The sequence below is a fragment of the Serratia sp. NA_112.1 genome (assembly GCF_052691715.1).
Map to the genome: position 1 here is coordinate 1 of NZ_JBQZFO010000007.1, position 56,987 is coordinate 56,987.

A 56,987-nucleotide genomic window follows, 5' to 3' on the forward strand; every position below is an offset into this window, starting at 1 on the left:
TTCAGGATTTTTTCTCTTCGAACCCCGGAGACTCTGTGAAGTTGTTCACATGTTCCGTGTCGATGGAGGCGCATTATAGGGAGCTGCTTCAGAATGACAAGGGTTTATATTCACTTTTTATCTGACCGCTCACTATTCATGCATAACGCCTACTAAACCCGCTTTTTGATGGCTTCCGGCAGGTCTGCCAGGCTGTTTATCACCCAATCCGCCAGTTTCTCACCTTGCTCAGTGACCGGTTTGCCGGTACGCACCAGCACTTTAGTCCCGACGCCTGCCGCTATTGCTGCCTGCATATCTTCCGGTTTGTCGCCAACCATATAAGAAGCAGCCATATCAATGTTCAATTCCTGTTGCGCCTGCAACAACATGCCCGGCTGAGGTTTACGGCAGTCGCACACCTGACGGAACTCTTCTACTACTGCATCAGGATGATGTGGGCAGAAATAGATGCCGTCCAGGTCAACATCGCGATCGGCCAGCGACCAGTCCATCCACTCGGTCAGGTACATAAATTGGTCTTCGCTGAACATGCCGCGCGCGATGCCGGACTGGTTGGTCACCAATACCAGAGCAAAGCCCATCTTTTTGAGTTCGCGACAGGCGTCAATCACGCCATCTATAAAGTGGAAATTATCGATTTCATGAACGTAGCCATGATCGACATTAATCGTGCCATCACGATCGAGGAAAATTGCTGGAACGCTTTGTGTCACCGGTTTGCTCCTGAGGGCCTGAAAACGCAGACAGTATCGCATGTTTTACCCGGCACTGAGAACGGCAGAGAACAGCGTTGATCGTTGACTTGGACGTCTAGACGCCTTAACATCTGACTCATGCCTTGGTCCACGCCAGGGTTTACTTTTATCTAGCCACGGGCAACCACGCTAAAATAAGAAGAATATGATTAAACTTTCTAACATCACCAAAGTGTTCCAGCAGGGTTCGCGCACCATTACCGCGCTCTCTGACGTGACTCTTCACGTCCCTGCCGGGCAAATTTATGGCGTTATCGGGGCATCAGGCGCCGGTAAAAGTACGTTAATCCGCTGCGCCAACATGCTTGAGCGCCCCACCTCCGGCCAAGTACTGGTTGACGGACAGGATCTGACCTCGCTGTCCGAAGGCGAACTGACGCGCGCTCGCCGTCAGATCGGTATGATATTTCAGCACTTTAACCTATTGTCTTCCCGCACGGTGTTTGGCAACGTTTCATTGCCGCTGGAGCTGGACAACACTCCACGCGCTGAAATCAAAAAACGCGTAACCGAATTACTGGAACTGGTCGGGCTGTCAGACAAACATGACGCCTACCCGGCCAACCTGTCGGGCGGCCAAAAACAACGCGTGGCGATTGCCCGTGCGCTGGCAAGCCAACCCAAAGTCCTGCTGTGTGATGAAGCCACCAGCGCGCTGGACCCGGCCACCACCCGTTCAATCCTCGAACTGCTGAAAGACATTAACCGTCGTCTCGGTCTGACCATCCTGCTGATCACCCATGAAATGGATGTAGTGAAACGCATCTGCGATCAGGTTGCAGTTATCAGCCAGGGTCAGTTGATTGAGAAAGACAGCGTCAGCGAAGTGTTCTCGCACCCGAAAACTCCGCTGGCCCAGCAGTTTATTCAAGCCACACTGCATTTGGATATCCCGGACGATTATGCCAAGCGCCTGGCACCAGAACGCAGTGGCGGCCGCCAGCCCCTTTTGCGTCTGGAGTTCACCGGCCAATCTGTTGATGCGCCGCTGCTGTCAGAAGCCGCCCGTCGCTTCAACGTTAACAACAACATTATCAGTGCGCAGATGGATTATGCCGGTGGCGTTAAATTCGGCGTGATGCTGGCTGAGCTGCATGGCAGTGATGAAGACGCGCTGGCAACGATTAAGTTCCTGCAGGAAAATCAGGTAAAAGTAGAGGTTCTGGGTTATGTCTGAGGCAATGATGTGGTTAATGGCTCGTGGCGTGTGGGAAACCGTCATGATGACCTTTGTCTCCGGCTTTTTCGGTTTCGTGCTTGGCCTGCCGGTTGGCGTGCTGCTGTATGTCACCCGCCCGGGGCAAATCGCCGCCAACAACACGCTATATAGAACGCTGTCCGGGCTGGTGAACATTTTCCGTTCCATTCCGTTCATTATCCTGCTGGTGTGGATGATTCCATTTACTCGTTTGATCGTCGGCACCTCGATCGGTCTGCAGGCAGCTATCGTGCCGCTGACCGTGGGCGCGGCACCCTTTATTGCCCGTATGGTGGAAAACGCCCTGCTGGAGCTCCCTTCCGGTCTGGTGGAAGCCGCCCGCGCGATGGGGGCTACCCCGATGCAAATCATCAAGAAGGTGCTGCTGCCGGAAGCTCTGCCGGGCTTGGTTAACGCCGCCACTATCACCCTGATCACTTTGGTGGGTTATTCCGCCATGGGTGGCGCAGTCGGCGCAGGCGGTCTGGGGCAGATTGGCTATCAGTACGGTTATATCGGTTATAACGCCACAGTAATGAATACCGTATTAGTATTACTGGTGGTGCTGGTCTATTTGATCCAGTTCTTCGGTGACCGGATCGTCAAGGCCGTCACCCATAAGTAGTTTTTACAGCAACTGCGCTCACACAGCGTATTTCAAATGCGAGTCTAATGAGGAAGGGATATGTCGTTAAAATTTAAATCTATCGCGGCAATCGGCGCACTGATCGGTACTCTGGCTCTGGCAGGCTGCGGTCAGGAAGAAAAAGATCCGAACCATATCAAAGTCGGCGTCATTGTCGGTGCCGAACAGCAGGTCGCTGAAATCGCGCAAAAAGTGGCAAAAGAGAAATACGGTCTGGACGTCGAACTGGTAACCTTCAATGACTATGTGCTGCCAAACGAAGCGCTGAGCAAAGGGGATATCGATCTGAACGCCTTCCAGCACAAACCTTACCTGGATCAGCAGATCAAGGATCGCGGCTACAAGCTGGTGTCGGTTGGCAACTCCTTCGTGTACCCGATTGCCGGTTACTCCAAGAAAATCAAATCGCTGGACGAACTGAAAGACGGTTCTCAGGTGGCCCTGCCTAACGACCCAACCAACTTGGGCCGTTCTCTGCTGCTGCTGCAGAAGGTTAACCTGATCAAACTGAAAGACGGTGTTGGTCTGCTGCCGACCGTATTGGACGTGACTGAAAACCCGAAAAACCTGAAGCTGGTTGAACTGGAAGCACCACAGCTGCCACGTTCCCTGGACGACCAACAAATCGCTCTGGCGGTGATCAACACCACTTACGCCAGCCAGATTGGCCTGACGCCGGCAAAAGACGGCCTATTTGTTGAAGATAAAGACTCACCTTACGTTAACCTGCTGGTTGCCCGCGAAGATAACAAAGACGCGGAAAACGTGAAGAAGTTCGTTCAGGCTTATCAGTCTGACGAAGTCAACGAAGCGGCCAACAAGATCTTTAACGGTGGCGCAGTTAAAGGCTGGTAATCATTAATTACCGAATTTATTCCTATAATTGTAAGACGGGCTACGGCCCGTCTTGTTATTTCCACCATAGATTGCTTCAATAGCGCCACTTATATATTCCATCAAGGCAGAGGAATCTCAATGCGTGCTTTACCTCTCTGTTTGTTAGCGCTTGCGCTGGCAGGGTGTTCGTCGCAGCGTTTCGCGCCCCCTACCACAAACAGCACCAGCAAACCGGCAGTAACCACTCCGACCAAAACCACACCAGCAACGCGTCCGGCACCGGTTAAACTGTACAAAAGTGCAGAAGAATTAGTGGGCAAACCATTCCGCGATCTGGGGGAAGTCTCTGGCGAATCCTGCCAGACAACCGTTCAGGACTCACCACCGAATCTGGCGACCGCCCGTAAGCGCATGCAAATCCGCGCCTCTTATATGAAGGCTAATGCCGTGCTGTTGCATGACTGCCAGATTGTCAGCGGTGTTGCCGGCTGTTACCAACAGGCCATTTGCCAGGGTTCAGCGCTTAACGTTTCGTCCAAATGACCGAGTTTGTTTTCAACCAGATCGGTACCATCCGTTCACCGTATAAAGAAAAGTTCGCCGTCCCCCGCCAACCAGGGTTAGTCGAAGACGGTGGCGGTGAGTTGGTGCTGCTGCCGCCCTATAATCAGGCGGAAGCGGTACGCGGACTCGGTGAATTCAGCCATCTGTGGGTGATGTTTATTTTCCATCAAACCATGGAAGGGGGTTGGCGCCCCACTGTCCGGCCACCCCGCCTCGGCGGTAATGCCCGGATGGGGGTATTTGCCACCCGCTCAACCTTCCGCCCCAATCCGCTCGGTATGTCACTGATCGAATTAAAAGGCGTACGGGTGCAGGGCGGTGAAGTGGTGCTCGAATTGGGCAGTCTCGATCTGGTTGACGGCACGCCGGTAGTAGATATCAAACCCTATCTGCCGTTTGCCGAAAGCCAGCCGCAGGCCCGCGCCGGGTTTGCTCAGGCCGCGCCTGCCGGGGATATGCCGGTATGCTTTGCTCCAGAGGCGGAACAACAGCTGCTGCAACACCAGCGGCGTTATCCGCACCTGCGGCGCTTTATCAGCCAGGTGCTGGCTCAGGATCCGCGTCCAGCCTACCGCAAGGGGCAATCAGCAGAACGGGATTATGCCGTCTGGCTACTGGATTTCAACGTGCGCTGGCGAGTGGTGAGTCAACAAACCGAGGTGCTGTCTCTCGACCTGCGTTAAAATTCCACCGTCTCTCTTTTGACAACCCGCTCGCACTGATAAACTAAAGCACTTTTGTCACTTTTGGCCGCCACTGTGGCAGCCCGATGCAATTTGCAGTTCTAACGGAACCAAAACACCATGCGTACTAGCCAATATCTGCTCTCCACTCTGAAGGAGACACCTGCCGATGCCGAAGTGATCAGCCACCAGCTGATGCTGCGCGCCGGGATGATTCGCAAGCTGGCCTCCGGTCTTTATACCTGGTTGCCAACCGGCCTGCGCGTTCTGAAAAAGGTTGAAAACATCGTTCGCGAAGAAATGAACAATGCTAACGCGATCGAAGTCTGCATGCCGGTAGTACAGCCTGCCGATCTGTGGCAGGAAAGCGGCCGTTGGGAACAGTATGGTCCTGAGCTGCTGCGCTTTGTCGATCGCGGCGATCGTCCATTCGTGCTGGGTCCAACCCACGAAGAAGTGATCACCGACCTGATCCGCAACGAGATCAGCTCTTACAAGCAGCTGCCGCTGAACTTCTTCCAGATTCAGACCAAGTTCCGTGATGAAGTCCGCCCACGTTTCGGCGTTATGCGCTCTCGTGAATTCCTGATGAAGGATGCTTACTCGTTCCATACTTCGCAGGAGTCGCTGCAGGCAACCTACGAAGCAATGTACGAAGCCTACAGCAAAATCTTCAGCCGTATGGGCCTGGACTTCCGTCCGGTACATGCCGATACTGGCTCGATCGGTGGTAGTGCATCACATGAGTTCCAGGTACTGGCCGACAGCGGTGAAGACGATATCGTGTTTTCCACCGGCTCCGACTTTGCCGCCAATATCGAACTGGCAGAAGCGGTTGCACCGGCTGAGCCACGTGCGGCAGCCAGTGAAGAACTGCGCATTGTAGACACCCCGAACGCCAAGACCATTGCTGAACTGGTAGAGCAATTCCAGCTGCCGGTGACGAAAACCGTCAAGACGCTGCTGGTGCGAGCTAAAGAAGAGAGCGGCCACAAGCTGGTTGCCCTGTTGGTGCGTGGCGATCACGAACTGAACGAAATCAAAGCCGAAAAGCTGCCGCAGGTTGCAGCTCCTCTGGTCTTTGCTACCGAAGAAGAGATCCGCGCTATCGTGGGTGCGGGCCCTGGTTCACTCGGCCCGGTCAATTTGCAGGTCCCCGTGGTTGCCGATCGCAGCGTAGCGGCGATGAGCGATTTTGGCGCCGGCGCCAACATCGATGGCAAACACTACTTCGGCATCAACTGGGAGCGCGATCTGCCGCTGCCACAGGTTGCCGATATCCGTAACGTCGTTGAAGGTGATGCCAGCCCGGATGGTAAAGGCACGTTGCTGATCAAACGCGGTATTGAAGTGGGCCATATCTTCCAGCTCGGCACCAAATACTCGGAAGCGATGAAAGCCACCGTACAGGGCGAAGACGGCCGTAACCAGGTGCTGACCATGGGTTGTTACGGTATCGGGGTTACCCGCGTGGTCGCTGCCGCTATCGAGCAGAACCATGACGAGCGCGGCATCATCTGGCCGGACGCTATCGCGCCATTCCAGGTGGCTATTCTGCCAATGAACATGCACAAATCCTTCCGCGTGCAGGCGCTGGCGGAGGAGTTGTACAACATTCTGCGTTCCCACGGTATCGACGTGATCCTCGACGACCGTAAAGAACGTCCGGGCGTGATGTTCGCGGATATGGAACTGATTGGCGTACCGCACTCTATCGTGATCGGCGACCGTAACCTCGACAGCGAAGAGATTGAGTACAAAAACCGTCGTGTCGGCGAGAAGAAAATGATTAAAACCGGCGAAGTCATTGATTTCCTGCTGGGGCAGATCAAGCGCTAATCCGCTATCGCAGAAAGTAAAAACCCGCCTAGGCGGGTTTTTTTATAACGGTTATTTGCTGTCGCAATTTTTACTGCGGTCGAAGGCTATTTTACCGTCCGGCACCAGCGCCTTCTCGGTTAACCCCTCTTCCATTGACGGCTGAACGCTAAAGTGGCCATTCAGAGTCAGGAACACCGGCTCGCCCGGCGTTTTTTTCGCCTTGGCATACCCCTGCTCCAGCACGATATTATTATCGACCGGGAACGTTTTACCGGTGGTGCAATCTTTGAACACCGCTGCATCCGCCATGTAGGTGTAGCTGCCTTTCAGCGACATCGGCGTTTTAGGCAAGGCTTTCTCTACCGGATCAAGGCGGTAATTCAGTTTCGACTCAATCGGCATGCCGGTTTGATCCAGCATTTCCAAACTTTTCCCCACCGGGCGGAAATAACGCTTGTCACCACGGGTGTCGGTCAGCACCAGCTTATCGGCGGTACGCGCCCATTTGCCGTAGTCGGCAAAGGTTTGATCATCGTCTTTGGTGCCGCGATAGGTTTCCTGCAGCACGAAAGTACCGTCTTTATCCAGGAATAATGCGGTCTCCAGACCGCCGCAGTCAGCGCAAGGCAGCACCCCCTGATAACTTTGTTGCATCGCCTGAAGCGATTGTTCTTTTGGCTGGAAGTGGTTATTACATCCCAGTAACGAAAGTGCCCCTGCCGCTAAAAACAGGGCCAGTGTTATTTTCTTCACAGTTATTCTCCTACTGTGTTCATGTGTCCTTAAGTGCGGATCTTGCCGCGCAGCGCTTTAGTCGCGCCTTTCCGTACCTTGCCTTCCAGACGACGTAATTTTGCCCCTTTGGTGGGCTTGGTCGCCCTGCGAGTTTTTTCTACCACCATCGCCTGCTGGATCAAAGTAACCAGTCTGGCCAACGCCGCCTCGCGGTTTAATTCCTGGCTGCGATATTCCTGCGCTTTGATAATCACCACGCCATCGGCGGTAATTAAATGATTATTCAGGGCCAGCAGCCTTTCCTTATAATCCTCTGGCAGACTGGATGCCCGGATGTCAAAGCGCAAATGGATAGCCGTTGAGGTTTTGTTCACGTGCTGGCCACCCGCGCCCTGCGCGCGGATCGCCGTCAATTCCACTTCGTTATCCGGTATAGTTACATTTCTTGACAGTTCAAGCACCGGTCACACCTGAGCCTGTTGCCACTCGGCAAACTGGATTTCTAGACTATTCTGAGCATCGGAAAGCCAGATAGTTCCCTCTTGCAGCGTAGCCTGCAGCGTCATATTGCGGCTGACCAACGCCGTCAGTTTGGCTAATTTTTCATCAGCCAGGAAACGGATGCTTAGGTTTTTGTGGTTTGCCACTTTGCTTTGCATCGATTGCCACCAAACGTGACCGGCGCGTTCGCCGTAAGCATACAGCACCACTCGCGGTGACTGGTTGCAGGCCTTCTTGATACGTTTTTCATCCGGCAGGCCCATTTCAATCCACATTTCCAGCCCGTTATGATCGTTTCGCCGCCAGATTTCCGGCTCATCATCGGCGCTCAGGCCTTTGGTAAACACCAGTCGCTCATCGGCATGACAGATCCAAGCCAGCAGACGCAGCATCATGCGCTGTTCGGTTTCGGAAGGATGCTGAGCCAGGGTAAGCGTGGCGTCGTGGTAGAAGTGACGATCCATATCAGCGATATTGACCGTGGCTTTATAAATAGTAGCTTTCAGCGCCATGGGTGACCTCATTATTATCAGGCGACAGTGTACTTGATTTGGCCCAACCGCGGCCAGTACGGCCGGACAAAGCCCGGTGCGAAAGCCGCGCGGAGGTGCTAATAACTCGACAATAGCTGTGCTATAGTCGTCTAGGATAGAGTCAAGCTCCGAGTGCCTGCGCCTCATCGCTATAAGGCTTCGATGACGCAGAGGTTCTTTAGGGAGGAAACTGTGCAACAATACTGTGAGTTAGTACGCCGTTTTTACGCCGAGATCGGCAGTGGTGATCTCGGCTACGTGCCTGATGCGTTAGCATGTGTATTAAAGGCATTGGACGAAGTTGCTGCGAATAGCACGCTACCGTCCTCCGTTAGGGAACAGGCGGCCTTTGCCGCCGCTAACTTATTGGTGAGCGACTATGTTGATGAATGATGAGTACCAATCCATCAATTGCGATGACTATGAAAGCCTGGAACTCGCCTGTCAGCATAACTACATTCTGAAGCTGGAGTTACGCGACGGAGAAAAATTCGAAGGCAAAGCCACCGAGCTGAAGTTTACCAAGGGCGTTGAGTACCTGATTATCGATCGGGCCGGCGACGCTCTCAGCTTGCGTCTGGATCACATCCTCAGTTTCAGTCATCCGGAAATCGGTACCGTGGTCGTCAGCCTGTCTGATTGATTTAACGGTAACGCCATCCCAACAGGGCAGCCCAACGGCTGCCCTCGTCATTTATGGTTTGAGACTGGAATAGTAGGCCGCCAGATCTGCAATATCCGCATCAGACAGCGGGGAAACATAGGCTTTCATCACTTCCGCCTGCCCCCCGTTACGCTCGCCTTTCTTATAAGCCTGCAACGCATGCTCAAGATACATGGCGTTTTGCCCAGCCAGATTAGGGTACATCGGCATCGACACCTTCCCTTCAGCCCCATGGCACGCCATACAACTGGCGGACTTATCCTTACCCGCAGCCGCATCGCCCGCCGCCACCACAGGCAGGCTGAACAGACCCAACATCACCGCCATTGCGCTCACAAATTTCATCATGGTTCCTCAGTCTCTTATTATTTTTTACGCCAGTGCAGCCGCCAGGGCTGCTGCCCCTCGGACGTTTGTCCGGCCTCGCTGACAAAAATCCCCAGCGCCGCAATAAGCTGGTCATCATAATAGATCAACGGGGTACGCTCACGCTGCCACGGAGGAATACCCAACTCCTGCCACAATTTTTTGATCGGGCGAGAATGCGCGCGGCCAAGGATGCGATGTTTACCCTGAGCGGTAAAACGGATGCTCACTTTTTGCTGTAATTGCGGAGCACACAGACAGATGTCGCCTTCCCCACTAACCAGTTCACCCAAGCCATCCGGCAGTATCAGCGAAGCATCCAATGACCAGCTTAGACTGATTTCACGCAGATCGGCCATCAACGGCAGCAGATACAAACGGCGACGGAAGCGGCGGAACTGATATTGTCCCAATTGCAGTTGGGGTTCGGCGTCCTCGCGGCTAAGCGCCACTTCTTTCCATAACCGCTGCAACTGTTCGCGAGAAGGCATGGTGACGCCAAATAGCGCGATCCAACGACGTAACAAGGCGAAACGTCGGGCCGGTGAACACGTCAGCAAGCCATCAATCGCCAGAGCACAGTCTTCGTCGAGCAGCTTGTGCAGTTGTTCTGCCAGCAACTCATCCAGCAATTGCTCTTGCTCGGCACACAGGCTGGCACTACGTGCCGTCGCCGCAGCAAAGTGCGGCCAGCGCTGATTCAGTAGCGGCAACACCTGCAGGCGCAAAAAGTTGCGGTCGAAACGTGGGTCCTGATTACTGTCGTCTTCAATCCAGCTGAGCTGATGTTGCTGCGCATAGGCCTCCAACTGCTGGCGGGAGTAGCCCAGCAATGGACGCAGCAAATGATTATCCCCCAGCGACGTCTGTGCAGCCATGGCCGACAGACCCGCCGGGCCGCTGCCACGCTTTAGTGCCAGCAGGAAGGTTTCACATTGGTCGTCAAGGTGTTGCGCAGTAAGCAATGTTTCACCTGCCGCCAGCGTGCTGGCAAAAGCCGAGTAGCGCGCCGCCCGGGCTGCGGCTTCGATACCGCCCTGCTGGCTATCAACCTGCACGTGCTGAACCACTAGGGGGAGCTGCCAGGCAACGCATTGTTGCCGACAGTGTGTTACCCACTGGTCGGCAAAAGCACTCAGGCCGTGGTGCACGTGCACCGCGCGAAGCTGCAAGTCCGGCAATTGCTGCCGTAACCCCACCAGCAGGTGCAACAGTACGCTGGAATCCAGCCCGCCGCTGAATGCCACCAGCAAGTGCCGGCGAGCACCCAAGTGGCGAGAAAGCTGTGCGGATAATTGATTGTTATTCATTGATTAGGCTTAATGACGTCCAGATAGCTGCACGTTAACCCCCGTCATACCATCAATCAAGCATTAACCGCACGGATATGACGGCCGCCCAGCAACCACCACATGGCCAACACCGCCACCACTGCCGCCGTGCACCCCATCGCCCACCAGCCAATTTGAGCAAACAGGTGGACATAGGCCTGCGCCGTCGCCCCCGTAGCCGGATCTTCGGCGGTTTGACCGGCGATAATACCGGCCAGATAATTGGCTCTCGAACCGGTGGTCAACATATAGATGCCGGTCAGCACCCCGGTAGCGCCTGGGATATTCAGTCGGGTAATCTGTGCCATGGCAACCGGGTCGATAAACAGTTCGGCAAGCGCGGGACAATACCATATGAGCGCCCGACCTGCGTCGATATGCCCCGATTAAGCATTCAGACCTCATATAATTCTAGAGGCAAGCCATCGGGATCGCTGAAAAAAGTGAAGCGTGACTGGGTATAAGGATCGATGCGTACCGGCTCGCAAACTACGCCAGCAGCCTGCAAATGCTCGATGGCCTGCTCGATGTCCTCGACGCTGAATGCCAGATGGCGCAGACCACAGGCTTCCGGCCGACTGACACGAGCCGGGGGGGACGGGAAGGAAAACAGTTCGATGCTGTATTGACCATTGAGTGCCAGATCGGCCTTCCAGGAGTCACGCTCCTCGCGGTAAAACTCGCCGAGTAAGGTGAAACCCAAGATATCGCAATAAAAATGCTTACTGGCCGCATAGTCCGAACCAATGACGGCAATGTGGTGTATCTGACGGAGTGCCAACATAGTATGTCTCATTATCGGTGTGATAAAGCACGGTATCCAGCGGCAGTGGCGACGTCAACGACAAAAAGCCCCGCTTACAAGACGGGGCCGTCATTCAGAAATCAGCAACGCAACAGGCAGATCAGGCTTTAAGATCGGCCAGTGCAGCACCGTAGTTGATGTGCAGCACCTGCCCATCCACCACCAGCACCGGTACGCTCTGTACCCCGTTTTTTTCTGCTTCGGCGAGACGCGCCGGTTTTTCACCCAGATGCACCACATCCACCTGCACATCCTGGCTCAACAACTGCTGCTCTGCGCTGACGCAAACGGAATAACCTGCATGGTAGAAAACGGCCTTGGTCATGATAATTCTCCTTGATTCTGACTATGTGGGCGAAATTAACTCGCACATTTAGTTTTGATTCAAAACCAAATGCACAATAAATCCTCCATCCCGACTTGTTAATATAGTTTTCAATCGATACTATTTTCCCACGCTAGCGAGGATGACATATTGAGACTGTTTGATTTACTGGAGCGGCTAAATAGCCTGCAACGCAGCTGGATGCGTAGCCATGAAGAGCTGAAAAGCCTGCCCCCGGTGCAATTGAGTGCGTTGTACTACCTGGCGCGCTGCAACCATTACTCCAACACGCCAATGGCGGTGGCGGAATATCTTGGCCTGACCAAAGGCACGGTATCGCAATCGCTGAAAAAGCTGGAAAGTAACGGGATGATAGCCCGCACTGCGGACGAGAAGGACCGACGCAGCGTCAGGCTAAAGCTGACCGACAAATCACGCGTATTGATGGATGCCCTGTTCCCACCGGCCTATTTACAGGATGCGCAGGATGCCATGCAGCAGGATGGCGGGCAGTTAGTGGAGTTGCTGACGCAGTTGTTACGCCAGTTACAAAAGCAGGATGATAACGTGGCGTTATTCGGCGAATGCCATCGCTGCCGCTACCACCAACGGCAGGATGGCCAACCATTTTGTGGCCTGACGCAGGAACCCTTGCCGGCAAGCAGCGTGAACCTGATTTGCCGGGAATTTGCTTAAGCCAGCGGTATTTTCAGCACCTTCACCAGATAACGCCCGTCCTCGCTCAGTTTCGCGCCGTGGATATCGGTTTCAAAGCCCGGATAACGCTCGCCGATCGAGCACAGCATCAGCAAGAAATCCAGCACTGCACGGCTCTCTTCGGTAATCATTTCGCCCGGCATCACCAACGGTACCCCTGGCGGATAAGGCAGGATCATGTTGGCCGCCACCTTGCCGACCAATTGATCCAACTCGCAGGTTTCTACGTTACCGCGCACCTGTTGCTGGAACATCTGGTGCGGCGTCAGTTTCATTTCAGGCAGCACGTCAAACGCCCGCTGCATCAGGCCCGGCAGATCGTGCCGACAGATTAAACTGTGGATCCCGGCAGCCAGATCCTGAATCCGCATATTGCGATAGAAGTCCGGATCTTCCGCGAACAAATCCGGCAGCATGTTCTTCACCCGCAGGTTGAGATCGTAAGCGCGTTTGAAATCGGTCAAACCGCGCAGCAGGCTCATCGCCTTGGTTTTATCGATGCCGATGCTGAATAGGAATAACAGGTTATAAGGCCCTGTTTTTTCCACTACGATACCGCGCTCGTCCAGATACTTCGCCACCAGCGCCGCCGGTATCCCGCTCTCTTCCAGCATGCCCAGCTCATTCATGCCCGGCGTCAGGATAGTGACCTTGATCGGATCGAGGTACATGTGATCGCGATCGGTATCGCCAAAACCGTGCCAATTATCATCTGGGTTCAGCGGCCAACACTGTGCCTCGTCGATCTCCTCCGGCTGCCAGATGTCGAAGAACCAGCTGTCGCTCTCCTCCCGCAGCCGCTGCACCTCACGGCGGAAATGCAGTGCGCGCTCCACCGAGCGATTTATCAATCGTCGCCCCGGATTGCCACGCAGCATCGCTGCGGCAGTCTCCATCGACGCTACGATGCCGTAATTCGGCGAGGTGGTGGTATGCATCATATAGGCTTCGTTAAAGGTGCTTTCGTCGTAGTCACCCTTAATGTGAATCATTGAGGCCTGCGAAAATGCCGCCAGCAGCTTGTGCGTAGACTGGGTTTCGTAGATAACCTTGCCGGGTGTGCGCTCGCCGCTCATACCGCTCTTGCCGTCGTAGATGGGATGGAAGTTGGTATAGGGCACCCAGGCCGAGTCAAAGTGAATTGAGGGTACGTCCAGCGTCTGTTTGATGTAGTCGGTGTTGTACAACAAACCGTCATACGTGGAATTGGTGATCACCGCATGTACCGGCCAACTGGCATTAGCCGTTGCCGCGACCCGGGCGGCAATACTCTCGCGAGTAAATTCATGCTGCGGGATGCCACCGAGAATGCCATAGGCATTGCGCAGCGGACGCAAATAGATAGGCACGATATCGCTCATCATCAGCAAATGGCATAAGGATTTATGGCAGTTGCGGTCAATCAATACCGTGCTACCGGTCGGCGCCGAATACATGCCGACAATCTTGTTGGCGGTGGAGGTGCCGTTGGTCACCAGATAACTCTGCTCGGCGTTAAAAGTACGGGCAATATACTCTTCGGCTTCCAGATGTGGGCCGGTGTGATCCAGCAGCGATCCCAGTTCCGTCACAGAGATTGAGACATCTGCTTTTAACGTGTTGGCACCGAAAAAGTCGTAAAACAGGCAGCCGACCGGGCTTTTCTGAAAGGCGGTGCCAGCCATGTGGCCTGGAGTACAGAAAGTGTATTTCCCTTCGCGCACATAGTTGAACAGCGCCTTGGTCAACGGGGGCGTAATGGTATCTATGTATTCGGCGGTGTACTGCTGAATACGCTGTGCAATATCATCCGCCGCATTCAGAGCGTACTCAAAGAAATACAGCGCCATGCGCATTTCATGCAGGCTGACGTCGAAGGTGGAGTGGGTATTGATGAAAGCATACAACGGCAGATATTCATTCAGCTCATTGATGTCGCTGCACAGCTCCAGGCTGTAGTCGTCCCAGTCAAAAATCACCCCACAAATACGCGCGTTGGACTCGACCAGTTTTAACAAATCACCGCTGTTTTTCGGATACACCAGTTGGAAATCCATTGCAGTCAGTGCGGTGTGAAGCTCACGGATCGGCTCGTCTTTGTAATAAACGCCCGCTGGGCTCATGATCGCGATGATATTCAACGGCTGCTCCTGTCAGTTAACCACCCATCGTCTATACCCTATAGCTTTCAAGTTGCAGCTAGGCGGCCAACTCGCTCATCCCCAGGCACTTACTCAGGTAAGTAACTGGGGTGAGTGAGTGCAGATAACAACGCTGCAACTTGAAAGATGACAGGTATATAACAACATGAAAAAACCGTGCTGTGTACCCCATAGGCCCCTTTTCAGCAGCCAAAAAAAACCGCCCGAAGGCGGTTTCTTGCAACGCATAACAAAACTCAGCAGTAGCCGTAGTTCATCAGGCGCTGGTAACGGCGGTTGAGCAACTCTTCGTTGTTCAGGCCATCGAGCTCTTTCAGGTCAGCCAGCAACTGTGCTTTCAGCGTCGCAGCCATTGCCGGCACGTCGCGGTGAGCAGAACCCAAAGGCTCCGGGATCACCGAATCGATCAGTTTAAGCTCTTTCAGACGGGGAGCGGTAATGCCCATCGCTTCTGCAGCCAGAGGTGCCTTATCAGCGCTCTTCCACAGAATGGATGCACAGCCTTCCGGCGAAATAACCGAATAGGTGCTGTACTGCAGCATATTCACTTTGTCGCCCACGCCGATGGCCAATGCACCGCCAGAGCCGCCTTCGCCAATCACGGTGCAGATCACCGGGATGTTCAGGCGAGACATTTCACGCAGGTTATGGGCAATCGCTTCTGACTGGCCGCGTTCTTCCGCGCCCACACCCGGGTATGCCCCTGGAGTGTCGATGAAAGTGATCAACGGCATCTTGAAACGAGAAGCCATTTCCATCAGGCGCAACGCTTTGCGATAGCCTTCCGGTGCCGGCATGCCGAAGTTACGGCGGATTTTCTCTTTGGTTTCGCGGCCTTTCTGGTGACCGATGATCATCACCGGGCGGCCATCCAGACGCGCAATACCACCGACAATCGCTTTGTCATCGGCATAGGCGCGATCGCCAGCCAGTTCTTCGAAGTCGGTGAAGATGTGTTTGATATAATCCAGGGTATAAGGACGGCGTGGGTGGCGTGCCAATTGAGCAACTTGCCAAGCCCCAAGATCGGAAAAAATCTTGCGCGTCAGCTCAACGCTCTTTTCACGAAGGCGCTGAACCTCTTCGTCCAGATTAATATCTAATTTTTCGTCTTGACGGCTGACTGCAGTCAGCGAGTCAATTTTCGCTTCCAGCTCTGCAATCGGCTGTTCAAAATCAAGAAAATTCAGACTCATAGCATTCCTATTTTAGTCAAATTCCAGTTCCACCTGCTCATTACCTACCAAAGTCCGCAAATCTATCAATAAGCGGTCGGTGGGCGTCACGCGCCAGGTTGCGCCAAAACGCAGCTTGGCCCGCGCATCTTCCCGTTGATAGTAAAGATGCACTGGAATCGTCCCCGAGCGATGGGGTTCCAAAGACTGACGGAGACGGTTCAAAAGCTGGTCATCAATTTGCCTGTCCGTCAGCGAGATAGCAAGTCCGCGAGCGTATTTTTCACGGGCTTCACTGATATCCATTAGCTCGCGGGCGGTCATTTTAAGCCCACCGCTAAAGTCATCAAAGCTGACCTGTCCACTGGCGATCAGGATACGGTCTTTTTCCAATAAATGCTGGTATTTTTCTAACGCATCGGTGAATAACATCACCTCCAGACGGCCAGAGCGGTCATCCAGAGTACAGATCCCGATGCGGTTACCGCGCTTGGTGACCATAACCCGCGAGGCGATCACCAGCCCAACGGCGGTGGTCATTTTGCCCCGATCCGTCGGGTGCATATCTTTCAAACGCTGGCCACCGGCGTAGCGTTCGATCTCCTTAAGGTACTGGGTGATTGGGTGGCCGGTGAGGTACAACCCCAACGTTTCCCGTTCACCGTCCAGCACCACCTGCTCCTGCCAGCGGGGCACGTTGGCGTAGGATTGCTCCACTTGCTCCGGCGCTTCCGCCAGTACGCCAAACATGTCCACCTGGCCGATCGCTTCGGCTTTGGCATGCTGATCTGCCGCTTTTAACGCATCGGGCAAAGAGTTCATCAATGCGGCACGGTGTGGCCCAAGGCGGTCGAACGCCCCGGACATGATCAGCTTTTCCAGAATGCGGCGGTTAATTTTTTTGATGTCGGAGCGCGCGCACAAATCGAACAGGTCCTTAAAGTAGCCCTGTTCACCGCTGTTACGCGCCTCCAGAATGGCTTCAATCGGCCCTTCCCCGACGCCTTTGATGGCGCCGATACCGTAAACGATTTCGCCTTCATCGTTAACGTGGAAATGGTATTGGCCGCTGTTGATATCCGGCGGCAGGATTTTCAGCCCCATGCGCCAGCACTCATCCACCAGCCCCACCACCTTATCGGTATTGTCCATATCGGCGGTCATCACCGCCGCCATAAACTCGGCCGGGTAGTGTGCCTTCAGCCACAGCGTCTGGTAGGACACCAACGCATAGGCGGCGGAGTGCGACTTGTTGAAGCCATAACCGGCGAATTTCTCCACCAGATCGAAGATTTTTACCGACAGTTCGCCGTCGATGCCGCGTGCTTTTGCCCCATCCTCGAAACCGCCACGCTGCTTGGCCATTTCAACCGGGTTCTTTTTACCCATCGCACGGCGCAGCATATCCGCGCCGCCCAGCGAATACCCGGCCAGTACCTGGGCAATCTGCATAACCTGTTCTTGATACAGGATAATGCCGTAGGTCGGCTCCAGCACCGGCTTGAGCGACTCATGTTGCCACTGGATATCCGGGTAGGAAATTTCTTCGCGGCCGTGCTTACGGTCGATAAAGTTGTCTACCATGCCTGACTGCAGAGGACCAGGGCGGAACAGCGCCACCAGTGCGATCATGTCTTCGAAACAGTCTGGCTTCAGACGTTTGATCAAATCCTTCATGCCGCGCGATTCAAGCTGGAAGACCGCGGTGGTCTCCGAACGCTGCAGCATGTCGAAGCTTTTTTTGTCTTCGAGCGGGATGGCGGCGATATCAATCGGCTCCAGCCCGGTTTTGGCGCGCCGGGCGTTAATCATCTCCAACGCCCAGTCGATGATGGTCAGGGTACGCAAGCCGAGGAAGTCGAACTTCACCAGCCCGGCGTACTCCACGTCGTTCTTGTCGAACTGGGTAACAGGATGCTGCCCCTCAGCGTCACAATACAACGGCGCGAAGTCGGTGATTTTGGTCGGCGCGATCACCACGCCCCCGGCGTGCTTACCGGCGTTACGTGTGACCCCTTCCAGCTTGCGCGCCATGTCGATCAGCGCTTTGACTTCCTCATCCGCCTCGTAAATTTCCGGCAGTTGGGGTTCGGCGGCAAAGGCTTTTTCCAGCGTCATGCCCGGATCGGGCGGCACCAGTTTAGAGATGCGGTCGACGAAGCCATAGGGGTGGCCCAGCACGCGGCCCACGTCGCGGATAACCGCTTTCGCCGCCATGGTACCGAAGGTGATGATTTGCGATACCGCCTCACGGCCGTACATATCCGCCACGTGCTCAATCACCAGATCGCGTTTTTCCATGCAGAAATCGACGTCGAAGTCGGGCATCGAAACACGTTCCGGGTTAAGGAAGCGTTCGAACAGCAGGTCAAATTCCAACGGGTCAAGATCGGTGATTTTCAGTGCATAGGCTACTAAAGAACCGGCACCGGAACCACGCCCCGGACCAACCGGCACGTTGTTATCCTTCGACCACTGGATGAACTCCATCACGATCAGGAAGTAGCCCGGGAAGCCCATCTGGTTGATCACGTTCAGTTCAATATCCAGACGTTCATCGTATTCAGGGCGGCGTTGAGCGCGCACCTTTGGGTCTGGGAACAGGAACTCCAGGCGATCTTCCAGCCCTTCCTTCGACTTGAGGATCAGGAAGTCCTCGGTGCTCATATCACCGGTCGGGAACTGCGGCAGGAAGTACTCGCCGAGGCGAATAGTCACGTTACAACGTTTGGCGATCTCTACGCTGTTGAGCAACGCTTCCGGGATGTCGGCAAACAGCTCGCACATCTCGTCTTCGTTACGCATGTATTGCTGCGCCGTATAGTTACGTGGGCGCTTGGGATCGTCCAGCGTGAAGCCGTCATGAATGGCGACGCGGATTTCGTGGGCGTCAAAGTCATCCTCGACCAGAAAGCGCACGTCGTTAGTGGCCACCACCGGCAATCCGCGTTCAGTGGCCAGCGCCACTGCGGCGTGCAGATAGTTTTCTTCGTCCGGCCGACCGGTACGGATCAGTTCGAGGTAATAGCTGTCAGGGAAGTATTGCTGATAGAACTCCAGGCACTGCTCCACCTGCGGCTGGTTGCCGCGCAGCAGAAACTTGCCGACGTCGCCCTGGCGCGCGCCAGAGAGCAAGATCAGCCCTTCACGGTGCTCAATCAACCAGTCCCGATCAATAGTCGGACCGGCGGCACCGTAACCACGCTGATAAGCGCGGGAAATCAGCAACGTCAGGTTTTGGTAACCTTCATTATTGGCGGCCAGCACGGTGAGCTGCGCCAGCTCATCGCCCAGCACTTCGCTTTGCACATGAAAATCCGCGCCGATGATCGGTTTGATCCCGGCGCCGTGCGCGCTGCCATAAAACTTCACCAGACCACACAGGTTGGTAAAGTCGGTAATTGCCAAAGCAGGCATGGCTAACGCGGCGGCTCTCTTCACCAACGGCCCAATCTTGGCCAATCCATCTATCATGGAGTAGTCGCTATGAACGCGCAGGTGAATAAAACGAGGTTCGGCCATATCCAGATACCTGAATCTAGGGGCTCAGCGAACTGAACCCGGGTTAACTCTATCGCGTGCCTGGCCTGGATAAGGCCGGCAGATTACAGCGCCAGCACCCTTCTGACCGGGGCAAAGCTGCGGCGATGATGTTCAGTCGCACCCAACGCGGCCAGCCGCTCCAGATGGAAAGCGGTTGGGTAGCCTTTATGCTGCGCAAAGCCGTAGTCCGGGAATTCCCGATCCAACTCGGTCATTTCGCGGTCACGCGTGACCTTCGCCAGAATGGACGCGGCGCTGATTTCTGCCACGCGGCTATCGCCCTTCACCACCGCCTGCGAACGCATCGGTAGTTTCGGACAACGGTTACCGTCAATCAATACCATGTCCGGCGCGATATGCAATCCGGCAACCGCTCGCTGCATCGCCAGCATGGTTGCATGCAGAATGTTCAGTTGGTCAATCTCGTCCGGCTCAGCACGTCCCAGACTCCAGGAGAGTGCCTTCTCGACGATTTCGTCATACAGCGCCAGGCGACGCTTTTCACTGAGTTTTTTCGAGTCCGCCAGCCCAACTATCGGTCGCGCAGGATCGAGGATCACTGCGGCGGTCACTACCGCCCCGACCAAAGGGCCACGGCCGACTTCGTCCACGCCGGCAATCAGCGTGGCAACAGGATAAATGAAGGGTTCAATCATGCTAATGCCTGCTCCAACACAGCCTGAGCGGCCTGTTCATCGGCACCACAACGGATGCTTTGGTGCAAGGTTAGGAAAGTCTGTTTCAGTTCGTTGGTTTGCGGGCTGCCTTCCAGCAACGGCATGACCGATGCCGCCAGCTTGTCCGGTACGCAGTCGTGCTGCAACAGTTCGGTGACGATCTCACGACCGGCCAACAGGTTGGGCAGCGAGACATAGGGGGTCTTCACCAATCGCTGCGCTATCCAGAAGGTAAACGGCTTCATGCGGTAACCCACCACCATCGGGCATTTAGCCAGCATGCACTCCAGTGCCGCAGTCCCAGAGGCCAGTAAAGCTGCGTCGCTGGCGATCATCGCCTCACGGCCCTGGCCATTGAGCAAATGGACCCTTAACTCAGGTGCCACTTCCGCCTTGATGCGCTCGAACTGCTCACGTCGCTTGGCGTTAACCAACGGCACCACCAGTTCCAGCTCCGGATAACGGGTGCGCAGCAACTGGGCCGTCTTCAGGAAGTCAGCGCTAAGCATCTCGACTTCAGCACCGCGGCTGCCCGGCAACAGGGCCAGACAACGCGCATCAGGGGCAATGCCCAGTTTAGCGCGCGCAGCCAGTTTGTCCGGTTGCAGCGGCATGGCGTCGGCCATGGTGTGGCCGATAAACCGACAGGGAACGTTGAAACGATCGTAAAACGCTTTTTCGAAAGGGAGAAACGCCAACACCAGATCGGTGGCTTTGCCTATTTTGAAAACACGCTTTTGACGCCAGGCCCAAACGGACGGGCTGACATAGTGAATAGTGCGGATGCCGCGCTGTTTCAGGCGACCTTCCAGGGTGATATTGAAGTCCGGCGCGTCGATACCCACAAACACGTCAGGCGCGAGTTCGCTGAACCGGCGGGTAAGGTCCTTACGGATCTTTAACAGGCGTGGCAGGCGCTCAAGCACCTCGACCACGCCCATTACCGCCAGTTCTTCCATTTCGTACCAGGTTTCGCAGCCTTCAGCCTGCATCAGCGGGCCGGCGACGCCAACAAAACGCGCGTCTGGAATCTGCGCCTTGAGCGCGCGAATTAAACCGGCGCCAAGAATGTCACCGGAAGTCTCTCCGGCGACCAATCCGATGGTCAATGGGCGATTTTGCATAGGTCAGCGAATAATTCCGCGGGTAGAACGAACAAAGAAATCAAGGAACTGCTGCACCACAGGCTGCTCTTTCGCCAGGGTTTCGATTTCTGTTTTCGCTTCATCCAGCGTTTTCTCACTGCGATAAAGAATTTTGTAGGCGTTACGGATAGCCTGCATTTCATCTTTATCAAAACCACGACGCTTCAGGCCAACGGCGTTAACACCAAATGGCGTGGCGTGGTTACCCTGCGCAATGACAAAAGGAGGCACGTCCTGGGCAACGCCGGAACAACCGCCAACCATCACGTGAGTCCCGATAATGCAGAACTGATGAATAGCCGTCATACCACCGATAATGGCATGATCGTCAATTTCCACATGACCGGCCAGCGTGGCGTTGTTTGCCAGGATACAGGAGTTACCCACTACACAGTCGTGCGCGACATGCACGTTAACCATCAGCAGGTTGTCATTACCTACTTTGGTCAAACCAGTGCCCTGCGCTGTACCACGATGAATGGTGACGCTTTCGCGGATACGATTGCGATCGCCAATCTCGACACGCGTCGGTTCGCCCGCGTATTTCAGATCCTGATTCACTTCGCCAATAGAAGCGAACTGATAGATCTGGTTATCGCGGCCGATTTTGGTCAAGCCATTCACCACAATATGGGACTTCAGTACCGTGCCTTCGCCGATTTCCACCTGGGAGCCGACGTAGCAGAAGGGACCGATGTGCACACCAGCGCCGATAACGGCGCCTTCTTCAATAATCGCGCTAGGATGGATAAAGGCGGTTTTGTCGATCACGGATTAAGACTCCCGGCTGCGCGCACACATCATGGTTGCTTCGCAGACAATTTTGCCGTCGACGGTAGCCACGCCTTTAAAGCGCGTCAAACCACGACGAGTTTTCTCAAAGGTGACTTCCATGATCATTTGATCACCAGGCACTACCGGGCGTTTGAAGCGAGCTTCATCAATACCGGCAAAGTAATACAACTCGCCCGGCTCCAGTTTGCCGACGCTTTTAAACGCCAGAATACCGGTGGCCTGCGCCATGGCTTCCAGAATCAATACGCCTGGGAAAATCGGCTTACCAGGGAAGTGCCCCTGGAAAAACGGCTCATTTACAGATACGTTCTTCACCGCACGCAGGAATTTGTGCTCCTCAAACTCGAGGACGCGATCGACCAGCAAGAACGGGTAACGGTGAGGAAGCAACTCTAAAATTTCTGCAATATCCAGAGTATGAGTGTCAGTAGTCAAAATACTCTTCCTGTCTCTAAAAACTGATGGCATCAACAACACGGCCTGCGCTGCCCCCAATAAGGAGGAAGTCATGCAGGCCGCAAATTAACAACTCTTTGCGCTTTTGGTCTCATGACCAACGCGTTTCGTTTTGTACCCAGCGAGGCGGGCGGTAGTGATTAGTCTTTTCCGACTTTTCGTTCGACAGCTTTTAAGCGCTTGCTAATCTCATCGATATTCATCACCAACGCAGCGGTTTTACGCCAAACTTTGTTGGGTTGTAACGGAATGCCCGAAGAGTATACCCCAGGTTCGGTGATTGGTCGCATAACCATTCCCATTCCGGTGACAACAACCTTGTCGGCGATCTCCATGTGACCGTTGATCACGCTGGCTCCGCCGATCTGGCAATAGCGGCCGATTTTCAGGCTGCCCGCCATGATAACACCGCCAGCAACGGCAGTATTGTCGCCAATCACCACGTTATGTGCAATCTGGCATTGGTTGTCGATGATAACACCATTCCCGATCAGGGTGTTATCCAGCGCGCCGCGGTCAATGGTGGTACAAGCGCCAATCTCGACGCGATCGCCGATAATTACCGTGCCCAGTTGAGGGATTTTAATCCACTCGCCGCGTTCGTTGGCATAGCCGAAACCATCAGCACCAATAACAGTACCTGATTGGATCAGGCAGCGTTGACCGATCTCGACTTCATGATAAATCGTGACGTTCGCCCATAGACGTGTACCCGCGCCAATGCGCGCACGTTTGCCGATAAAGCAGCCAGGGCCGATAACCACGTTATCGCCAAGCACTGCGCCCGACTCGATCACCGCATTGGCACCAATGGCAACATGCTGACCCAGAGAGGCTTCAGGTGAGATAACCGCGCTTGGAGCGATATCCTGGGCAGGGGACGGCGTGGTATCCATCAGTTGCGCCATGCGCGCGTAAGTCAGGTAAGGGTTTTTAACCACCAGCGCCGCAGAACGGCAGTGTGGTAAATCCGCCTCGGTAAGCACCACTGCGCTTGCCTGGCAGGAAGCCAGCTGCTCTTGATAGCGGCTGTTTGACAAAAACGTGATTTGGCCAGCCTGTGCCGAATGCATAGAAGCAATGCCGGTGATGACGAGATCGCCATCACCGTGCAATTGTGCATCCAACTGCTGCGCTAAATCAGCCAGTCGAATAGAAGGCATGTTGTTATTTAACCTGTTTCAGCACGTCAGCAGTAATGTCTTTAGAAGAACCTGCGTAGGCAACGGCGTTAGCATCGATCACTACGTCATAGCCTTCTTTGCTGGCAACAGATTTCACAGCGTCCTGAATACGGCTCAGGATTTTGTTACGCTCTTCCATCTGGCGACGACGGTTGTCCTGCTCAAAAGCCTGGGCTTTCTGAGAGAACTGCTCGCGCTGTGCCATCACGTCTTTTTCAAGCTTGCTGCGATCGCTGGCTTTCATGGTAGCGCCATCACGCTGCAGACGTTGCATTTTGGTCTGAAGGCTACGCTCCATGTTCTGAAGCTCACCCGCACGGCCTTTGAACTCGTTTTCCAGCTGTTTAGCTACAGTTTCACGAGCCGGCAACTGTTGGAAAATGCTGGAGACGTTAACTACAGCGATCTTATCTGCTGCCTGAACGCCAGCTGAAGCAGCCATTGCTAAACCGAGGCCTGCGGCACACAACCACTTTTTCACTATAAACTCCTTACCATCACCCATTTGTGTCATATGACACTTGAAGTACACAATCTGCCAGACTTATCCCGTAAAACAATGAGAATCATCTCTCTGTGCTCTGACGGGCGCCTGGCATTTGCGATTCTTAATAACTGCTATGCCCAGAAGCCGGACCCGTTACCAGGTCTTGCCAATGTTAAACTGGAACTGCTCGGACTTGTCGCCTTCATATTTCTTGATCGGGTTGGCATAGGAGAACACCAACGGACCCAAAGGTGACATCCACTGCAAGGCGATACCGGCAGAAACGCGGATGTTGCTCGCCTTACTGTAGTCCGGAATATCGTACATGCTGGTCTGCGCAGTATTCTGCCAGTTGGTATCCCATACCGTACCCGCATCCATAAACAAGGAAGTACGCACTGAATTGGCGTATTTCTCGCTGATAAATGGCGTTGGCGTGATCAGCTCCATACTGGCGACGGCCATGGCGTTACCGCCCACCGCATCGTCCGAACTACAAACTTCCTGAGGAGTATTTGTACCCGGCTTATTCTGACAAGAATACGAATTGGAGTTGTAGTACGCGGCTTTTGGACCAATGGTATTGGAACCGAAACCACGCACGGTGCTGGAACCACCGGCGTAGAAGTTCTCGTAGAACGGCATTTCTTTGCCGCCCAGACCATCTGCATAACCCAGACGGCCACGCCCCAACAACACCCAGGTGCGATCGTCGTTGATCGGAACGTATTGCACGCTGTCCAGCGTCAGCTTGTAGTATTCGTTATCCGAACCCGGAATGGTGACTTTACCATTGAGCGTAGTGCGGTTACCCGAGGTTGGGAAATAACCCCGGTCAAGGTTGTTGTAGGTCCAACCCAGGTTCAGCGTGAAGTCATCGGCAGAATAGCTGGCCCGATCGGTCTTGTTCGGATCCAGACCCATCGAGTCCAGATAACGCCACATGGCAACCTGCGGCTGCATGTTGGACAAGCCGTTATGCACGTAACCCAGACCGGTACGCAACGAGTTGTTTTCGTTGATCGGGAAGCCCAGGGTGCCATCGATACCGTAACTCTTGTTGGTATAGTCGGACAGGTCCGCGTCATCGGCTTTAAAGTCGTTGTAGAAGATGCGCCCCCCCAAACTCACACCGTCAACGGTGAAGTACGGGTTGGTTACCGACAGCTCGGTGTAAGTCTGGTAATCGTTCTTGGTACCGCTGATACCGACGGAATAGCCGGTCCCCAGCCAGTTGTCCTGCTGAACGCCTGCCTGGAAGCTCACACCGCTCTCGGTGCCGTAGCCGACGCCGAAGTTGAAGGTACCGGTGTTACGCTCTTTCACCTTGTAGGTAACATCAACCTGATCCGCAGTGCCTGGCACACGCTGGGTTTCCACATCTACCGTTTCAAAATAGCCCAAACGATTCAGACGTTCTTTGCCCTGCTCTACCTGAGCATTGCCCAGCCACGCACCTTCCATCTGACGCATTTCACGGCGCAGTACGGAATCTTTGCTGGTGTCGTTACCTTCAAACTTGATGCGACGCACATAGAAACGGTTGCCCGCATCAATATTCACGTGCAGCTTCACGGTTTTATCCGCGTCGTTGATTTCAGGTTGCGTAGCAACACGCGGGTAAGCGTAACCATAACGGCCCAACATCGTTTTGATGTTGTCTTCCATTTTGGTCACTTTACTGCCGTTATAAAGCTCACCTGGCTCAATCTTGGTCAACTGGGCAACTTCCGCCGAGTGGCCGGCCAGATTACCGTTCACCACCACGTCGGTGAGCTTGTATTGCTCGCCTTCAGTGATATTGATGGTGATGTAGATGCCTTTTTTATCCGGCGTCAGGCTGACCTGAGTCGAATCAATATTAAAGCGTGCGTAGCCGCGGTCCAGATAGAAACTGCGCAGGGTTTCAAGGTCACCCGCCAGCTTTTGCTTCTGATATTTGCGATCGCCAACCACGTTCCACCACGGCACTTCATCACGCAGTTGGAAGCGTGAAATCAGTTCATCATTGGTGAAGGCATGATTGCCGACAATGTTGATTTGTTGAATCTTGGCAGAAACCCCTTCCGTGAACACCAGCTTCAGGTCAACACGGTTACGCGGCAATGGCGTGACCACGGCTTTCACCGAGGCACTGTATTTACCGACGCTGTAGTAGAAGTCTTCCAGCCCTTTTTCAATGCTGGATATCGTGGTGCGGTCAAGCGCTTCGCCAACCCGGACGCCAGAGGCTTCCAGGTTTTGCTTGAGCATGTCATCTTTCACCGACTTGTTGCCGGAGAAAGTGATGCTGGCAATGGTAGGGCGTTCCTTAACCTGAACAATCAGCGTATTACCATCGCGCAGCACGCGAACGTCCTCGAAGTTGCCAGTGGCAAACAAGGCACGGATGGTATTACTGATATCATCGTCAGTGACGGTATCGCCTACGCGAACCGGCATGTTGAGTAACGCCGCACCGACGGCGACTCGCTGCAGGCCTTCGAAATGAATATCCTTCACTACGAACCCGTCTGCACCGTATACGGTGGCGCTGCCAAACAGCAGCGACGCTATGAGCAACTTTTTCATCGCCATCGTTGTTATGCGTTCTTCCTAACCTATCCCCGCCCCTAAAGACGAGAAAAATCATTGAAAAGTGCAAGACCCATTAAAAGCACCAACACGATCGAACCTATGCGGTAACTGTAGTCCTGTACTCGCTCGGAAACCGGCCCACCCTTCAGCTTTTCTATCGCCAGGAAGAGGAGATGCCCACCATCTAACACCGGTAATGGGAACAGGTTGATGATACCCAGGTTGACACTGATCAACGCCAGGAACATCAGATAATACACAAACCCGACCCCAGCTGACGCTCCTGCTCCCTGTGCAATCGAAATCGGGCCACTCAGGTTGTCCAGCTTTACATCACCGGTTATTAATTTACCCAGCATTTTGACCGTAAGGCTCATAAGCTGCCAGGTCTTGTCCCCGGCCTGATACAGCGCCGGGAAAGGTCCATACTGGCGAATCGTCTTATACTCATCCGGCAGCGGCAACACTTTCGGAATGATGCCGGCAAAACCCACCGACTTGTCTTTTCCCACCGGCTTTGTATCCGGTATCAGCGTCAAAGACAAGGGGGCGCCGTTTCTTTCGATCTCTAAAGCCAGCGGTTGCCCTGGACCGTTGTGTATCCGTTTCACCAACGTTTGCCAACGACCCAATAGCTGACCATCGACTTTAACGATCCTGTCCCCCGCTTGTAAACCCGCCTTTTGCGCTGCCGACCCCGGCTGCACTTCGGCAAGGACAGATTCTATCTGTGGGCCACGTGGAATGATACCCAACGCCACCACGGGATCCTGTTTGTCCGGCTCAAAATTCCACTGGCGCAAATCCAGGGTTTTGGTCACCACACTGGAAGAACCAAACGGCGCGATACCCACCTCGGTTTCTGCGTCGCCAATCTTCGCCGCCAGCGCCAAACGAACTGATTCCCAATCAGGCGTTTCGATGCCATCTACGGACTTAAGTTCCATTCCAGGCGAAATTTCAGCGTGGGCTGCAATCGATTGAGGAGCGATTTCACCGATTACCGGGCGGAAACTGGGCACGCCGATAATGAATACCAGCCAGTAAGCAAGGATAGCAAACAGGAAATTGGCGATAGGACCGGCACTGATGATAGCGGCACGCTGCCAAACGGTTTTGTTGTTAAACGCCTGATGACGGAGTTCCGGCGCGACCGAATCAACCCGCTCATCGAGCATCTTCACGTAGCCGCCAAGCGGGATCAGGGCAATAACATACTCCGTCCCCTGACGGTCGGTACGACGCCATAAGGCACGGCCAAAACCGATGGAGAAGCGTTCCACACGGACGCCGCAGCGACGGGCGACCCAAAAGTGTCCGAACTCGTGCACGGTGATCAATACACCGAGCGCAACAAGAAATGCGACTAAGTTCCAGAGCACGCTAACCATAATCCCTTCACTCCCCGCCATTGACGGATTAAAACACTAACAGCATCAGGCAGGCAAATACAGGCACTGCTGCGGTCAGGCTATCGATACGATCCAGTATACCGCCATGACCCGGTATCAAATGACCGCTGTCTTTGATACCCGCTTCGCGTTTGAACATGCTCTCGGTAAGATCGCCCAGCACGGAAGCCAGCACGGCAATCACCGAACAAATCAGTAAGGTTGTCGGCACCACATTGAGCGGGGCATAACGGCCAAACAGCCAGGATATCAGGGCCGAAGTAATCAGGCCACCGACCAGCCCTTCCCAGGTTTTCCCCGGAGAAACTTTGGGTGCCAGCTTATGCTTGCCGAACAGTTTGCCGAACATGTAGGCACCGGAATCCGCGCCCCAAACCAGCAACATCACATACAGCAGCCACCAGGCGCCGGTGAAGTGGTTTTGTTCATAGCCGAACTGACGCAGCGATAGCATACCCCAGAAGAACGGCACTATGGTCAGCAGACCGAAAACCAGACGTATCGGGCGTGAGTTACGCCACAGTGCAGCCGAGCCGGGATAGGACAATACCAGTAACAGCGCCACCAGCCACCAGACCATTGACAGCCACAGCGACCCGCCTACCTGAAGCAAATGGACCGACTGATGATAGGCCGGAATACTTAGCATCATCAACGCCAGCAGGAAGCCGCACAATATCGCCAACCAGATACGCTGCGAGCGGGAGGTAAATCCGGCCAGTTGGCCCCACTCCCAGGCCGCTAACATGCACACCACGAGTGTTACCAGGGCAAAGCCCACTGGCGGCAGCAAAAACAGCGCCGCGATAACAATCGGAATTAATAACAGAGCAGTTATGAGGCGATACTTCAGCAAAAGTTCCCCCTAGGACGCATTGGCGCCGATAGGTGTTGTTCCCCCGAAGCGACGCTCGCGTTGTGCAAATGCATTCAGCGCACCTTCAAAGACAAGTTCATCAAAATCAGGCCAGAGTACATCAGTAAAGTAAAGTTCGGCATAAGCAATTTGCCACAGCAAGAAGTTACTGATGCGATGTTCACCACCGGTACGGATCACCAAATCCACCGGCGACAGATCGCTCATGCAGATCCGCTCACCCAGTAACTCCTCGCTAATTTGATCCGGACGCAGCGAACCGCCCTTCACCAGCTCAGCCAGTTCCCTTACTCCCTGAATAATATCCCAACGGCCGCCGTAGTTGGCAGCAATGTTGAGCGTCAGGCCATCGTTATTTTCTGTCAGTTGCTCGGAGCGACGGATCCGCTCCTGCAAACGCGCGCTGAAACGGCTGATGTCGCCGATCACTCGCAGTCTGACGTTATGTTTATGCAGGCTTTTTACTTCACTGTCCAAGGCGCGGACGAAAAGCTCCATCAAAGCGGAGACTTCCTGCACCGGACGATTCCAGTTCTCGCTGCTGAAGGCATAAAGCGTGAGCGCATCTAAATGGTTGTTGGCGGCAAAACTGACCGCACGACGCACCGATTTCACCCCTGCTTTATGACCGAAGACACGTAACTTACCCTGACGTTTAGCCCAGCGCCCGTTGCCGTCCATAATAATGGCGACATGTCGTGGCCCCAGAGTGGACAGATTAGCCTCTTGTTGATTTGCGGACGACATAACTCGTACTTATTTCCTCAATAGAAATACAACTGCCCTTCCGGAACATCAGGCCCTTACGCGCAAAAAAAGCCGTGTGCCCGACACGGCTTTTCAGTCTGCCTTGCGACAGCCGGTAATCTGCGCTGCGCTATCGGCATTCGAGATGTCAATCAGGCCATAATTCAACGGTATAACCGCTGAAAGGTGGCGCAGACTATACCACCTCAGCAAGGCCTGAACAAACGGCCCCACTGCAGCACGCGTAATTTGCGAACAAAATAGGATAATTGCCGGTATCAGTTATACAGTGATTTAACCAATCCAACCGCAACCTCGCGCGCCTGGCGATCTATTTCTAAGACCGCATCAATGCAGGACGGTTCCTGCAGTGACAGCCGTTCGAGTACTTTTTGGTTCACTGCCGCAATATCGGTAAAGCGAATCTGCTCCTGCAGGAAAGCCGCCACGGCCACTTCGTTTGCCGCATTCAGTGCGGTAGTCGCCGCCTGACCGGCATCAAAGGCCTCAATAGCCAGATACAGGCAGGGATAGCGCTCCCGTTCAGGTTCGGCAAAGGTCAGCGAGCCGATGCGGCAGAAATCCAGCGCTTCCACACCGGAATTAACCCGCTGTGGATAAGCCATCGCATGGGCGATTGGCGTGCGCATATCCGGCGTGCCCAACTGGGCCAGTACGCTGCCATCGGTGTAACGAACCATCGAGTGGATCACCGACTGCGGATGCAGAATCACTTCCATTTGTTCAGCCGAGGCGTTAAACAGCCAGCGGGCCTCAATATATTCCAGTCCTTTGTTCATCATGGTGGCGGAGTCCACCGAGATCTTGCGCCCCATTGACCAATTGGGATGGGCACAAGCCTGATCCGGCGTCATCGTGGCGAACTGCTCCAACGGCGTAGTACGGAACGGGCCGCCGGAACCGGTAAGCACAATGCGCGATACACCATGACTCTCTAATGAAGAGTATCCCAACTGACGCTGAATGCTCTCAGGCAAACTCTGAAAAATGGCGTTATGTTCGCTGTCGAGCGGCAGTAACTGCGTCTTGCTCTGTTGCACCGCGTCCATAAAAAGACGCCCGCAGGTGACCAGCGACTCTTTGTTCGCCAGCAGCACCTGCTTGCCGGCACGAATCGCCGCCAGCGTTGGCAGCAGTCCGGCAGCGCCCACAATGGCTGCCGTGACCTGGTCGACGTCGTCCAATGCCGCCAGTTCACAGGCCGCCTGCTCGCCCGTCATCACCTCGGTGGCAACACCGTTTTCAGCCAGCAGAGTACGCAGTTCACGCGCAGCGCCTTCGTCCGCCATCGCGGCGTAGGCCGGGCGAAACTCGATGCACTGTTGCGCCATGACCGCTACATTGCGGCCGGCCACCAGCGCTTTAATCGCAAAACGGTCGGGATTTTCCCTGACCACGGCCAGGGTACTGGTCCCCACTGAGCCGGTGGAACCAAGAATAGTCAGTTGCTTCATGAGCTCACTCTGAATAACTGTCTGATGAGATCGGAGGTGCTCCAGTGTGTAACCTTGGCCACCACTTGTCCATGATCAATCAGTACGATGAAACGGGATCTGCGCCACAAAAAACAAAGCGCCGCCCAGGCGACGCTTTGTTATGCGCGGTGCTGATTAGAAATCCATCAGCTCTTTTTCTTTTTCCGCCAGAGCGGCATCCAGAAGTTTGATATAGGCATCGGTCATTTTCTGAACATCGTCCTGTGAACGACGATCTTCATCTTCGCTGATTTCTTTGTCTTTCAGCAGCGCTTTAACTTTGTCGTTTGCATCACGGCGCACGTTACGAACCGCCACACGGCCCTGCTCTGCTTCGTTACGCACTACCTTGATCAGGTCTTTACGACGCTCTTCCGTCAGCGGAGGCAGGGGAACGCGGATCACGCTGCCAGCCGAGCTTGGGTTCAGGCCGAGATCTGAGGCCATAATGGCTTTTTCTACCGCTGAACCCAGGGAGCGATCAAACAGGTTGATGGCCAGAGTACGGGAGTCTTCAACGGTCACGCTAGCCAACTGACGCAGCGGCGTGGCCGAACCATAGTATTCCACCATGATGCCGTCCAGGATGCTTGGAGAAGCACGGCCGGTACGGATTTTACTGATTTGGTTTTTGAATGCTTCTACGCTTTTTTCCATGCGTGAATCAGCATCTTTTCTGATTTCATTAATCACGTTGCGAACCCTTGAAAGCTGGATACTTGGCAGGCCATACCACAGTATAGCCCGTGAATTTTACTCAAGGGAAGCGCGCTCCGCCTGGCGTTACCCGCTCCCGCTAAATTTGTCAGACCAGCCTTATTTGCTGATCAGCGTGCCTTCGTTTTCACCCATCACTACCCGGCGCAGCGCACCCGGCTTGTTCATGTTGAATACGCGGATTGGCAGACCGTGATCGCGAGCCAGCGTAAATGCCGCCAGATCCATCACTTTCAGCTCACGTTCCAGCACGTCCTGATAGGTTATATGTTCGTACAGTGTGGCATCCGGATTTTTAACCGGGTCAGCGGAGTATACACCATCCACTTTAGTCGCTTTCAATACCACATCCGCTTCAATCTCAATCCCGCGCAGGCACGCCGCAGAATCGGTAGTGAAGAACGGGTTGCCGGTACCGGCGGAGAAGATCACCACGCGATTATTACGCAGCAGGCTGATCGCCTCGGCCCAGCTGTAGTTGTCGCACACGCCGTTCAACGGAATGGCCGACATCAGGCGAGCGTTCACATAGGCACGGTGCAGTGCATCACGCATAGCCAGGCCGTTCATCACGGTAGCCAGCATTCCCATGTGGTCGCCCACTACGCGGTTCATGCCGGCCTGTGCCAGGCCCGCGCCGCGGAACAGGTTACCGCCGCCAATAACTACACCGACCTGAATTCCCAGTTCGACCAGCTCTTTCACTTCCTGAGCCATGCGATCCAAAACGCTAGCGTCGATACCAAAACCTTCTGCACCTTGCAGGGCTTCGCCACTCAGTTTAAGCAGAATACGCTGATATACGGGTTTTGCATTGGTTGCCATGGTGATCTGTCCTAAGAAGCAGTATTAGTATTGGGGATTTCAGCCGATGAAACGCGCCTGTGCTTTGTATCATGCCACAGGGCTTGCCACCGGTGTAATTCTGGCTGGATAAAATGGAACCGCCAGACGGCGGCCCCATTAACAGTCATTAAGACTGCTTGCTCATTGCTGCAACTTCAGCAGCAAAGTCATTTTCAACTTTAGCGATGCCTTCGCCCACTTCGAAGCGGATGAAGTTAACCACGTCAGCGTTGTGCTCTTTCAGCACCTGGCCAACGGTTTTGCTTGGTTCGATAACGAAAGGCTGACCGGTCAGGGAAACTTCGCCGGTGAATTTCTTCATGCGGCCTTCAACCATTTTCTCAGCGATTTCTTTCGGCTTGCCAGACTGCATGGCGATGTCCAGCTGAACCTGGTACTCTTTTTCTACCACTTCAGCAGACACGTCTTCAGGCTTAACGAATTCAGGCTTGCTTGCCGCAACGTGCATGGCAATTTGCTTAACCAGCTCTTCGTCAGCACCGGTAGCCGCGATCAGAACGCCGATACGCGCACCGTGCAGGTAGCTACCCAGCACTTCGCCTTCCAGGGAAGCAACGCGACGGATGTTGATGTTCTCACCGATTTTTGCAACCAGCGCTACACGTTCTTCTTCGAACTGTGCTTTCAACACTTCAACGTCAGTGATTTTGCCGGCAAAAGCAGCATCCAGCACTTTGTCAGCAAATGCCTGGAAGCCAGCATCTTTAGCTACGAAGTCAGTCTGGCAGTTAACTTCCAGGATCAGACCGTAGTTGCCTTCAATCTTGGTTTTGATCACGCCGTCAGCAGCTACGTTGCCTGCTTTTTTAGCCGCTTTGATCGCACCAGATTTACGCATGTTTTCGATTGCCAGCTCGATGTCGCCGTTAGACTCAACCAGCGCTTTTTTACAATCCATCATGCCAGCGCCAGTACGCTCGCGCAGTTCTTTTACCAGAGCAGCGGTAATATCAGCCATTTCTTTTTCCTCGGTTATCTCACGTGGAGACAGTTCTCATTCAGATAAGCAAAGGGGGCCTATAAAGGCCCCCCTAACCAACATATTCAATACCTGGTTAATAAGGGCTCAGTGACGAGCTTGCCTTATTATTCAGCTTCTACGAAGCTTTCTTCCGCTTGAACGGCCAGATCTTGAGAACGACCTTCACGGACGGCGGCAGCAACGGCAGTCAGGTACAATTTGATTGCACGGATTGCATCGTCGTTACCAGGGATGATGAAGTCAACGCCGTCTGGATCGGAGTTGGTATCAACGATAGAGAATACCGGGATACCCAGGTTGTTGGCTTCTTTGATCGCGATGTGTTCGTGATCAGCATCGATTACGAACAGAGCGTCAGGCAGACCACCCATGTCCTTGATACCACCCAGGGAGTTTTCCAGCTTGGCCAGTTCGCGAGTACGCATCAGCGCCTCTTTCTTGGTCAGCTTGTCAAAGGTGCCATCTTGAGACTGGATTTCCAGATCTTTCAAACGCTTGATTGACTGACGAACGGTTTTCCAGTTAGTCAGCATGCCGCCCAACCAGCGATGGTTCACGAAGAACTGGTCGCAGGTGTTAGCATATTCTTTTACCGCTTCGCTTGCTGCGCGCTTGGTACCAACGAACAGGATCTTACCTTTACGGGAAGAGATCTTGGTCAGTTCAGCCAGTGCTGCGTTGGCCATTGGTACGGTTTTTTCCAGGTTGATGATGTGAACCTTGTTACGTGCGCCGAAGATGAAAGGCTTCATTTTCGGGTTCCAGTAACGGGTCTGGTGACCAAAGTGTACACCGGCCTGGAGCATGTCGCGCATGGAAACAGTTGCCATGATTAAACCTCTATAGAGTTAGTTGGGGTTATGCCTCCACGTATCCCATAACGCCGACCCTGACGGTGATAAATCACCTCAGGGCACCCCGGCGGATGTGCCGATACGTGTGTGTTATTTACACAAAGTGAGTGCAGTTAAAGTATTTTCGGCCTATTCCGCCATTATCACAAGGAAGATGTGCGGATCTGCCGGCGCGCTTTATACCATAAACCCGCCCCAGACACCAACTTTTGTTGCCGGGGAAAAGGCCGGCGAGAAATCAAATTTGGCAGCCTCAGGCCGGGCTGATACCATAAGAGACTGCTTCTTATTTCTTTCTGTTGTCGGCGAGCACGACACCTGCGGACGAATTTCATGGCAATCTCAATTAAAACATCTGATGACATCCAAAAAATGCGCGTGGCCGGCCGACTGGCTGCCGAAGTGCTGGAAATCATTGAGCCGCACGTCAAACCTGGCGTGACCACCGGCGAACTCGATCGTATCTGTCACGATCACATCACCAACCAGCAGCAGGCGATCTCTGCCTGTCTGGGCTACCATGGCTTCCCGAAATCCGTGTGTATCTCTGTGAATGAAGTGGTCTGCCACGGCATCCCGAGCGATGACAAAGTTCTGAAAGACGGCGACATCGTTAATATCGACGTTACCGTCATCAAAGACGGTTTCCACGGTGACACTTCTAAAATGTTCATCGCCGGCAAACCGACCATTCTGGGCGAGCGCCTGTGCCGCATCACTCAGGAAAGCCTGTATCTGTCACTGAAAATGGTGAAGCCGGGTATCCGCCTGCGCACGCTGGGCAAAGAGATCCAGAAATTCGTCGAGGCCGAGAATTTCTCGGTGGTACGCGAGTACTGCGGCCACGGCATTGGCGAAGTGTTTCACGAGGAACCGCAGGTGCTGCACTATGACGCTGACGACGGTGGCGTGGTGTTGCAGGCGGGTATGGCCTTCACCATCGAGCCAATGGTCAACGCCGGTGATTACCGCATTCGCACCATGAAAGACGGCTGGACGGTAAAAACCAAAGATCGCAGCTTGTCGGCGCAGTATGAGCATACTATTGTGGTCACGGATAACGGCTGCGAGATAATGACGTTGCGCAAGGATGACACCATCCCCAACATCATTACGCACGAGATGTAAGCGCCGCGGCATTTTGCCGCGCTGCATGATGTCACAGGCCGGCTTTTGCCGGCCTTTTTTATGGGCTGCGTATTATGTCTGAAAACTTTCGCCAGAAAGACACCTCGGTTATTTCGCCTCAGGCCATACCGGTGCAGCCTGAATATCCCAACGCCTATGCCGATGAGGAGATCAACTGCATCGCGCTGAAACAACGCCTGGAGCAGTTCCAATTATGGCTGGCGGCAGCGTTCAACGCCGGTTCCAGCGCCGAAAGTCTGGTGGCGGCCCGCAGCGACTTTATCGACCGCCTGCTGCGCCGTCTGTGGGCCTTCTACGGGTTCGAGGATATTCCGGAAACCGCACTGGTTGCCGTTGGCGGCTATGGCCGTGGCGAGCTGCACCCACTCTCGGACATTGACGTGCTGGTACTCAGCCAGCGCCGCCTCAATGAACAGCAATCCCAACGCGTGGGGGAATTTATCACCCTGCTGTGGGATTTGAAGCTGGAAGTCGGCCACAGTGTGCGAACGCTGGAAGAATGCCTGCTGGAAGGGTTGGCGGACCTGACCGTCGCCACCAACCTGATTGAATCACGGATGATCTGCGGCGATGTCGCGCTGTTTCTGCAAATGCAAAAGCATATCTTCAGCGATGGCTTCTGGCCCTCTCCGCAATTTTTCCACGCCAAGGTGGTTGAGCAGCAGGAACGCCATCAGCGATACCACGGCACCAGCTACAACCTGGAACCGGATATCAAGAGCAGCCCCGGCGGCCTGCGCGATATTCACACCTTGCTGTGGGTGGCGCGTCGTCACTTTGGCGCCACCTCACTGGACGAAATGGTCGGTTTCGGCTTTCTCACTCAGGCCGAGCGCAACGAGCTGAACGAATGCCAGAGCTTCCTGTGGCGTATCCGCTTTGCACTGCACCTGGTGCTGCCGCGCTACGACAACCGTTTGCTGTTCGATCGCCAGCTCAACGTGGCACAGTTGCTGCGTTATGAGGGAGAAGGCAACGAACCGGTTGAACGTATGATGAAGGATTTTTATCGCATGACGCGCCGCGTCGGCGAGCTGAATCATATGCTGCTGCAGCTGTTCGACGAGGCGATTCTGGCGCTGGACGCGACGGAAAAACCGCGCCCGCTGAACGACGATTTCCAACTGCGCGGCGATCTGATCGACCTGCGTGATGAAACACTGTTTATCCGCCAGCCGGAATCCATCATGCGGATGTTCTACCTGATGGTACGCAACCGCGAGATCAAAGGCATTTATTCCACTACCGTGCGCCAGCTGCGTCATGCGCGCCGCCATTTGAAACAGCCGCTGTGCACCATTCCAGAGGCACGCGAACTGTTTATGGCGATACTGCGCCACCCAGGAGCGGTCTCCCGGGCGTTGGTGCCAATGCACCGCCACAGCGTTCTGTGGGCCTATATGCCGCAGTGGGGCAAAATCGTCGGGCAAATGCAGTTCGATCTGTTCCACGCCTACACCGTCGACGAACACACCATTCGCGTCCTGCAAAAGCTGGAGAGTTTTGCCGATGCCGAAACGCGGCCGCGTCATCCGTTATGTGTCGAGCTATATCCGCGCCTGCCGAATCCCGAACTGCTACTGCTGGCCGCACTGTTCCACGATATCGCCAAGGGGCGCGGCGGCGACCATTCGATCCTCGGTGCGCAGGACGTACTGGAATTCGCCGAAGTCCATGGGCTGAATTCCCGCGAGGCCCAACTGGTCGCCTGGCTGGTGCGTTGTCATCTGCTGATGTCGGTGACTGCCCAACGCCGCGACATTCAGGATCCGACCGTTATTCAGCAGTTCAGCGCCGAAGTGCAGAGCGAAACCCGCCTGCGTTATCTGGTCTGCCTGACGGTGGCGGATATCTGCGCCACCAATGAAACCCTATGGAACAGTTGGAAACAGAGCCTGCTGCGTGAGCTGTATTTTGCCACCGAAAAGCAGCTGCGCCGCGGTATGCAAAACAGCCCGGATCTTCGCGAGCGCGTACGTCATCATCGCCTGCAGGCTTTGGCGTTGCTGCGCATGGACAATATCGACGAGGAGGCGCTGCACCGCATCTGGAGCCGCTGCCGCGCCGATTACTTCCTGCGTCATTCACCCAACCAGTTGGCCTGGCATGCCCGCCATTTGCTGGCCCATGATTCCACCAAGCCACTGGTGCTGGTCAGTCGACAGGCAACGCGGGGCGGCACCGAAATTTTCATCTGGAGCCCGGATCGCCCTTACCTGTTTGCCGCCGTGGCCGGTGAGATGGATCGTCGCAACCTGAGCGTACATGACGCACAGATCTTCACTAACCGCGACGGCATGGCAATGGATACCTTTATCGTACTGGAGCCGGACGGCAGCCCGCTGGCCCAGGACCGCCACACGGCGATCCGCCACGCACTGTTGCAGGCCATTACCCAGCGGGAGTATCAGCCACCGCGCGTGCGCCGGCCATCTTCCAAGCTACGCCATTTTAGCGTGCCGACCGAAGTCAGCTTCCTGCCGACCCATACCGACCGCCGCAGCTATCTGGAACTGACCGCACTCGACCAGCCAGGTCTGTTGGCTCGGGTGGGCGAAGTGTTCGCCGCTCTCGGTCTGTCGCTGCACGGCGCTCGCATCTCCACTATCGGCGAGCGGGTTGAGGATTTATTTATTCTGGCCAACAGCGATCGACGCGCCCTTAACTCGGAAACGCGCAGAAAGTTGGAACAACGGTTGACAGAGGCCCTCAATCCAAACGATAAAATGTGATACAAGTAACTTTTTCGTAGACAACATCAGGACAGAGAACAGCATGCAGCAATTACAAAACGTTATTGAAAACGCCTTCGAACGCCGTGCGGAAATCACCCCGGCGAACGCAGACACCGTAACGCGCGAAGCGGTAAACCAGGTGATCGCCCTGCTGGACAGCGGCGCCCTGCGCGTTGCCGAGAAGATTGACGGTCAGTGGGTAACGCATCAGTGGCTGAAAAAGGCCGTGCTGCTTTCTTTCCGCATCAATGAAAACAAAGTGATGGACGGTGCCGAAACCCGTTATTACGACAAAGTGCCAATGAAATTCGCCGATTATGACGAAGCACGCTTCCAGAAAGAAGGCTTCCGCGTGGTGCCGCCAGCCACCGTTCGCCAGGGAGCGTTCATCGCCCGCAATACCGTACTAATGCCATCCTACGTGAACATCGGTGCCTACGTTGACGAAGGCAGCATGGTGGATACCTGGGCAACCGTCGGCTCTTGCGCGCAGATCGGCAAAAACGTTCACCTGTCAGGCGGTGTCGGCATCGGTGGCGTACTGGAGCCACTGCAGGCCAACCCAACCATCATTGAAGACAACTGCTTTATCGGCGCACGTTCAGAAGTGGTTGAAGGTGTGATCGTAGAAGAAGGTTCAGTGATCTCCATGGGCGTCTACCTGGGCCAGAGCACCCGCATTTACGACCGTGAAACCGGCGAAGTGCACTACGGCCGCGTCCCGGCCGGTTCGGTGGTGGTTTCCGGTAACCTGCCGTCCAAAGATGGCTCTTACAGCCTGTATTGCGCGGTGATCGTCAAGAAAGTCGATGCCAAGACGCGCGGTAAAGTCGGCATTAATGAGTTATTACGCACCATCGACTAAGCTGAATATAGCGGGTCACTATGCCCTAAATAATTGAGGCTGCATCAAGGCGGCAAGAGAGCTTATCCCGATGAACTTACACCAGTAAGTGATTCGGGTAAGTGAAAGCAGCCAACACAGAGGCAGCTTCAAGTATAACGGGTATAACCCGCTATTTTTTTGTCTTCAGTACGCGAGCAGTCACAGTCTCTGGCACTGTTTTTCGCCATAATCCCAGACCGTGGAATATAGTCTATTTATAAGGTGGCGCTATTATGTATGACAACCTGAAAAGCTTAGGAATCAATCAACCGGAAGATGTCGATCGCTATAGCCTGCGTCAGGAGGCCAATAACGACATTCTTAAGATTTATTTCCGCAAGGATAAAGGCGAATTCTTTGCCAAGAGCGTGAAATTCAAATACCCGCGCCAGCGCAAAACGGTAGTCGCGGACAATGCCGGCCAGGGTTACAAAGAAATCCACGAAATTAACCCGAACCTTCGCTACGTCATTGATGAACTGGATCAGCTATGCCAGCGCGATCAGGTGGAAGTCGATCTGAAGCGCAAAATTCTTGATGACCTGCGTCATCTGGAAGGCGTGGTCTCCCACAAAATTGCCGAGATCGAATCCGATCTGGAAAAACTGACTCGCGGTAAGTAAGAATTCAACGGACTGATACTACAGATTGTACGGGCGCAGCATACTGCGCCCGTATTAATCGGGGCGAATATATTCGCCCCCTACAGGCGACGGGGAATTCTATTTCAGCAACGTGCCCCATTTCTCAACCCACGGGCAAGAAAGCACCTCAGGTTCAGGCTGTTCCATCGCATCGATTTCCAGCACCTCACCCACGCGGGTGGCCCCTTGTTCCTGCAGCAACGCATCAAACGCACGCCCGGCGCCGCAGAAATTGTCGTAGCTGCTGTCACCCAGTGCGATTAACCCATAACGCAGCTCCGGCTGGTAGCCGACCTGGTCACGGATAGCGTGAAACAGCGGTGTAATGCTGTCCGGCAAATCACCCTGGCCGGTCGTTGAAGTAATCACCAGCGCGTAGTGCTGACGGTAAAACTGCCAGGCCTCAAGCGTGCCTTCTTCAAACAGTTTGACCTCATGGCCCTGCTCGCTGAGGATAGTTTCAGCCTCTTCCGCCACCAATAACGAGTTGCCGTAGACCGTTCCCACGAAGATTCCAACCTGAGCCATTGCCCCTACTCCCTTAAATTACTTTGAAAATGATCAGCTATCCTGACCGCTAGCCGAGGGAAACTCAACCCTGGCAAGCTTAGGGAGGCTCTCTGTCCAGCCAAACTGTGACATGACGCCCTGCCAGGGTTCATCCCAACGCGCGGAAATATGCAGCGGCTCACCGGTCACCGGATGATTCAGTTGCAGATGACTGGCGTGCAGCATCAGACGTGGGCAGCCAAAATGCTGAGCCATACCCCGGTTCTGGTTCAGATCGCCGTGCTTGCTGTCACCAATAATCGGATGGCGGATATGCACCATATGGCGACGCAACTGGTGCTTGCGGCCATTTTCCGGTTTCAGTTCAACCAGGCTGTAGCGCGCGGTTTCATAACGGCCAATCGCCACCGGCATTTCTACCTGCGCCAGCGGCCGGTAATGAGTGACCGCCGGCTGTGGGCCTTTGTCTTTCGAGGCAAACTTGTCGGCGATCTTGTCCAGCTCTTCCGTCAGCGGATAGTCAATGGTCGCGCCTTCCAGCACGTAACCACGCACCACCGCGTGGTAGGTTTTCTGCATCTGATGCTGTTCAAACTGCTGCGACAGCAACCGCGCTACCTCACTGGACAGCGCCATCAACAGCACCCCGGAGGTAGGCCGATCGAGGCGATGCACGGTAAACACGTGCTGGCCAATCTGATCGCGTACGGTTTGCATCACAAACCGGGTTTCATGGCGATCCAGCCAACTGCGGTGTACCAACCACCCGGAAGGCTTGTTCACCGCCACCAAATGCTCATCCTGATATAGAATCTCAAGCATTATTGCAGCTCTTTATTCAGCATATTATCCAGGCGCTGCAACAAAACCAATAGCGGCATGCAGTTGGGATCGTTATCTTTCAACGCCTCTTCGAAATAAGGCGTGATGGCAAAACGTGTCGGCAGCGGCGCTCCCGCATCCAGCAAGGCGTACATGCGTGGCAGAAAGACCCATTGCAGCCAGGCTTCAGCCGACATGCTGTCAATGCAAAATGGCTCGGGGCTGGCGAAGGCTTCAGGCTCGGGCGGCGTAGCTTGCCACAGCGCCAGCTCTCGCATTGACTGTTCAATCGCCTGCAAACTAAGGCGAACCTGATTATGTATACTCATCTGCATTCCCGATCTGTTTAAACCATGATATTCAGCGGCGCGGCTGAAAGGCGGCAAAGCATAGCATTTTACTTTTTATAGCCCAAATCCAGCTGAGTTGATGGCCAAGATAGATTTGAACTGGTGGCCGGCACGATCACACGGCACAATGTGTTCACCAAATAAACCACACAGATTAGACAGATGCCTGCAATCACTCCGACAAAAAATCACGCCACGCCCGGCAAAGCCATGGTGGCTTCGGTCACCGGCTACGCCATGGACGGCTTTGACCTGCTGATCCTCGGCTTTATGCTACCGGCCATCAGTATCGAAATGGGGTTAAGCTCCTCCGCCGCCGGTTCACTGGTTACCTGGACGCTGATCGGCGCGGTACTGGGCGGCGTGATCTTCGGCCACCTCAGCGATCGCTTTGGCCGCATCCGGGTGCTGACCATTACAATTTTGATGTTCTCACTGTTTACCGGTCTGTGCGCACTGGCGCAAGGCTACTGGGATTTGCTCGCCTACCGCACGCTGGCGGGCATCGGACTCGGCGGTGAGTTCGGTATCGGCATGGCGCTGATCGCCGAAGCCTGGCCGGCAGAAAAACGTAATCGCGCCTCGGCCTATGTGGGTATGGGCTGGCAGCTAGGCGTCTTGGCGGCGGCGTTCCTCACCCCACTGCTGCTGCCCCATATCGGCTGGCGCGGCATGTTCCTGGTTGGGCTGTTACCGGCGCTGGTGTCGTTCCTGATCCGCCGCACTCTAGGTGAGCCAGAAGAGTTCGTCCGTCAGCAAAATACCGGCCAGCCACTGTCATTCGCCCAACGCATAAAGCTGCTGTTCAAGGATCGTACTACCAGCAAGGCCAGTATCGGCATTTTCATTTTGTGCTCGGTGCAGAACTTCGGATATTACGGGTTGATGATTTGGATGCCAACCTACCTGGCAAAAAACTTCGGTTTCTCACTGACTAAATCCGGCCTGTGGACCGCCGTCACGGTGATCGGCATGACCTTTGGCATCTGGCTATTTGGCATGTTGGCCGATCGTTTCAGCCGCTGGAAGATTTTTATCTGCTATCAGATTGGCGCGGTGGTGATGGTAGTGGTCTACGCACAGCTTAGTGACCCCACGCTGATGCTGTTTGCCGGAGCGCTGATGGGATTATTCGTTAATGGCATGATTGGAGGCTACGGCGCATTGATCTCCGATACCTACCCGGTTCAGGCGCGTGCCACGGCACAAAATATTCTGTTTAACCTGGGGCGAGGCGTCGGCGGGCTGGGGCCATTGGTCATCGGCGCGTTGGTGACACAGGTATCCTTCACTGCGGCGATCAGCCTGCTGGCGGCTATTTATTTGCTGGATATCTACGCCACGCTGTTCCTGTTACCGAAAAAACAGGGCGATGGCGATACGCTGGGTGCGATTGGTTAATAACTGAGATGATTGTAAGTAGGGTGAAGTATTCTTGATACTTAAAGCATGAACCCCTATAAAAAGTTGAGGGCACTGCGCTAACAGTGCCCTCGGTTCGTTTTATAGCTGTCCCGCTACACAGTGTGCTCCCTGCTCAATCCTTGAAAACTTTTCCTGCGGCCATCCTGACCAAAACCATCCTGACTCTATCCTGTAGCATCATCCTGACGCGGTTCCTCAGTCTTCATGACCCGCCAACCATCCTGTGCCGGCTCTCAATCTCCATCCTGGAGGTGTCCCTGGTTTCAATCCTGAAACATCCTGGCATCTCTTGACGCCGTCCTCCGCTCTTCACTGAGCGCATCCACTTCTTCGTCCTGAAGCTGCATCATCCTGATGCTTCCTGCTCCACCGTATCCCTTCCGGTTGAACATAAGATCGCTTAATTATCCCGGGTTCACAAGAGCTTACTGGCTTGCTGACAGGAAATTAATGCTAAGAGTTATCCTAAATAAAATCTAACTAATTGATCTGGATAACAATAAATCCTACCTAAGCTACTGCGAGGGAAAAATTAAAAGCGATCTCTCACAGTCCATGTGAGAGATCTCGCACACGGACTTCGGGACAAAAAGGCTCAAATCCCCAACGTCGGGCGCAATGCATCGAGGAAATTGCCCAACGAAGCCGCCAGCAAAGTACGTTTATCACTGCCAAACTGCTCCAAAACCACATTGCCGCTGACGTTACACAACGAGACCATGGTCATTTCCGATTCGGTGGTTGCCAGGAATAGCGTTGGCGACAGTTTCAGGCGTTTTTGCGTCACCAGATGACCGATCAGGTTTTCCTGCAGGCGAATAAAGTCGTCCTCGCTCCACACCTGCAACAGAGTCACATGATGCTCACCAAACTGGGCGCTCATGTCGCCAGCATACTGCTGGGTATAAAACAGGTTGATATCCGGCTGCAAGCGCAGCTCGAGCGCGGTCTCTACCTTTTCCAGCGTCGCCGCTGGGGTAAACGGCTGGGGCAACCACAGCACTTCGTCATCACGATTTTCTACCAGGCAAGGCGACGGCACACCGTACAGATCCTGGCTGGCTGGGGCATGACCGCGCTGTTGCTGCCAAAGATCAACATAGCGCTGGGTAAATTCACGCAGGGCGTGCGGTACATCGTGGTCCATATTTTTTCTCGCATACGATAAACTGGCAACCATTGTACCTATCTATTACCAAGGTGACAGCAGATGTCCTCCTACCAAGACCATCACGCCCTGTCGGCACTGACGCTGGGCAAAGTCACCGCGTACCGCGACCATTACGACGCCACGCTATTGCAGGCGGTACCGCGCAGTATGAACCGTGAGCCGCTGGGATTGTATCCGGACAGCCTGCCATTCCACGGGGCCGATATCTGGACGCTGTACGAACTTTCCTGGCTGAACGACAACGGTTTGCCGCAGGTGGCCGTCGGAGAGATCAGCCTGACTGCCGACAGCATCAACCTGATTGAGTCCAAGAGCTTCAAACTTTACCTCAACAGCTTTAACCAAACGCCTTTCAGCGACTGGGAGACGTTGCGTAATACCTTGCAACGTGATCTTTCTGCCTGCGCTCAGGGCGAGGTCAGCGTCTCATTGTTCCGCGTAGATCAACTGGAAGGCAGCCCGATTGCCCGGTTAGACGGCGAATGCATCGATAACCAGGACATCTGTATCGATAACTACGAGTTCAATGCCGATTATCTGCAAAATGCCACCGGCCCCCTGCAGGTGGAAGAGCAGTTGGTCAGTCACCTGTTGAAGTCCAATTGCCTGATCACCAACCAGCCGGACTAGGGCTCGGTGCAAATTGATTACCGTGGTGCGCAGATCGATCGCGAGGCGCTGCTGCGTTATCTGGTGTCCTTCCGTCATCACAATGAATTCCACGAGCAATGTGTCGAACGTATCTTTAATGACTTGATGCGTTACTGTCAGCCGCAAAGCCTGACGGTGTATGCGCGCTACACCCGTCGCGGCGGGTTGGACATCAATCCATAGCGCAGCAACACCGCCTTTGTCCCGTCACATGGCCGCCTGGCACGCCAATAGTGCGAAACAGTGCTCAACAACTGAGCTAACGAGCGGTTTGTATTGGTAAAAGACAGGGGACGGCGGTAAGGTTAAAACAGGAGCGCTGGGCATTCCGGCTGGCAAACGATGATGTTACCACCGTGCGCTAACTATGCCCTATAGCTTTCAAGTTGCAGCTAGGCGGCCAACTCGCTCATCCCCAGGCGCTTACTTGAGTAAGTAACTGGGGTGAGCGAGTGCAGGTAACAACGCTGCAGCTTGAAAGATGACGGGTATATAACGAGATGCTGTTCTGCTGCGTATGGATTACTACTGCCCCTTTCCGGGTGCAAAGGAGTTACCTTGATTACACACATCAGCCCGCTTGGCTCTATGGATTTGCTGTCGCAGCTGGAAGTAGACATGCTGAAGCGTACCGCCAGCAGCGATCTATACCGTTTGTTCCGCAACTGTTCGCTGGCCGTCCTGAACTCCGGCAGCCAGACCGACAACAGTAAACAGCTGCTGTCACGCTACGAAACCTTTGATATTAACGTCCTGCGCCGTGAGCGTGGGGTCAAACTTGAACTGGTGAATCCACCGGAAGACGCCTTTGTCGACGGGCGAATCATCCGTTCGCTGCAGGCCAACCTGTTTGCCGTGCTGCGCGATATCCTGTTCGTTCACGGGCAGATCGACAGCGCCGGCCGTTTCCAGCATCTGAATTTGGAAAACTCGGCCCACATTACCAACCTGGTGTTCTCAATCCTGCGCAACGCCCGCGCGCTGCACCTTGATGAAGATCCGAATCTGGTGGTGTGCTGGGGTGGTCACTCGATCAACGAAAACGAATACCTGTACGCCCGTAAGGTCGGTAGCCAGTTGGGCCTGCGCGAGCTGAATATCTGTACCGGCTGCGGGCCGGGTGCCATGGAGGCGCCGATGAAAGGCGCGGCCGTAGGACATGCGCAACAGCGCTACCACAATAGCCGCTTTATCGGTATGACCGAGCCGTCGATCATCGCCGCAGAACCACCAAACCCGTTGGTCAATGAGCTGGTGATCATGCCTGACATTGAAAAGCGCCTTGAGGCCTTCGTCCGCATTGCCCACGGCATCATCATCTTCCCGGGCGGTGTCGGTACGGCAGAAGAACTGCTTTATCTGCTGGGGATCCTGATGAATCCGGAGAACAGCGAACAGGTGTTACCGCTGATCCTTACCGGGCCGAAAGAGAGCGCCAACTACTTCCAGGTGTTGGATGAGTTCATCATGAACACGCTGGGAGACGAAGCGCGCCGTCACTACACCATCATCATCGACGATCCGGCCGAAGTGGCGCGTCAGATGAAAAAAGCCATGCCGCTGGTGAAAGAGAACCGCCGTAATACCGGCGATGCCTACAGCTTTAACTGGTCGATCCGCATTGCGCCGGATCTGCAACTGCCGTTTGAGCCAAGCCATGAAAATATGGCCAATCTCAACCTGTATCCCGACCAGCCGGCCGAACAGCTGGCTGCTGCGCTGCGCCGCGCGTTTTCCGGCATCGTCGCCGGCAACGTGAAGGAAAATGGCATTCATGCCATCGAACAGTTTGGGCCGTACAAGCTGCACGGAGAGCCGCAGATGATGAAGCAAATGGACAGTCTGCTGCAGGGCTTTGTCGCCCAGCACCGAATGAAACTGCCGGGTACCGCTTATGTGCCCTGCTATGAAATCGTCGCCTAGTTCAACCAGGCCTCATTTTTAACTGCAAACCCTGCCGATACACGAAATCATTCAAGTTGCGTCGAGGCGGCTACAGAATGAATCCCCGGGAGCATAGATAACTATGTGAGCGGGGTGAGTGAAGGCAGCCAACAAAGAGGCAAATTGAAGGATAAAGTGTCTATACACCTACTGATTGTCGATGCCCTGAACCTGATCCGCCGCATACACGCCGTGCAGGGTTCCCCTTGTGTGAATGCTTGCCAGCACGCACTGCAACAGTTGATCCAGCACAGTCGGCCAACGCACGCCGTGGCGGTGTTCGATGAGGACGACCGCAGCGAAAGCTGGCGCCACCAAATCCTGCCCGACTACAAGGCTGGACGTTCGCCGATGCCGGACAATTTGCAGCAGGAAATGCCGCAGTTACGGCAGGCTTTTGAAGCGCTTGGCGTTGCATGTTGGCACTCTCCGGGAAATGAAGCAGACGATCTGGCGGCAACGCTGACCGCCAAAGTTGCAGGCGGCGGCCATCAGGTGACCATTGTGTCCACCGACAAAGGCTATTGCCAGCTGTTGGCACCCAGCGTGCAGATCCGCGATTATTTCCAAAAACGTTGGCTGGATATGCCGTTTGTGCAACAAGAGTTCGGCGTATCACCACAACAATTGGCGGATTACTGGGGGCTGGCGGGAATAAGCAGCAGCAAAATCCCCGGCGTAGCGGGTATTGGGCCGAAGACGGCGGTATTGCTGTTACAGCAGGCGGGCTCGCTGGATGGGTTATATCAGGCTATGGAACAGGTGCCGGAGAAATGGCGCGGCAAGCTGGAACAGCATCGCGAGATGGCCTATGTCAGCAAAAGAGTCGCTAGCTTGCGCACCGATCTGACGTTAACCGGCAACCTACAGCAACTGCGGTTACCGGTTTAATCACGGGCACTGAAAACAGCGCCCTGACATTTAATCGCGTTCGTCGCGACGGCCTGCCACGGCCGACCACATACGGCGGACGTGCACGGTAACTTCTTCACGATCGTGATACAGCTGTTTGGCATGAATTTCTGAACTGATGCCCGCCGAATCCAACGCTTCCTTGATGGCCAGCAGATTCTGCGAAACCTCTTCGTAACGTTTTTTCATCGGCAGTTTCAGGTTGAAGATCGCCTCACGGCACCAACCTTTCACCAACCACTGGATCATCAGGCTAGTCACCTTCGCCGGTTTCTCAACCATGTCACACACCAGCCAGTAAATCTTGCTGCTGGAGGGTTCATATTTAAAACCGTCGGCGCGGTGATGCGTCACCTGGCCGGTATCCATCAGGCTCTGTGCCATGGTGCCATTATCCACCGCGTGCACCATCATGCTGCGTTGCACCAGTTGATAGGTCCAACCACCCGGACAAGCGCCCAAATCGACCGCGTGCATACCGCTGGCCAAACGCTCTTCCCACTCATCGGCAGGGATGAACACGTGGAACGCCTCTTCCAGCTTCAGGGTAGAACGGCTCGGCGCATCGGATGGGAACTTGAGACGCGGAATGCCCATATAGAACGGTGAGTTGTTATTGCTGAAAGAGTAACCCACATAGCAACAACCCGGTGCGATAAAGAACACATGCACCACTGGACGGGTCTTGTTCTCACGCGCCATCAGTACTTTCTGCTCACGCATCGCAGTACGCAACGGCACCGTCAGTTTGCGGCAGAACTTCAACAGTTCTTTGCTTTCGTTGGTATCCGGCACTTCCACACGCAGCTCACCGCCACGATCGACTACGCCAATCAGCATGCCGACAATTGGAGAAACCCGATCTTCCGGTGGTAAATCGCGCAGCAACTCGCCAACCACCAATATCTGGCGGGCAAAAATCAGCTCCCGGAACGGAATTTCCTTCGCCAGGCGATCGGCGTCATCCGGTTGGTAGCACTCAAACAGCACGTAGCCGCTGTTATCCTTTACTCTGGCGAAACCGAACACTTCCAGTTCGGCAGCCTTGGTGGTAATTTCTGCCGCACACTCTTTTTCAAAGCCTTGGCGGCAATACAACGCAAGTCTATTCATGGCGCTCGGCCTTTTTCCTCAGACGCAAAGCGCCAACCAACATCAATACCCAACCGAGCAGGAAACATACGCCGCCAATCGGCGTGATATAAACCCAGAACTTCAGGTGCGACAGCGCCAGACAGTACAGACTGCCGCTGAACAGTACGGTGCCGAGCGCCAACAACGCTCCGCTCCAGTAAAACCACAGGCTGACGCGGCGTTGCATTGCCACCGCCAGCACCAGGATCGCCAGAGTATGGAACCCCTGATAGTCCAGTCCTGTACGGATCCAAACCATCTCGTTGGCACCCAGGGTGCCACTTAATACGTGTGCGCCAAACGCGCCCAGAGCAACAAATACAAAGCCACTGATAGCGGCAAAAATCAGCATTGAACGACTGCTCATCGTTATTTACCTTTATTGAAGAAAACCGGCTGCGGCAAAGTGGCGAACGGCCTCATTGTTCGTAGCGAAAGCGGAACTTTTCTTGTTCACTGGCTGCCCGAGCCAGGATCCACTGACGAAAGGCAGCTATTTTACCCAGTTCTGCCTGACTGTCATGACATACCAGATAAAAAGCATTTTTACTGACCAAAACCTCGTTAAACGGACAAACCAAACGCCCGGCTTCTATCTCGGTCTGCGCCATTACGTTATTCACCAACGCAATCCCCTGCCCATGCACCGCCGCCTGAACCACCATCGCACTATGGCTAAAAATAGGCCCCTGCTGCACATTAATGTGCTGCAACCCCAACTGACGGGTATAGGCCAGCCAATCGCGGCGTGAAGTATCATGCAGTAGCGTATGATAAGCCAGATCGCTCGTCATTTTTAACGCATGTTCCCCGGTCAGCAGGCTGGGTGAGCACACCGGCAACAGATATTCCGCGTATAAACGTTCGGCTCGCAATCCGGGCCAGTTGCCGCGGCCATAGAAAATCGCCACGTCGACATCATCCGCCAGCTTGTCTTCTTCGCGGTCCACGGCCTGGATACGCACGTCGATTCCCGGATAAGCTGAGTTAAAGCCGGACAGGCGCGGCACCAGCCACTGAATAGCAAAACTCGGCGGCAAACTGACGGTTAATGCCCCCTTGGCGCTACGTGCTTGCAGCTTGCGGGTGGCCTCATTGATTGAGGTGAAAATTTCTTTGATATCCAGGTAATAACTTTGCCCTTCTTCCGTCAGCAACAGCGAGCGATTGCGGCGCCGAAACAGCTTCAGGCCGAGGAAGTCCTCCAGCGACTTGATCTGGTGGCTCACCGCGGCCTGGGTGACAAACAGTTCTTCTGCCGCTTTGGTAAAACTCAGGTGACGGGCAGCCGCGTCAAAGACCCGCAGTGCATTAAGAGGTGGTAAGCGTTTAGACATTTATTAGCTACTTTTGTGTAACAATAATCCGAGTGATTCGGCATAAAAAATCAGGCGGCGTTATCTGCCGTGCGATAGGCACCAGACAGCAAAGCGCTACCATTAGTTTTTTTAATCCGAGCCATTATAAATTGTCCGTTGAGCATGCGCCAGTAAATACCTATAGTGGCGGCACTTCCCGGGCCGGAACGAAAAGGGAGTGGGTGTCGAGGACGCCGATGAACTTTTGGCTTGTGGTTGTGATGTTGTGTTTGCAAATTGTCTGGCAATCCAGACGTGGTAGCTAAGCTACTGTTTTTCACTTCCTGTACATTTACCCTGTCTGTCCATAGTGATTTTATGCAGCACCGCAATCTTTGCGGTGCTTTTTTTTGCCCGACGTTATTGGTCGTTTTCAACCATTTCCTTCACGTCTGCACGGTTGATCTGCTGCTCAACGCCGTTGGCGTCTTTATAGCTGATCATCCCGGTGTCGTTATCCAACGCGGGTTTTCCTTTAGCGACAATGGTGCGTCCATCATTGGTATGCATCACGTAGTTGCTGGAGCAGGCGGCCAGGGTAAACGTTAGCATCAGGGCAGAGATAACTGCGGCTGTTTTCTTCATTGTGGACTCCTTGTAGTTTTAAATGCTGTAAAAACCTTTTATGTTATTTAACGCCATGACTTAGTGTGCAATTAACAGCATAACAAACTTACCTATAATTTCCAGCCGATGAATCCTAATATGCGGGATTGCTTGTCTCTGGCGGTAAAATAAGACAGGATCGGCCATTGACTCAAGCCAGTGACAATCAAGGTATGACACCTTTTAATCCCATCGCTTTTCGTAATCAGTTTCCTGCCTTGCAGCAAGCGGGCATTTATCTCGACAGCGCCGCCACCGCGCTGAAACCGCTGGCGGTCATCAATGCCACGCAGCAGTTTTACCGTGACGATGCGGCTACCGTGCACCGCAGCCAGCATCGGGCGGCGCAGGATCTGACCGCACGGTTCGAGCAGGCTCGCCAACAGGTCGCGACGCTGGTCAATGCTCCTTCAGCCGACGACATTATCTGGACCCGCGGCACCACCGAAGCCATCAATTTGGTGGCACAGAGCTACGCCCGCCCCCGCCTGCAGCCCGGCGACGAAATCCTGGTGAGCGAGGCCGAACACCACGCCAACCTGATCCCCTGGTTGATGGTGGCGGAACAAACTGGCGCTCGGGTGGTGAAACTGCCGCTGGGTGCAGACCGCCTGCCGGATCTGACCCAGTTACCCAGCCTGCTGAATGATAAAACCCGCCTGCTGGCGCTGGGGCAAATGTCCAACGTCACCGGCGGTTGCCCGGACCTGGCTCTGGCCATCCGGCTTGCCCACAGTGCCGGTGCTCTGGTGATGATCGACGGCGCGCAGGGCATCGTCCACTGCCCGGCTGACGTTCAGCGGCTAAACATCGATTTCTACGCCTTCTCCGGGCATAAACTTTATGGTCCGACCGGCATCGGTGCGCTATACGGTAAAAGCGAATTGCTGGCGCAGATGGCCCCCTGGCAAGGCGGCGGAAAAATGCTGACTCGTGCGTCATTTGACGGCTTCACACCGCAAAAACCTCCGCACTGTTTTGAAGCCGGCACGCCGAATATCGCCGGTGTGTTGGGATTGGCCGCCGCATTGGAATGGATTGGTACGCAGGATCTGGCGGCAGCCGAGCAATACAGCCGCGAGCTGGCCGATCTCGCCGAGAAACGATTGACGCAGCTGCCGGGGTTCCGCAGCTTCCGTTGTTCCGGCTCCAGCTTACTGGCGTTTGATATTGCCGGTATCCATCACAGCGATATCGTCACCCTGCTGGCAGAACAGGGTATCGCGCTGCGTGCCGGTCAGCACTGCGCTCAGCCACTGATGGCAGCGCTGGGTGTCAGTGGGACGCTACGCGCTTCCTTTGCGCCCTACAACACGCAGGAAGACGTCGATGCTCTGGTGGCAGCACTGCAGAGCGCCATCGACCTGCTGGCCGATTAAATGAACCCCGGAGACGCTATGCTTGCCCCCCATCCCTTTGGCCGCGAAATCACCGCCGAAGCGCTGATCGAGAAATTTACCGCACTGAAACAGTGGGAAGATCGTTATCGCCAACTGATCATGCTGACGAAACAATTGCCGCCGCTGCCAGAGGCATTGCGCGCAGCGGAAATGGAGTTGAGCGGCTGTGAAAATCGGGTCTGGCTGGGGCATCAGTTACTGGCGGACGGTACGCTGCACTTTTATGGCGACAGCGAAGGCCGCATCGTGCGCGGCCTGTTGGCGGTACTGCTAACGGCGGTAGAAGGAAAAACGCCGCAGCAGATAGCGGCGATGGATCCCCTGGCACTGTTTGATCAACTGGCGTTACGTGCTCAACTCAGCGCCACCCGAGCCAGCGGGCTGGCAGCACTGGCTGCTGCCGTGAAGGAAATGGCCGCTCGCTACGCCTGACGCGCGGCTTTCGCCACCATCTTCTTCAGCGCATGGGAAACGGCGACAAAACCAAAGGTAGCGGTAACCATGGTTGCCGCGCCAAATCCCGCACTACAATCCATTCGTTTTGGCCCTTCCGCAGTACTGCGCGATGCGCAAACGCTGCCATCTGGCTGTGGGTAAACCAGCGGTTCGCTGGAAAATACGCAGTCGATACCCAGTTTGCCCTTGCTGTTCTTCACCACGTTGAAATCATTTTTCAATCGCTCACGCAGCTTGGCCGCCAGCGGGTCCTGTATGGTTTTGGCCAGATCGACCACCGCAATCTGGGTCGGATCTATCTGACCACCTGCACCGCCGGTAGTGACCACCGGGATCTTGTAACGGCGACAATAGGCCAGCAGCGCGGCCTTAGGCCTTACGCTGTCAATCGCATCAATAACATAGCTAAAATTGTTATTCAGCAGCTCGGCAACGTTGTCCGCAGTAATAAAGTCGTCAATGCAGGTCACCCGGCATTCCGGGTTGATCGCCAGAATGCGCTCCGCCATCACTTGTGTTTTTGACTGGCCCACATGCTGACGCAGCGCATGAATTTGGCGGTTGGTGTTAGTGACGCAGACATCATCCATGTCAATCAGCGTAATAGCGCCAATACCGGTGCGCGCCAACGCCTCTGCCGCCCAGGAGCCCACGCCGCCGATGCCAATCACGCAAATGTGCGCCTGGGCAAACAGCGCCAGGGCCTGCTGACCGTACAAACGTGCCGTGCCGCCAAAACGCTGCAGGTAGGCTTCAGAATAGGCTGTGCTCATAACGCTTTAATACCTTAACATTACAAATGATGAGGGCCGGAAATCCGGCCCTTGCGGGTCAATCGATCGTTGTAAAACTTAGTGCTGTTAGCGGGTAACCAACAGCGAACCACCGGAAGCGGAACCGTTCTGGCTGGTGAACAACGGCGCGTTAACGTTAGCGCCTTTCAACACCCAAACGCGGCCGTAGTGGTTGTAAAAACCGGCCGAGTGACCGGCATCCGGCCCGATGCCCTGGTACATATCGAAGTGCTGGCCTTTGATCGCCCCACCCACGTCCAGAGCCACCATCAGGCGCATCTCATATTTTCCCGTGAATTTACCCTTGTTGTCCAGTAGCGGCACCTCTGCCAGCAGCGTGGTCCCCGCCGGGATCAGTGAGCGATCGGAAGCCACCGACGCCTTGGCAACCAGCGGCACGGCGCTGGCGCCCCGTACCGGCGCAAAGGCTTCAGGACGGAAGAAGACAAAGGAAGGGTTTTGCTCCAGCAACTCGCGCACTTCGGCGGCGCTGTGGGTGTCTGCCCACTGGCGGATCGCCTGCATCGACATATCCGCCTTGGCCACTTCACCGCGATCGATCAGCACCTTACCAATGCTGCGATACGCATGGCCGTTCTTACCGCCGTAGCCGAAGAACACCAACGGCTGACCGTTGCCATAATCCACATAACCACTGCCCTGGACTTCCATCATAAAGTTGTCCATCAGCGAGTTGGTGTACGCCACAATATAGCGGTCATCCAGCGCACCCGAGTAAATGCCCGCGCGATCGGGCAGACGGCCTTTACCTTTTGGCGGCATGCGGTACAGCGGGTAGCGGAACTCGCCCTGCTGGGTATAACGAGCCTGCAGCACCGGCGTGTAGTAACCGGTAAACTGCACGTTGCCATAGCTGTCCACGCCTTCCATTTGGTAAGCGCTGAGGCCGTATTGGTTCAGAGTGCGAGTGTCGGCCCCGGATGCCATCCAGCTTTGTACCGCCTGGAAGGTAGTGTTGTTGCGATTAAAAAGTGAAGGAGAGGCATATTTAATCTCCATCAGCTGATCCGAGTAATCCTTGGCATTAACCGGTACGCCCCTGGCGTTGGGTTGGTTCACCAACTCCAGCGACTGATCCAGGTGACCATCCTTATATTGTTGTCCCCGGTCGGTCGGCTTGGAAGAACAGCCCGCCAGTACCGCTACCATTAACCCGCTCAGCAGGTATTTGCCCCAACGTCCTTTCATCGCGCACACTCTCTACATATATGATCTACCGGCGAACGATAACAAACGCCCATAGATAAAGGAATCGCCGCCAATAAAAAAAGCCTCAGGGGCAATAACGATGAAAAAGAGCGCAGATTGCGGACTAATCCAGCAGAAAGACTGTTTTAGTTCAATTAAATGCAAAAAGGGTTGCAACAAAATGCACGGAGAGTATAGTGCGCTTCCATCGGACGCGGGGTGGAGCAGCCTGGTAGCTCGTCGGGCTCATAACCCGAAGGTCGTCGGTTCAAATCCGGCCTCCGCAACCAACCGATATTGCCAGAGGCAGTATCAATAAAGTGTTGGATTCGATGAAAAAGAAAGTATTATACGGACGCGGGGTGGAGCAGCCTGGTAGCTCGTCGGGCTCATAACCCGAAGGTCGTCGGTTCAAATCCGGCCCCCGCAACCAACAGATACTGTACCAGCGGTATCACATGAAATGTTGGTTTCGATAATACAAGCATTAAGACGGACGCGGGGTGGAGCAGCCTGGTAGCTCGTCGGGCTCATAACCCGAAGGTCGTCGGTTCAAATCCGGCCTCCGCAACCAATCTTAATGACTACAAATAAGCACCTTAACGGGTGTTTTTTTGTATCTGAAATCCGCCAAGAATCGACCGGGCAGCCGCCCAGCCGTTTCCGCATTAGCCTTACCCTCTGCGCGCTACCGCACCACCGTTGGCAAAGTACGCCTTGATACCCGCCAGAATAGATTCCGCCACCTGCTGCTGGAAATGCGTGGTACGCAGCTTGCGTTCTTCTTCGATGTTGCTGATAAACGCCGTCTCAACCAGAATAGAAGGGATGTCTGGCGCTTTCAATACCGCAAAACCGGCCTGATCGACACGGTTCTTATGCAAACGGTTTATTTTACCCATTCGGTTCAGCACTTCCTTACCAAATTTCAGGCTGTCATTGATGGTCGCGGTTTGTATCAGATCAAACATGGTGTGATCCAGGTAGCGGTCACCGCTTTTGCTTACGCCGCCGATTTGGTCGGATTCATTTTGGGTCTGCGCCAGGAACTTCGCCGCCGAACTGGTGGCACCTTTGGTCGACAGCGCAAATACCGATGATCCACGTGCGGCCCGGCTGGTAAAGGCATCGGCGTGGATGGACACAAACAGGTCAGCACGCTGCTTACGCGCCTTCGCCACCCTCACCTTCAGCGGAATGAAGACGTCTTCATTGCGCGTCATAAACACCTTCATATTCGGCTCACGCTTGATTAACGTGCTTAGCCGGCGTGCAATCTGCAATACGATGTCTTTTTCACGTGTTTTGAATTTACCAATCGCTCCTGGATCTTCGCCACCGTGACCGGGATCCAGCATGATAACAATCGGTCGGTCACGCCCCGCCTTACCGGCTTGTGGCGCTTCAGCTGGCAACGTACGCTCAAGATCGCCCTTGTTGTAATCTTCCAGTAACGCCAGCAGCGGATCATAGTCTTCGCCACTGCCGCCCTTGCTCGGGTACAAGTCCATCACCAGACGATTGCGGTATTCCGGCACCGGCGCCAGAGTGAACATGTGCGGGCTGACGCTGCGCTTAAGCTCCAGCACCAACCGGACGGTATTTTGATCAAACTGACCAACGCGCGCCTGTTTCAGGTAGGGATCGTCGTCACGTACCTGGCCGACGATGCCCTTCAGCACGCTGTTGAGCTGTATGCCTTCGATATCCACTACCACGCGATCGGGATTGGTCAGCGCAAACTGCTTATATTTCAGTTCAACGTTAGATTCGAGCGTCACCCGGGTATAGGTGGAGGAAGGCCAAACGCGTACGGCAATGACGTGCGATGAGGCAGCGAAACCAGTGCGACTCACACTCAGCAACCAGCTTGCGGCAACCCCCTGTAATAAACGACGGCGGCCCAGATTGTGATTTGAGTTTGGCATGCGGCTCCAGCAGTGGTAACAGATTAAAACAGATGAAAAAAACACCAGTTAACAGGAATGCCGAAAACTTTAACCAATCATTCCGGTGCTGTCATCAGAAAATCTTTTTATGGTTTTTCAATTTATTAACGATTCAGCGCCCCCGGCAAAGAAATAGAGATAATTTCTCACTTGCCATTAGGGCAAGAAAAGAATAAAAATACAAAAATGTCGTATAAATATGCAAATGAGGTTTGGCCGTGAAGGAACGTAGTACAGAGCTGGTCCAAGGATTCCGTCACTCAGTT

56 protein-coding genes, 3 tRNA genes and 2 pseudogenes (1 of these 61 running past the window's edge) are annotated in these 56,987 nt (G+C 54.5%); 23 read left to right on the top strand and 38 right to left on the bottom strand.

Annotation, left to right across the window (positions count from 1 at the left end; all coding sequences use genetic code 11):
- Window positions 1–152: 152 nt before the first annotated feature.
- Entirely contained in the window at window positions 153–716 is a 564-nt protein-coding gene (gene gmhB / locus ACUTQ5_RS14810) for a D-glycero-beta-D-manno-heptose 1,7-bisphosphate 7-phosphatase (protein ID WP_017893778.1), read from the bottom strand.
- A gap of 187 nt (window positions 717–903) precedes the next feature.
- On the opposite strand from gmhB, the gene metN reads away from it, so the two are divergent.
- From metN to proS, 6 genes are all read left to right on the top strand, one after another.
- On the top strand, window positions 904–1,935 hold the full coding sequence (gene metN / locus ACUTQ5_RS14815) for a methionine ABC transporter ATP-binding protein MetN (RefSeq protein WP_012146459.1): 1,032 nt from the start codon (window positions 904–906) through the stop codon (window positions 1,933–1,935).
- On the top strand, window positions 1,928–2,581 hold the full coding sequence (locus tag ACUTQ5_RS14820) for a methionine ABC transporter permease MetI (RefSeq protein WP_445651882.1): 654 nt from the start codon (window positions 1,928–1,930) through the stop codon (window positions 2,579–2,581). The genes metN and ACUTQ5_RS14820 overlap by 8 nt, the downstream gene beginning before the upstream one ends.
- 60 nt (window positions 2,582–2,641) lie before the next feature.
- Window positions 2,642–3,457 carry a MetQ/NlpA family lipoprotein gene (locus ACUTQ5_RS14825; protein ID WP_004952177.1) on the top strand — a complete coding sequence of 272 codons (816 nt, stop codon included), beginning with the start codon at window positions 2,642–2,644 and terminating at the stop codon, window positions 3,455–3,457.
- Window positions 3,458–3,577: 120 nt separating this feature from the next.
- Window positions 3,578–3,982 (top strand): Rcs stress response system protein RcsF, encoded by a 405-nt coding sequence (gene rcsF, locus ACUTQ5_RS14830; protein WP_445651883.1) that lies wholly within the window; start codon window positions 3,578–3,580, stop codon window positions 3,980–3,982.
- Entirely contained in the window at window positions 3,979–4,686 is a 708-nt protein-coding gene (gene tsaA / locus ACUTQ5_RS14835) for a tRNA (N6-threonylcarbamoyladenosine(37)-N6)-methyltransferase TrmO (RefSeq protein ID WP_261110311.1), read from the top strand. The genes rcsF and tsaA overlap by 4 nt, the downstream gene beginning before the upstream one ends.
- Before the next feature lie 120 nt (window positions 4,687–4,806).
- Window positions 4,807–6,525, top strand: coding sequence for a proline--tRNA ligase (proS, locus tag ACUTQ5_RS14840; protein WP_445651884.1), 1,719 nt, complete (start codon window positions 4,807–4,809; stop codon window positions 6,523–6,525).
- A 51-nt stretch (window positions 6,526–6,576) separates the two neighbouring features.
- Here proS and nlpE read toward each other — a convergent pair whose 3' ends face one another.
- From nlpE to ACUTQ5_RS14855, 3 genes are read right to left on the bottom strand one after another with little or no spacing between them, the layout of a single operon-like run.
- Window positions 6,577–7,260 carry an envelope stress response activation lipoprotein NlpE gene (gene nlpE, locus ACUTQ5_RS14845; protein WP_445651885.1) on the bottom strand — a complete coding sequence of 228 codons (684 nt, stop codon included), beginning with the start codon at window positions 7,258–7,260 and terminating at the stop codon, window positions 6,577–6,579.
- Window positions 7,261–7,289: 29 nt separating this feature from the next.
- Window positions 7,290–7,703 carry an alternative ribosome rescue aminoacyl-tRNA hydrolase ArfB gene (arfB, locus tag ACUTQ5_RS14850; RefSeq protein ID WP_445651886.1) on the bottom strand — a complete coding sequence of 138 codons (414 nt, stop codon included), beginning with the start codon at window positions 7,701–7,703 and terminating at the stop codon, window positions 7,290–7,292.
- Between the two features lie 3 nt (window positions 7,704–7,706).
- Entirely contained in the window at window positions 7,707–8,255 is a 549-nt protein-coding gene (locus ACUTQ5_RS14855; RefSeq protein WP_445651887.1) for a YaeQ family protein, read from the bottom strand.
- Between the two features lie 213 nt (window positions 8,256–8,468).
- Here ACUTQ5_RS14855 and ACUTQ5_RS14860 point away from each other — a divergent pair, with 213 nt between their 5' ends.
- Entirely contained in the window at window positions 8,469–8,669 is a 201-nt protein-coding gene (locus ACUTQ5_RS14860; protein ID WP_012146467.1) for a YaeP family protein, read from the top strand.
- On the top strand, window positions 8,662–8,919 hold the full coding sequence (gene rof / locus ACUTQ5_RS14865) for a Rho-binding antiterminator (RefSeq protein WP_368040125.1): 258 nt from the start codon (window positions 8,662–8,664) through the stop codon (window positions 8,917–8,919). The genes ACUTQ5_RS14860 and rof overlap by 8 nt, the downstream gene beginning before the upstream one ends.
- Before the next feature lie 51 nt (window positions 8,920–8,970).
- On the opposite strand, the gene ACUTQ5_RS14870 is transcribed toward rof, so the two are convergent.
- The 5 genes and pseudogenes from ACUTQ5_RS14870 to ACUTQ5_RS14890 all read right to left on the bottom strand — a co-directional run bounded on the left by ACUTQ5_RS14870 (window position 8,971) and on the right by ACUTQ5_RS14890 (window position 11,767).
- Window positions 8,971–9,288: a c-type cytochrome gene (locus ACUTQ5_RS14870; protein ID WP_445651888.1), complete on the bottom strand. Its 318-nt coding sequence runs from the start codon at window positions 9,286–9,288 to the stop codon at window positions 8,971–8,973.
- A 17-nt stretch (window positions 9,289–9,305) separates the two neighbouring features.
- On the bottom strand, window positions 9,306–10,616 hold the full coding sequence (tilS, locus tag ACUTQ5_RS14875; RefSeq protein ID WP_445651889.1) for a tRNA lysidine(34) synthetase TilS: 1,311 nt from the start codon (window positions 10,614–10,616) through the stop codon (window positions 9,306–9,308).
- Window positions 10,617–10,672: 56 nt separating this feature from the next.
- A pseudogene (locus ACUTQ5_RS14880) lies at window positions 10,673–11,020 on the bottom strand (MFS transporter); the annotation flags it as partial.
- An 11-nt stretch (window positions 11,021–11,031) separates the two neighbouring features.
- A complete protein-coding gene (locus ACUTQ5_RS14885; protein WP_153859282.1) occupies window positions 11,032–11,421 on the bottom strand; it encodes a VOC family protein in 390 nt (129 codons plus the stop codon).
- Between the two features lie 121 nt (window positions 11,422–11,542).
- Complete coding sequence (locus ACUTQ5_RS14890; RefSeq protein ID WP_445651890.1) at window positions 11,543–11,767, bottom strand: glutaredoxin family protein; 225 nt, start codon at window positions 11,765–11,767, stop codon at window positions 11,543–11,545.
- Window positions 11,768–11,917: 150 nt separating this feature from the next.
- Between ACUTQ5_RS14890 and ACUTQ5_RS14895 the strand changes: the two genes are divergently transcribed.
- Window positions 11,918–12,463: a MarR family winged helix-turn-helix transcriptional regulator gene (locus ACUTQ5_RS14895; RefSeq protein ID WP_445651891.1), complete on the top strand. Its 546-nt coding sequence runs from the start codon at window positions 11,918–11,920 to the stop codon at window positions 12,461–12,463.
- On the opposite strand, the gene ACUTQ5_RS14900 is transcribed toward ACUTQ5_RS14895, so the two are convergent.
- The 18 genes from ACUTQ5_RS14900 to rpsB form a co-directional block, all read right to left on the bottom strand.
- Window positions 12,460–14,604: a lysine decarboxylase LdcC gene (locus ACUTQ5_RS14900; protein ID WP_445651892.1), complete on the bottom strand. Its 2,145-nt coding sequence runs from the start codon at window positions 14,602–14,604 to the stop codon at window positions 12,460–12,462. The genes ACUTQ5_RS14895 and ACUTQ5_RS14900 overlap by 4 nt on opposite strands.
- Window positions 14,605–14,861: 257 nt before the next feature.
- The gene (gene accA / locus ACUTQ5_RS14905; RefSeq protein ID WP_445651893.1) at window positions 14,862–15,821 is read right to left on the bottom strand and encodes an acetyl-CoA carboxylase carboxyl transferase subunit alpha; all 960 of its coding nucleotides are present in this window, start codon (window positions 15,819–15,821) and stop codon (window positions 14,862–14,864) included.
- A 12-nt stretch (window positions 15,822–15,833) separates the two neighbouring features.
- A complete protein-coding gene (gene dnaE, locus ACUTQ5_RS14910; protein ID WP_445651894.1) occupies window positions 15,834–19,322 on the bottom strand; it encodes a DNA polymerase III subunit alpha in 3,489 nt (1,162 codons plus the stop codon).
- An 83-nt stretch (window positions 19,323–19,405) separates the two neighbouring features.
- Window positions 19,406–19,999, bottom strand: a complete 594-nt coding sequence (rnhB, locus tag ACUTQ5_RS14915; protein ID WP_012146481.1) for a ribonuclease HII — start codon at window positions 19,997–19,999, stop codon at window positions 19,406–19,408.
- Entirely contained in the window at window positions 19,996–21,144 is a 1,149-nt protein-coding gene (gene lpxB / locus ACUTQ5_RS14920) for a lipid-A-disaccharide synthase (RefSeq protein WP_445651895.1), read from the bottom strand. The genes rnhB and lpxB overlap by 4 nt, the downstream gene beginning before the upstream one ends.
- A 3-nt stretch (window positions 21,145–21,147) precedes the next feature.
- Window positions 21,148–21,936, bottom strand: coding sequence for an acyl-ACP--UDP-N-acetylglucosamine O-acyltransferase (gene lpxA / locus ACUTQ5_RS14925; RefSeq protein WP_445651896.1), 789 nt, complete (start codon window positions 21,934–21,936; stop codon window positions 21,148–21,150).
- 3 nt (window positions 21,937–21,939) lie between these two features.
- Window positions 21,940–22,395 carry a 3-hydroxyacyl-ACP dehydratase FabZ gene (gene fabZ, locus ACUTQ5_RS14930; protein WP_006327526.1) on the bottom strand — a complete coding sequence of 152 codons (456 nt, stop codon included), beginning with the start codon at window positions 22,393–22,395 and terminating at the stop codon, window positions 21,940–21,942.
- Between the two features lie 161 nt (window positions 22,396–22,556).
- Window positions 22,557–23,579 (bottom strand): UDP-3-O-(3-hydroxymyristoyl)glucosamine N-acyltransferase, encoded by a 1,023-nt coding sequence (gene lpxD / locus ACUTQ5_RS14935; RefSeq protein WP_445651897.1) that lies wholly within the window; start codon window positions 23,577–23,579, stop codon window positions 22,557–22,559.
- A 4-nt stretch (window positions 23,580–23,583) separates the two neighbouring features.
- Window positions 23,584–24,081, bottom strand: coding sequence for a molecular chaperone Skp (gene skp, locus ACUTQ5_RS14940; protein ID WP_020828357.1), 498 nt, complete (start codon window positions 24,079–24,081; stop codon window positions 23,584–23,586).
- Window positions 24,082–24,240: 159 nt separating this feature from the next.
- A complete protein-coding gene (gene bamA / locus ACUTQ5_RS14945; RefSeq protein ID WP_445651898.1) occupies window positions 24,241–26,664 on the bottom strand; it encodes an outer membrane protein assembly factor BamA in 2,424 nt (807 codons plus the stop codon).
- A gap of 35 nt (window positions 26,665–26,699) precedes the next feature.
- Entirely contained in the window at window positions 26,700–28,055 is a 1,356-nt protein-coding gene (gene rseP / locus ACUTQ5_RS14950) for a sigma E protease regulator RseP (protein WP_445651899.1), read from the bottom strand.
- Between the two features lie 28 nt (window positions 28,056–28,083).
- Entirely contained in the window at window positions 28,084–28,932 is an 849-nt protein-coding gene (gene cdsA / locus ACUTQ5_RS14955; RefSeq protein ID WP_445651900.1) for a phosphatidate cytidylyltransferase, read from the bottom strand.
- Window positions 28,933–28,941: 9 nt separating this feature from the next.
- Window positions 28,942–29,700 carry a (2E,6E)-farnesyl-diphosphate-specific ditrans,polycis-undecaprenyl-diphosphate synthase gene (ispU, locus tag ACUTQ5_RS14960; protein WP_445651901.1) on the bottom strand — a complete coding sequence of 253 codons (759 nt, stop codon included), beginning with the start codon at window positions 29,698–29,700 and terminating at the stop codon, window positions 28,942–28,944.
- A gap of 278 nt (window positions 29,701–29,978) precedes the next feature.
- Window positions 29,979–31,175: a 1-deoxy-D-xylulose-5-phosphate reductoisomerase gene (gene ispC, locus ACUTQ5_RS14965; RefSeq protein WP_445651902.1), complete on the bottom strand. Its 1,197-nt coding sequence runs from the start codon at window positions 31,173–31,175 to the stop codon at window positions 29,979–29,981.
- 156 nt (window positions 31,176–31,331) lie between these two features.
- On the bottom strand, window positions 31,332–31,889 hold the full coding sequence (frr, locus tag ACUTQ5_RS14970; protein ID WP_445651903.1) for a ribosome recycling factor: 558 nt from the start codon (window positions 31,887–31,889) through the stop codon (window positions 31,332–31,334).
- Window positions 31,890–32,012: 123 nt separating this feature from the next.
- Window positions 32,013–32,738, bottom strand: coding sequence for a UMP kinase (pyrH, locus tag ACUTQ5_RS14975; protein WP_004952223.1), 726 nt, complete (start codon window positions 32,736–32,738; stop codon window positions 32,013–32,015).
- Window positions 32,739–32,886: 148 nt separating this feature from the next.
- Window positions 32,887–33,738, bottom strand: coding sequence for a translation elongation factor Ts (gene tsf, locus ACUTQ5_RS14980; RefSeq protein WP_012146493.1), 852 nt, complete (start codon window positions 33,736–33,738; stop codon window positions 32,887–32,889).
- Window positions 33,739–33,866: 128 nt separating this feature from the next.
- Window positions 33,867–34,592, bottom strand: a complete 726-nt coding sequence (gene rpsB / locus ACUTQ5_RS14985) for a 30S ribosomal protein S2 (RefSeq protein ID WP_020828365.1) — start codon at window positions 34,590–34,592, stop codon at window positions 33,867–33,869.
- A 357-nt stretch (window positions 34,593–34,949) separates the two neighbouring features.
- Between rpsB and map the strand changes: the two genes are divergently transcribed.
- The 4 genes from map to ACUTQ5_RS15005 all read left to right on the top strand — a co-directional run bounded on the left by map (window position 34,950) and on the right by ACUTQ5_RS15005 (window position 40,009).
- On the top strand, window positions 34,950–35,744 hold the full coding sequence (gene map, locus ACUTQ5_RS14990; protein ID WP_445651904.1) for a type I methionyl aminopeptidase: 795 nt from the start codon (window positions 34,950–34,952) through the stop codon (window positions 35,742–35,744).
- 74 nt (window positions 35,745–35,818) lie between these two features.
- On the top strand, window positions 35,819–38,497 hold the full coding sequence (gene glnD, locus ACUTQ5_RS14995; protein WP_445651905.1) for a bifunctional uridylyltransferase/uridylyl-removing protein GlnD: 2,679 nt from the start codon (window positions 35,819–35,821) through the stop codon (window positions 38,495–38,497).
- A 43-nt stretch (window positions 38,498–38,540) separates the two neighbouring features.
- Window positions 38,541–39,365, top strand: a complete 825-nt coding sequence (gene dapD, locus ACUTQ5_RS15000; RefSeq protein ID WP_261110357.1) for a 2,3,4,5-tetrahydropyridine-2,6-dicarboxylate N-succinyltransferase — start codon at window positions 38,541–38,543, stop codon at window positions 39,363–39,365.
- 254 nt (window positions 39,366–39,619) lie between these two features.
- Entirely contained in the window at window positions 39,620–40,009 is a 390-nt protein-coding gene (locus ACUTQ5_RS15005) for a DUF3461 family protein (RefSeq protein ID WP_006318690.1), read from the top strand.
- A 99-nt stretch (window positions 40,010–40,108) separates the two neighbouring features.
- Here ACUTQ5_RS15005 and ACUTQ5_RS15010 read toward each other — a convergent pair whose 3' ends face one another.
- The 3 genes from ACUTQ5_RS15010 to ACUTQ5_RS15020 are packed head-to-tail and all read right to left on the bottom strand — an operon-like array spanning window position 40,109 to window position 41,691.
- A complete protein-coding gene (locus tag ACUTQ5_RS15010; RefSeq protein WP_445651906.1) occupies window positions 40,109–40,558 on the bottom strand; it encodes a flavodoxin in 450 nt (149 codons plus the stop codon).
- A gap of 33 nt (window positions 40,559–40,591) precedes the next feature.
- Window positions 40,592–41,362: a tRNA pseudouridine(65) synthase TruC gene (gene truC / locus ACUTQ5_RS15015; protein ID WP_445651907.1), complete on the bottom strand. Its 771-nt coding sequence runs from the start codon at window positions 41,360–41,362 to the stop codon at window positions 40,592–40,594.
- Entirely contained in the window at window positions 41,362–41,691 is a 330-nt protein-coding gene (locus ACUTQ5_RS15020) for a YqcC family protein (RefSeq protein ID WP_445651908.1), read from the bottom strand. The genes truC and ACUTQ5_RS15020 overlap by 1 nt, the downstream gene beginning before the upstream one ends.
- A gap of 183 nt (window positions 41,692–41,874) precedes the next feature.
- Between ACUTQ5_RS15020 and ACUTQ5_RS15025 the strand changes: the two genes are divergently transcribed.
- Window positions 41,875–43,113, top strand: a complete 1,239-nt coding sequence (locus tag ACUTQ5_RS15025) for an MFS transporter (protein ID WP_445651909.1) — start codon at window positions 41,875–41,877, stop codon at window positions 43,111–43,113.
- 619 nt (window positions 43,114–43,732) lie between these two features.
- Here the strand turns inward: ACUTQ5_RS15025 and syd are convergent.
- Window positions 43,733–44,284: a SecY-interacting protein gene (syd, locus tag ACUTQ5_RS15030; protein WP_445651910.1), complete on the bottom strand. Its 552-nt coding sequence runs from the start codon at window positions 44,282–44,284 to the stop codon at window positions 43,733–43,735.
- Window positions 44,285–44,347: 63 nt separating this feature from the next.
- Here syd and queF point away from each other — a divergent pair.
- From queF to xni, 3 genes and pseudogenes are all read left to right on the top strand, one after another.
- Window positions 44,348–45,142, top strand: a pseudogene (gene queF, locus ACUTQ5_RS15035) (NADPH-dependent 7-cyano-7-deazaguanine reductase QueF).
- A 375-nt stretch (window positions 45,143–45,517) separates the two neighbouring features.
- The gene (ppnN, locus tag ACUTQ5_RS15040; protein ID WP_012146504.1) at window positions 45,518–46,882 is read left to right on the top strand and encodes a nucleotide 5'-monophosphate nucleosidase PpnN; all 1,365 of its coding nucleotides are present in this window, start codon (window positions 45,518–45,520) and stop codon (window positions 46,880–46,882) included.
- A gap of 156 nt (window positions 46,883–47,038) precedes the next feature.
- Window positions 47,039–47,794 (top strand): flap endonuclease Xni, encoded by a 756-nt coding sequence (gene xni / locus ACUTQ5_RS15045; RefSeq protein WP_445651911.1) that lies wholly within the window; start codon window positions 47,039–47,041, stop codon window positions 47,792–47,794.
- A gap of 30 nt (window positions 47,795–47,824) precedes the next feature.
- Here xni and rlmM read toward each other — a convergent pair whose 3' ends face one another.
- The 4 genes from rlmM to ACUTQ5_RS15065 all read right to left on the bottom strand — a co-directional run bounded on the left by rlmM (window position 47,825) and on the right by ACUTQ5_RS15065 (window position 50,892).
- Window positions 47,825–48,928 (bottom strand): 23S rRNA (cytidine(2498)-2'-O)-methyltransferase RlmM, encoded by a 1,104-nt coding sequence (gene rlmM, locus ACUTQ5_RS15050; RefSeq protein ID WP_445651912.1) that lies wholly within the window; start codon window positions 48,926–48,928, stop codon window positions 47,825–47,827.
- Window positions 48,921–49,316 carry a DUF423 domain-containing protein gene (locus ACUTQ5_RS15055; RefSeq protein ID WP_445651913.1) on the bottom strand — a complete coding sequence of 132 codons (396 nt, stop codon included), beginning with the start codon at window positions 49,314–49,316 and terminating at the stop codon, window positions 48,921–48,923. Before ACUTQ5_RS15055 ends, rlmM begins: the two co-directional genes overlap by 8 nt.
- 52 nt (window positions 49,317–49,368) lie before the next feature.
- Window positions 49,369–50,286 (bottom strand): transcriptional regulator GcvA, encoded by a 918-nt coding sequence (locus tag ACUTQ5_RS15060; RefSeq protein WP_445651914.1) that lies wholly within the window; start codon window positions 50,284–50,286, stop codon window positions 49,369–49,371.
- Between the two features lie 381 nt (window positions 50,287–50,667).
- Window positions 50,668–50,892, bottom strand: a complete 225-nt coding sequence (locus ACUTQ5_RS15065; RefSeq protein WP_261110381.1) for a YgdI/YgdR family lipoprotein — start codon at window positions 50,890–50,892, stop codon at window positions 50,668–50,670.
- A gap of 194 nt (window positions 50,893–51,086) precedes the next feature.
- Here ACUTQ5_RS15065 and csdA point away from each other — a divergent pair, with 194 nt between their 5' ends.
- Window positions 51,087–52,292 (top strand): cysteine desulfurase CsdA, encoded by a 1,206-nt coding sequence (csdA, locus tag ACUTQ5_RS15070; protein ID WP_445652024.1) that lies wholly within the window; start codon window positions 51,087–51,089, stop codon window positions 52,290–52,292.
- 18 nt (window positions 52,293–52,310) lie between these two features.
- Window positions 52,311–52,745 (top strand): cysteine desulfurase sulfur acceptor subunit CsdE, encoded by a 435-nt coding sequence (csdE, locus tag ACUTQ5_RS15075; protein ID WP_261094120.1) that lies wholly within the window; start codon window positions 52,311–52,313, stop codon window positions 52,743–52,745.
- On the opposite strand, the gene tcdA is transcribed toward csdE, so the two are convergent.
- Both tcdA and mltA read right to left on the bottom strand, forming a co-directional pair.
- Window positions 52,736–53,542, bottom strand: a complete 807-nt coding sequence (tcdA, locus tag ACUTQ5_RS15080; protein WP_261094121.1) for a tRNA cyclic N6-threonylcarbamoyladenosine(37) synthase TcdA — start codon at window positions 53,540–53,542, stop codon at window positions 52,736–52,738. The two genes, csdE and tcdA, sit on opposite strands and share 10 nt — an antisense overlap.
- Before the next feature lie 87 nt (window positions 53,543–53,629).
- A complete protein-coding gene (gene mltA / locus ACUTQ5_RS15085) occupies window positions 53,630–54,772 on the bottom strand; it encodes a murein transglycosylase A (protein WP_445651915.1) in 1,143 nt (380 codons plus the stop codon).
- 213 nt (window positions 54,773–54,985) lie between these two features.
- Here mltA and ACUTQ5_RS15090 point away from each other — a divergent pair.
- The 3 genes from ACUTQ5_RS15090 to ACUTQ5_RS15100 all read left to right on the top strand — a co-directional run bounded on the left by ACUTQ5_RS15090 (window position 54,986) and on the right by ACUTQ5_RS15100 (window position 55,346).
- Window positions 54,986–55,062 (top strand) — tRNA-Met (locus ACUTQ5_RS15090).
- Window positions 55,063–55,128: 66 nt separating this feature from the next.
- A tRNA-Met gene (locus ACUTQ5_RS15095) sits at window positions 55,129–55,205 on the top strand.
- 64 nt (window positions 55,206–55,269) lie between these two features.
- Window positions 55,270–55,346: transfer RNA gene (locus tag ACUTQ5_RS15100), tRNA-Met, on the top strand.
- Between the two features lie 100 nt (window positions 55,347–55,446).
- Here the strand turns inward: ACUTQ5_RS15100 and amiC are convergent.
- Window positions 55,447–56,700: an N-acetylmuramoyl-L-alanine amidase AmiC gene (amiC, locus tag ACUTQ5_RS15105; RefSeq protein WP_445651916.1), complete on the bottom strand. Its 1,254-nt coding sequence runs from the start codon at window positions 56,698–56,700 to the stop codon at window positions 55,447–55,449.
- A 239-nt stretch (window positions 56,701–56,939) separates the two neighbouring features.
- Between amiC and argA the strand changes: the two genes are divergently transcribed.
- On the top strand, window positions 56,940–56,987 hold the 5' portion of the coding sequence (gene argA / locus ACUTQ5_RS15110; protein WP_261094123.1) for an amino-acid N-acetyltransferase. It continues 1,278 nt past the right edge of the window; only the first 48 of its 1,326 coding nucleotides appear in the window; the start codon lies at window positions 56,940–56,942; the stop codon falls past the right edge of the window.

Excerpts from the sequence above, each read along its gene's own strand:
- metN (WP_012146459.1), top strand. The coding sequence starts at position 904 with ATGATTAAACTTTCTAACATCACCAAAGTGTTCCAGCAGGGTTCGCGC.
- ACUTQ5_RS14820 (WP_445651882.1), top strand. The coding sequence starts at position 1,928 with ATGTCTGAGGCAATGATGTGGTTAATGGCTCGTGGCGTGTGGGAAACC.
- ACUTQ5_RS14825 (WP_004952177.1), top strand. The coding sequence starts at position 2,642 with ATGTCGTTAAAATTTAAATCTATCGCGGCAATCGGCGCACTGATCGGT.
- rcsF (WP_445651883.1), top strand. The coding sequence starts at position 3,578 with ATGCGTGCTTTACCTCTCTGTTTGTTAGCGCTTGCGCTGGCAGGGTGT.
- tsaA (WP_261110311.1), top strand. The coding sequence starts at position 3,979 with ATGACCGAGTTTGTTTTCAACCAGATCGGTACCATCCGTTCACCGTAT.
- proS (WP_445651884.1), top strand. The coding sequence starts at position 4,807 with ATGCGTACTAGCCAATATCTGCTCTCCACTCTGAAGGAGACACCTGCC.
- ACUTQ5_RS14855 (WP_445651887.1), bottom strand. The coding sequence starts at position 8,255 with ATGGCGCTGAAAGCTACTATTTATAAAGCCACGGTCAATATCGCTGAT.
- rof (WP_368040125.1), top strand. The coding sequence starts at position 8,662 with ATGAATGATGAGTACCAATCCATCAATTGCGATGACTATGAAAGCCTG.
- ACUTQ5_RS14870 (WP_445651888.1), bottom strand. The coding sequence starts at position 9,288 with ATGATGAAATTTGTGAGCGCAATGGCGGTGATGTTGGGTCTGTTCAGC.
- tilS (WP_445651889.1), bottom strand. The coding sequence starts at position 10,616 with ATGAATAACAATCAATTATCCGCACAGCTTTCTCGCCACTTGGGTGCT.
- ACUTQ5_RS14885 (WP_153859282.1), bottom strand. The coding sequence starts at position 11,421 with ATGTTGGCACTCCGTCAGATACACCACATTGCCGTCATTGGTTCGGAC.
- ACUTQ5_RS14890 (WP_445651890.1), bottom strand. The coding sequence starts at position 11,767 with ATGACCAAGGCCGTTTTCTACCATGCAGGTTATTCCGTTTGCGTCAGC.
- accA (WP_445651893.1), bottom strand. The coding sequence starts at position 15,821 with ATGAGTCTGAATTTTCTTGATTTTGAACAGCCGATTGCAGAGCTGGAA.
- dnaE (WP_445651894.1), bottom strand. The coding sequence starts at position 19,322 with ATGGCCGAACCTCGTTTTATTCACCTGCGCGTTCATAGCGACTACTCC.
- rnhB (WP_012146481.1), bottom strand. The coding sequence starts at position 19,999 with ATGATTGAACCCTTCATTTATCCTGTTGCCACGCTGATTGCCGGCGTG.
- lpxB (WP_445651895.1), bottom strand. The coding sequence starts at position 21,144 with ATGCAAAATCGCCCATTGACCATCGGATTGGTCGCCGGAGAGACTTCC.
- lpxD (WP_445651897.1), bottom strand. The coding sequence starts at position 23,579 with ATGCCTTCTATTCGACTGGCTGATTTAGCGCAGCAGTTGGATGCACAA.
- bamA (WP_445651898.1), bottom strand. The coding sequence starts at position 26,664 with ATGGCGATGAAAAAGTTGCTCATAGCGTCGCTGCTGTTTGGCAGCGCC.
- rseP (WP_445651899.1), bottom strand. The coding sequence starts at position 28,055 with ATGGTTAGCGTGCTCTGGAACTTAGTCGCATTTCTTGTTGCGCTCGGT.
- ispU (WP_445651901.1), bottom strand. The coding sequence starts at position 29,700 with ATGTCGTCCGCAAATCAACAAGAGGCTAATCTGTCCACTCTGGGGCCA.
- ispC (WP_445651902.1), bottom strand. The coding sequence starts at position 31,175 with ATGAAGCAACTGACTATTCTTGGTTCCACCGGCTCAGTGGGGACCAGT.
- pyrH (WP_004952223.1), bottom strand. The coding sequence starts at position 32,738 with ATGGCAACCAATGCAAAACCCGTATATCAGCGTATTCTGCTTAAACTG.
- tsf (WP_012146493.1), bottom strand. The coding sequence starts at position 33,738 with ATGGCTGATATTACCGCTGCTCTGGTAAAAGAACTGCGCGAGCGTACT.
- rpsB (WP_020828365.1), bottom strand. The coding sequence starts at position 34,592 with ATGGCAACTGTTTCCATGCGCGACATGCTCCAGGCCGGTGTACACTTT.
- map (WP_445651904.1), top strand. The coding sequence starts at position 34,950 with ATGGCAATCTCAATTAAAACATCTGATGACATCCAAAAAATGCGCGTG.
- glnD (WP_445651905.1), top strand. The coding sequence starts at position 35,819 with ATGTCTGAAAACTTTCGCCAGAAAGACACCTCGGTTATTTCGCCTCAG.
- dapD (WP_261110357.1), top strand. The coding sequence starts at position 38,541 with ATGCAGCAATTACAAAACGTTATTGAAAACGCCTTCGAACGCCGTGCG.
- ACUTQ5_RS15005 (WP_006318690.1), top strand. The coding sequence starts at position 39,620 with ATGTATGACAACCTGAAAAGCTTAGGAATCAATCAACCGGAAGATGTC.
- ACUTQ5_RS15010 (WP_445651906.1), bottom strand. The coding sequence starts at position 40,558 with ATGGCTCAGGTTGGAATCTTCGTGGGAACGGTCTACGGCAACTCGTTA.
- truC (WP_445651907.1), bottom strand. The coding sequence starts at position 41,362 with ATGCTTGAGATTCTATATCAGGATGAGCATTTGGTGGCGGTGAACAAG.
- ACUTQ5_RS15020 (WP_445651908.1), bottom strand. The coding sequence starts at position 41,691 with ATGAGTATACATAATCAGGTTCGCCTTAGTTTGCAGGCGATTGAACAG.
- ACUTQ5_RS15025 (WP_445651909.1), top strand. The coding sequence starts at position 41,875 with ATGCCTGCAATCACTCCGACAAAAAATCACGCCACGCCCGGCAAAGCC.
- syd (WP_445651910.1), bottom strand. The coding sequence starts at position 44,284 with ATGGACCACGATGTACCGCACGCCCTGCGTGAATTTACCCAGCGCTAT.
- rlmM (WP_445651912.1), bottom strand. The coding sequence starts at position 48,928 with ATGAATAGACTTGCGTTGTATTGCCGCCAAGGCTTTGAAAAAGAGTGT.
- ACUTQ5_RS15055 (WP_445651913.1), bottom strand. The coding sequence starts at position 49,316 with ATGAGCAGTCGTTCAATGCTGATTTTTGCCGCTATCAGTGGCTTTGTA.
- ACUTQ5_RS15060 (WP_445651914.1), bottom strand. The coding sequence starts at position 50,286 with ATGTCTAAACGCTTACCACCTCTTAATGCACTGCGGGTCTTTGACGCG.
- ACUTQ5_RS15065 (WP_261110381.1), bottom strand. The coding sequence starts at position 50,892 with ATGAAGAAAACAGCCGCAGTTATCTCTGCCCTGATGCTAACGTTTACC.
- csdA (WP_445652024.1), top strand. The coding sequence starts at position 51,087 with ATGACACCTTTTAATCCCATCGCTTTTCGTAATCAGTTTCCTGCCTTG.
- csdE (WP_261094120.1), top strand. The coding sequence starts at position 52,311 with ATGCTTGCCCCCCATCCCTTTGGCCGCGAAATCACCGCCGAAGCGCTG.
- tcdA (WP_261094121.1), bottom strand. The coding sequence starts at position 53,542 with ATGAGCACAGCCTATTCTGAAGCCTACCTGCAGCGTTTTGGCGGCACG.
- mltA (WP_445651915.1), bottom strand. The coding sequence starts at position 54,772 with ATGAAAGGACGTTGGGGCAAATACCTGCTGAGCGGGTTAATGGTAGCG.
- amiC (WP_445651916.1), bottom strand. The coding sequence starts at position 56,700 with ATGCCAAACTCAAATCACAATCTGGGCCGCCGTCGTTTATTACAGGGG.